The sequence below is a fragment of the Variovorax sp. CF079 genome, assembly GCF_900101545.1.
In the GTDB taxonomy this organism is placed as follows: Bacteria; Pseudomonadota; Gammaproteobacteria; order Burkholderiales; family Burkholderiaceae_C; genus Variovorax.
On sequence record NZ_FMZU01000007.1, the window covers coordinates 56,727 to 111,442 of the forward strand.

Consider the following 54,716-nt stretch of genomic DNA (forward strand, 5'->3'; position numbering starts at 1 on the left):
CTGGTGGTCGAGGGCTGCATCATGATGCGCAAGTGCCACCTCAACACCTGCCCGGTCGGCGTGGCCACGCAGGACCCGGTGCTGCGCAAGAAGTTCACCGGCAAGCCCGAGCATGTGGTGAACTACTTCTTCTTCGTTGCCGAGGAAGTGCGCCAGATCATGGCGCAGCTGGGTATCCGCAAGTTCGACGAGCTGATCGGCCGCGCCGACCTGCTCGACACCAAGAAGGGCATCGAGCACTGGAAGGCCCGCGGCCTGGACTTCAGCCGCCTGTTCGCGCAGCCGAACGTGCCGGCCGACGTGCCGCGCTACCACGTCGAGGCGCAGGACCACGGCCTCGCGAAGAGCCTCGACAACAAGCTGATCGAGAAGTCGCGCCCGGCGATCGAGAAAGGCGAGAAGGTGCAGTTCATCGAGGTGGCGCGCAACGTCAACCGATCGGTCGGCGCCATGCTCTCGGGCGCGCTGACCAAGGTGCATCCGCAAGGCCTGCCTGACGATTCGATCCGCATCCAGCTCGAAGGCACGGGCGGCCAGTCCTTCGGCGCCTTCCTGGCGCGCGGCATCACGCTCTACCTGATCGGCGATGCCAACGACTACACCGGCAAGGGCCTCTCGGGCGGCCGCGTGGTGGTGCGTCCCAGCCTCGACTTCCGCGGTGAAGCGATACGCAACACCATCGTCGGCAACACCGCGCTCTACGGCGCGACCACCGGCGAGGCCTACTTGTGCGGCGTGGCCGGCGAGCGCTTCGCGGTGCGCCTGTCGGGCGCCACCGCGGTGGTCGAAGGCACCGGCGATCACGGCTGCGAATACATGACCGGCGGCACGGTCGCGGTGCTCGGCAAGACCGGGCGCAACTTCGCGGCCGGCATGAGCGGCGGTGTCGCCTTCGTCTATGACGAGGACGGCCAGTTCGCGTCGCGCTGCAACCTCTCGATGGTCTCGCTCGACAAGGTGCTGACCTCCGCCGAGCAGATCGCGAGCGTGCACCGCAAGATCTGGCACGACGGCGAGACCGACGAGGCGCAGCTCAGGAAGCTCCTGGAAGACCACCATCGCTGGACCGGCAGCAAGCGCGCGCGCGAACTGCTCGACACCTGGGCGGTCTCGCGCACCAAGTTCGTCAAGGTCTTCCCGAACGAATACAAGCGCGCGCTGGCCGAGATCCACGACCGCCAGGTCGAGCTCACGAGCAGCGGCAACAACGCCCACGTGGGCATGGAGCCGCACGCGGTCGTCAACAAGCCGGTCACGGCCTGATCAAGCAACAACTCTTCATACGCCGTGCAGCTTCTTTAGGTGTGCCATCTCAACCCTTCGGGGAGAGCACCGCGGATCCGGCTTTGCCGGGCCGCTGGTGCTGCCCCCTGAAGGGGGCAGGAGGCTACACGAAGTGAGCAAGCAACGGGGGTGAGCAAAGGAATCACGATGGGAAAAATCACCGGCTTCATGGAGCATGAGCGCATCGAGGAGGGCTACAAGCCCGTCAAGGAGCGCGTCAAGCATCACAAGGAATTCGTTGTCGGGCTCGACGAGGCCCAGGCCAAGGTGCAGGGTGCGCGCTGCATGGACTGCGGCACGCCCTTCTGCAACAGCGGTTGCCCGGTCAACAACATCATTCCGGACTTCAACGACCTGGTCTACCAAAGCGACTGGCAGAGCGCCTTCGTGGTGCTCGATTCGACCAACAACTTCCCGGAGTTCACCGGCCGCATCTGCCCCGCGCCCTGCGAGGCCGCCTGCGTTCTCAATGTGAACGACGACCCGGTGGGCATCAAGTCGATCGAGCACGCAATCATCGATCGCGCGTGGGAAGAAAAATGGGTCGCACCGCGGCCGGCCAAGCACAAGACCGGCAAGAAGGTCGCGGTGGTCGGCTCCGGCCCGGCCGGCATGGCGGCCGCGCAGCAGCTCGCGCGCGTCGGCCACGACGTCACCTTGTTCGAGAAGAACGACCGCATCGGCGGCCTGCTGCGCTACGGCATCCCCGACTTCAAGATGGAGAAGGTGCACATTGATCGCCGTGTCGAGCAGATGAAGGCCGAAGGCGTGGTCTTCCGCACCGGCGTGATGGTCGGCGCCGCCAAGGATCCGCTCGGCAAGGGCTCCAAGGTCACGAACTGGGCCAAGGAAATCGTCACGCCCGAGCAGCTCGACCGCGAGTTCGATGCGGTTATCTTGACCGGTGGCGCCGAGCAGTCGCGCGACCTGCCGGTGCCGGGCCGCGATCTCGATGGCATCTATTTCGCCATGGAGTTCCTGCCGCAGCAGAACAAGGTCAACGCCGGCGACAAGGTGAAGGGCCAGATCTCTGCCTCCGGCAAGCACGTGATCGTGATCGGCGGCGGCGACACCGGCTCCGACTGCGTGGGCACCAGCAACCGCCACGGCGCTGCCAGCGTCACGCAGTTCGAACTGATGCCGCAGCCGCCCGAGGAAGAAAACCGCCCGCTGACCTGGCCCTACTGGCCCTACAAGCTGCGCACCAGCTCCAGCCACGAAGAGGGCTGCGAGCGCGAGTTCGCGATCTCGACCAAGGAGTTCATCGGCGAGAAGGGCAAGCTCACCGGCCTCAAGACCGTTCGCGTGGAGTGGAAGGACGGCAAGATGGTCGAGGTCCCCGGCACCGAAGAAGTGCTGAAGGCCGATCTGGTGCTCTTGGCCATGGGCTTCGTGAGCCCGGTCGGCAACGTGCTCGATGCCTTCGGTGTGGAGAAAGATGCGCGCGGCAATGCCAAGGCCAGCGTTGACTTCGTCGGCGGCTACGCAACCAACGTGCCCAAGGTGTTTGCCGCGGGCGACATCCGCCGTGGCCAGTCGCTGGTGGTGTGGGCGATCCGCGAAGGGCGCCAGGCGGCGCGCTCCGTCGACGAATTCCTGATGGGATTCAGCGATCTGCCGCGCTGAATTAGGCCTGGATTAGGCCCCCACTTCGGGGCATGGGCATGACCCGTGCTTCATTTATCATGGGTGCAACCGCGAGCCGGGATGCCTGAAGGCGCCCCGGCTTTTCTGTTTGATATGGACCCATCCACCACCTCCCTCGTTGAATTTCGCGATCTCGGCTTCGGCTACAGCGAGCGGCCCATCCTCGATGGCGTCTCGTTCTCCGTGCCGCGCGGAAAGGTGACGGCGCTGATGGGGGCCTCCGGCGGCGGCAAGACCACCGTGCTGCGGCTGATCGGCGGCCAGCTGCGTGCGCAGCGCGGCGAGGTGCTGGTGGACGGACAGGATGTCGGCAAGCTCGGGACCGATGCGCTCTACGCCGCGCGGCGCCGCATGGGCATGCTGTTCCAGTTCGGCGCGCTGTTCACCGACATGAGCGTGTTCGACAACGTCGCCTTTCCGCTGCGCGAGCACACGCAGTTGCCCGAAGCCCTGGTGCGCGACATCGTGCTCATGAAGCTCGATGCGGTGGGCTTGCGCGGCGCGCGGCACCTGATGCCCAGCGAGGTCTCGGGCGGCATGGCGCGGCGCGTGGCGCTGGCCCGTGCGATCGCGCTCGATCCGGATCTCGTGATGTACGACGAGCCCTTCGCCGGTCTCGATCCGATCTCGCTCGGCACCGCGGCGCGCCTGATCCGCCAGCTCAACGACACGCTGGGGCTGACCAGCGTCGTGGTCTCGCACGATCTCGAAGAGACCTTTCGCATCGCCGACCACGTGATCATCCTGGCCAACGGCGGCATTGCCGCCCAGGGTACGCCGCAGGAGGTGCGCCAGAGCGGCGATCCTCTGGTGCACCAGTTCGTCAACGCGCTGCCCGACGGGCCGGTGCATTTCCACTATCCCGGCGTCGGCGTCGAGGACGATTTCGGCAACACCCACGGAGAGCGCGAATGAGCTGGTACCGGCCCGCCGACATGGGTTTTGCCGTGCGCTCCAAGCTCGCCGACCTGGGGCTGGGCGCCCACCTGTTCCTGCGCCTGGTGCTCCGGGGCGCGCGCAGCCTGCGCCGCTTCGGCCTGGTGCGCGACCAGATCCACTTCCTCGGCAACTACTCGCTCGCGATCATTGCGGTCTCGGGGCTGTTCGTGGGCTTCGTGCTCGGGCTGCAGGGTTACTACACGCTGCAGCGCTACGGCTCTTCGGAAGCGCTCGGCCTGCTGGTCGCGCTGAGCCTGGTGCGCGAACTCGGTCCGGTGGTCGCGGCCTTGCTGTTCGCGGGCCGCGCGGGCACCTCGTTGACGGCGGAGATCGGCCTCATGAAGGCCGGCGAACAACTAAGCGCGATGGAGATGATGGCGGTCGATCCCGTGCAGCGCATCCTCGCGCCGCGCTTCTGGGCCGGCGTGATCACCATGCCCCTGCTGGCGGCCGTGTTCAGCGCAGTCGGTGTGAGCGGCGGCTACGTGGTCGGCGTGCTGATGCTCGGCGTCGATCCGGGCGCCTTCTGGGGCCAGATGCAGGGCGGCGTCGATGTCTGGCGCGACGTCGGCAACGGCGTGGTCAAGAGCATTGTCTTCGGCTTCACGGTGACCTTCATCGCACTGCTGCAGGGTTACGAATCCCAGCCGACGCCCGAGGGTGTGTCTCGCGCCACCACCCGCACTGTGGTCGCCGCCTCGCTCGCAGTGCTCGGGCTCGATTTCCTGCTGACCGCAATGATGTTCAGTATCTAGCTAAGACGGAAGGCACATACATGCAACGTTCCAACAACGACATCTGGGTCGGCCTGTTCGTGCTGATCGGCGCGGCGGCGCTGCTCTTTCTTGCGCTGCAATCAGCCAACCTGCTGAGCCTCAGCTTCCAGAAGACCTATCCCGTCACTGCGCGCTTCGACAACATCGGCGGACTCAAGCCGCAAACCGCGGTCAAGAGCGCGGGCGTGGTGGTCGGGCGTGTCGAATCGATCACGTTCGACGACAAGAACTTTCAGGCCAGCGTCACGCTCGCTTTGCAAAGCCGTTACAGTTTCCCCAAGGACAGTTCCCTCAAGATCCTGACCAGCGGCTTGCTCGGCGAGCAGTACATCGGGATCGAAGCGGGGGCTGAGGAGAAGAACCTTCAAGCCGGTGACACCATCACCGCAACGCAATCGGCCGTCGTGCTGGAGAACCTGATCGGTCAGTTTCTCTACAACAAGGCGTCCGAGGGCAGCACGCCATCGGGCAACGCCAACAAGAAATGAAACCGCGATCCACTTCCAACTTTTCGTCCGCGATCCGCGGCGCTTCTGTTCTGCGCCGCCTCGGCGCGCTTGCCCTTCTCGCCATCGCGAGCGGCTGCGCGACCGGTCCCCACCCCAATCCGGCCGATCCCTTCGAGCCTTTCAATCGCGGGGTTTCACGCTTCAACGACGTCGTCGACGACGCAGTGCTGCGTCCCGCCGCGACGGCCTACCGCGAAGTGCTGCCCTCGCCGGTGCGCACGGGCGTCAACAACTTCTTCGGCAACCTGTCCGACGTCTGGAGCTTCGTCAACAGCGTGCTGCAGCTGAAGCTGCAGAACAGCGCCGAGACCTTCATGCGCGTGAACGTCAACACCGTCTTCGGACTGGGCGGCCTGCTCGACATCGCCACCGAGGCCGGCATCGACCGCCACAGCGAAGACTTCGGCCAGACCCTGGGCCGCTGGGGTGTGCCGAGCGGTCCTTACGTGGTGCTGCCGCTGTTCGGATCGTCGACCTTGCGCGACACGGCGGCGTGGCCGATCGATCGGCGGGGCGATCTGCTGCGCGCGTTGAACGACATTCCGGTGCGCAACTCGCTGTATGTGCTGCGCGTGATCGATGGCCGGGCCAGCCTGCTGCGTGCAGGCCAGCTGCTCGATGATGCCGCGCTCGACAAGTATTCGTTCACCCGCGATGCCTTCTTGCAGCGCCGGCGCAACGAAGTGCACGACGGCAATCTGCCGAATGATGGCAACGAGTGAGTCCGGCGCTTGCATCCCGTTGCGGCCCTTTACCTCCGAGCGGGAACCGTGGGGGCGAACCGTTTCTCCAATTTGCCACGGTCGTCTGACCTGAAACTTCAAACAAGGGACTTATCGATGAACCAGATCCTGCAACGCCGCTCCTTCGGACGCCTGATGCTGGCCGGCCTGCTGCTCGCGGGCGCCGCCGCCTTCGTGCGGCCTGTCCACGCTGCCGACGAAGCGCCCGACGCGCTGGTGAAGCGCCTCTCGACCGATGTGCTCGATACCATCAAGGCCGACAAGACGATCAAGGCGGGCGACGTCAACAAGATCATGGTCCTGGTCGACACCAAGATCATGCCGAACGTGAACTTCCAGCGCATGACCGCTTCGGCGGTGGGCCCGGCCTGGCGCCAGGCCACGCCCGAGCAGCAACAGCGCCTTCAGGAAGAATTCAAGAAGCTGCTGGTGCGCACCTATGCGGGCGCGCTCGACCAGGTGAGCGACCAGACCGTGAGCGTGCGCCCCTTCCGCGGCTCGCCCGACGACAAGGAAGTGCTGGTGCGCAGCGAGGTGCGCGGCAGCGGCGACCCGGTGCAACTCGATTACCGGCTCGAGAAGACGCCCGGCGAGGCCGGCGGCTGGAAGATCTACAACCTGAACGTGCTCGGCGTGTGGCTGGTCGATACCTACCGCAGCCAGTTCGCGCAGGAAATCAACGCCAAGGGCATCGACGGCCTGATCGCCAAGCTGGCGGAGCGCAACAAGCTCAACGGCAAGAAGTGACAGGAAAGAGCGCCCGATGCTGGTCCTGCCGCCCAAGCTGACGCACGACGACGCGCCCGCGTGCGTGCTCATGCTCCGGCAGGGGCTCGCAGGGCAGACGGGTTCGTCCACCGTGGTCGATGCCAGCGCGCTGGCGCAGTTCGATTCGTCGGCACTCGCGGTGCTGCTCGAATGCCGGCGCGAGTCGAGTGCGCTCGGTCGCGGCTTCGCGGTGAAGGGCTTGCCGTCGCGCCTGCGCGAGCTCGCGTCGCTGTACGGTGTGGCAGGCCTTTTGCCGGCCGCACCGTAGAAGATGTCAGCCCCCCGGCTTTTCATTCCGCTTCGCTGCGTGTAATTCGCCACCCCCCGAGGGGGAGGCGCGGCTCGCCTTGGGGCGGCCCGGCGGCGGCCGCATCCGGCAATAAGACCGTTGCGAGGCAGCTTGCGACGTCGCCCCGTAAAATCGCGGGTTCCCATGCCCGCGATCTCCTTCCAATCGGTCTCCAAGACCTATCCTGCCTCACGCCAGCAACGCGCCCAGGGAAAGCCCGGCTTGCGCGCGGTCGACGAGGTCACGTTCCAGATCGAAGAGGGCGAGTTCTTCGGCCTGCTAGGCCCCAACGGTGCCGGCAAGACCACCTTGATCAGCATGCTCGCCGGCCTCTCGCGGCCGAGCTCGGGCGCCATCAGCGTCCATGGTTTCGACGTCCAGCGCGACTACGCCCAAGCGCGCCGCCAGCTCGGCGTGGTGCCGCAGGAACTGGTGTTCGACCCTTTCTTCAACGTTCGCGAGTCGCTGCGCATCCAGTCGGGTTACTTCGGCATCAAGAACAACGACGACTGGATTGACGAACTCCTGCACAGCCTCGGTCTCGCCGACAAGGCCGGCGCCAACATGCGCCAGCTCTCCGGCGGCATGAAGCGCCGCGTACTGGTGGCGCAGGCGCTGGTGCACAAGCCGCCCGTGATCGTGCTCGACGAGCCGACCGCCGGCGTCGATGTCGAGCTGCGCCAGACCCTGTGGCAGTTTGTCGCCAAGCTCAACAAGCAGGGCAGCACGGTGCTGCTGACTACCCACTACCTCGAAGAAGCCGAGGCGCTGTGCCATCGCATCGCGATGCTCAAGCAGGGCCGCGTGATCGCGCTGGACCGCACGAGCGAGCTGCTGCGTTCGGCCGCCAGCAACGTGCTGCGCTTCAAGACCGACGGCATGCTGCCCTGGGCTCTCGCGCAGCACGCCCGCATCACCGGCCGCATCGTGCAACTGCCGGCGCAGAACGCCCGCGAGGTCGAACAGATGCTCGCCGCCATTCGCGAGGCCGGGCTCGACGTGGAAGACGTCGAGATGCGCAAGGCCGATCTCGAAGACGTGTTCATCGACCTGATGGCCGGCGAGCAGACTCCCTTGGAGGTGGCGCGATGATGGTCGGTGCGCTCGGCTGGCGTGCCTTGCTCTACAAGGAAACGCTGCGCTTCTGGAAGGTCGGCTTCCAGACCGTCGGCGCCCCCGTCCTGACCGCGGTGCTCTACCTGATGGTGTTCGGCCACGTGCTCGAAGACCACGTCAAGGTCTACGGGACGGTGAGCTACACGGCCTTCCTGGTGCCCGGCCTCGTGATGATGAGCGTGCTTCAGAACGCATTTGCCAACAGCTCCTCGTCCATCATCCAGAGCAAGATCATGGGCAGCCTGGTGTTCGTGCTGCTGACGCCGCTGTCGCACTGGGGCTGGTTCTTCGCCTACGTGGGTTCCTCGATCCTGCGCGGCCTGGCGGTGGGTGTGGGCGTGTTCGCGGTGACCGCACTGATTGCCATGCCGAGCTTCGTCGCCCCGCTGTGGATCCTCGTGTTCGCCTTCCTGGGCGCCGCCATGCTCGGCACACTGGGCCTGATCGCCGGGCTCTGGGCCGAGAAGTTCGACCAGATGGCGGTGTTCCAGAACTTCCTGATCATGCCGATGACTTTTCTCTCCGGCGTGTTCTATTCGATCAACTCGCTGCCGCCGTTCTGGCAGACCGTGAGCCACCTGAATCCCTTCTTCTACATGATCGACGGCTTCCGCTACGGCTTCTTCGGCGTCAGCGACGCCTCGCCCTGGCTGAGCCTGGCGATCGTCGGCAGCGCCTGGCTCGTCGTCAGCGCCATCGCCGTTCACTTGCTTCGCATCGGCTACAAGATCCGAGGATGACCATGACTGCCGAAGAGCTCCAATCAATCATCCAGGCCGGCCTGCCCTGCCAGCACATCGCGCTCGAGGGCGATGGTCGCCATTGGTACGCCACCATCGTTTCTGCCGAGTTCGAGGGCAAGCGCGCGATCCAGCGACATCAGCGGGTCTACGCCACCCTCGGTGCCAAAATGCACACCGACGAAGTGCATGCGCTTTCGATGAAGACCTACACGCCCGCCGAATGGGCGGACCAAAACTCCTAGTTCTCTCGCTGGATCTTTCATGGACAAACTTCTGATTCGCGGCGGGCGCACGCTTCGCGGCGAGGTGCTCATTTCCGGCGCGAAGAACGCCGCGCTGCCCGAACTCTGTGCGGCCTTGCTGACCGACCGGCCCGTCACGCTGCACAACGTGCCGCGCCTGAACGACGTCACGACCATGCTCAAGCTGATCCGCAACATGGGCGTGGCGGCCGAGCGCGACGACAAGGGCACCGTGCGCATCGACGCCGGACCGCTGCACACGGCCGAGGCGCCCTACGAGCTCGTGAAGACCATGCGCGCGTCGGTGCTCGCGCTCGGACCGCTCCTGACGCGCTTCGGCAAGGCCAGGGTGTCGCTGCCGGGCGGCTGTGCCATCGGTTCGCGGCCGGTCGATCAGCACATCAAGGGCCTGCAGGCCATGGGTGCTGAGATCGTGGTCGAGCACGGCTATATGGTGGCCAGCCTCGCGGGCGGCGCCAAGCGCCTGCACGGCGCGCGCATCACGACCGACATGGTGACCGTCACTGGCACCGAGAACTTCCTCATGGCCGCCGCGCTGGCCGACGGCGAGACCGTGCTGGAAAACGCGGCCCAGGAGCCCGAGATCTCCGACCTGGCCGAGATGCTGATCGAGATGGGCGCGAAGATCGAAGGGCACGGCACCAGCCGCATCCGCATCCAGGGCGTCGAAAAGCTCAACGGCTGCACGCACCAGGTGGTGGCCGACCGCATCGAGGCCGGCACTTTCCTGTGCGCCGTCGCGGCCACCGGCGGCGATGTCGTGCTGAAGCATGGCCGCGCCGACCACCTCGATGCGGTGATCGAGAAACTGCGCGAGGCGGGTGCCCAGGTGGCTGCGGTGGACGGCGGCATCCGCGTCCAGAGCCAGGGCCGCCTCAAGGCGCAGAGCTTTCGCACCACCGAATACCCGGGTTTTCCGACCGACATGCAGGCCCAGTTCATGGCGCTCAACGTGATCGCCGAAGGCACCTCGACCGTGACCGAGACGATCTTCGAGAACCGCTTCATGCACGTCGACGAGATGCTGCGCCTGGGCGCCAAGATCCAGACCGACGGCAAGGTCGCCGTGATCGAGGGCGTGGCGCAGCTCTCGGGCGCGACCGTGATGGCGACCGATCTGCGCGCCTCGGCCAGCCTCGTGATCGCCGGGCTGGTGGCCGACGGCGAAACGCTGGTCGACCGCATCTACCACCTGGACCGCGGCTACGACCGCATGGAAAGCAAGCTGCGCGGCCTCGGCGCCGACATCGAGCGCGTGGCCGGGCCGTCGGAGATGCAGCAGTGATCACGCTCGCCCTGTCCAAGGGCCGCATCTTCGAGGAAACGCTGCCGCTCCTGGCCGCGGCCGGCATCGAGGTGACCGAGGACCCCGAGAAATCGCGCAAGCTGATTCTCGCGACCACGCGGCCCGACGTGCGCGTGGTGCTGGTGCGCGCCTCGGACGTGCCCACCTACGTGCAATACGGCGGCGCCGATCTCGGCGTGACCGGGCTCGACGTGCTGCTCGAGCACGGCAACCAGGGCCTCTACCAGCCGCTCGACCTGCGCATCGCGGCCTGCCGCCTCAGCGTGGCCGTGCGCGCCGACTACGACTACGAATCGGCCGTCAAGCAGGGCTCGCGCATCAAGGTCGCGACCAAGTACGTCGGCCTGGCGCGCGAGTTCTTCGCCAGCAAGGGCGTGCACGTCGACCTGATCAAGCTCTATGGCAGCATGGAGCTCGCGCCGCTTACCGGCCTGGCCGACGCCATCGTCGACCTGGTGTCGACCGGCAACACGCTCAAGGCCAACCACCTGGTCGAGGTCGAGCGCATCATGGACATCAGCGCGCGCCTGGTGGTCAACCAGGCCGCGCTCAAGCTCAAGCAAGCGCCGATCCGCCGCATCATCGACGCCTTCGCCTCGGCCATTCCTTCCGCCTGACGATGAACCTGAAAGCCTCTCCCGCCCGCCTGTCGACCGCCTCGGCCGGCTTCGAAGCCGATTTCAAGGCGCGGCTGCACTGGTCGGCCGAAGCGGATGCCGCCATCGAGCAGGTGGTCGCGGACATCCTGGCCGACGTCCAGCGGCGCGGCGACACGGCGGTGCTCGAGTACACGCGCCGTTTCGACCGGCTCGACGTGGCCGGCATGGAAACGCTGGAACTCAAGGCCGACGAATTGCGCGCCGCCTTCGATGCATTGCCCGCAGTGCAGCGCGAAGCGCTCGAAGCCGCGGCCCGCCGCGTGCGCATCTACCACGAGGCGCAGAAGAAGGCCAACGGCGAAAGCTGGAGCTACCGCGATGCCGACGGTACGCTGCTGGGCCAGAAGGTCACGCCACTGGATCGCGTCGGCATCTACGTGCCGGGCGGCAAGGCCGCCTACCCGTCGAGCGTGCTCATGAACGCCATTCCCGCGCACGTGGCGGGAGTCGGCGAAATCATCATGGTCGTGCCCACGCCCGGCGGCGAGAAGAATCCGCTGGTGCTGGCTGCGGCGCACGTGGCCGGCGTGACGCGCGCCTTCACCATCGGCGGCGCGCAGGCGGTGGCTGCACTGGCCTATGGCACGGAAACCATCCCGAAGGTCGACAAGATCACCGGCCCCGGCAATGCCTATGTCGCCAGTGCCAAGAAGCGCGTCTTCGGCACCGTCGGCATCGACATGATCGCCGGCCCGAGCGAGATCCTGGTGCTGGCCGACGGCAGCACGCCGGCCGACTGGGTGGCGATGGACCTCTTCAGCCAGGCCGAGCACGACGAACTCGCGCAGAGCATTCTGCTCAGCCCCGACGCGGCCTACATCGATCGCGTGCAGCAGGAAATCGACCGCCTGCTGCCCTCGATGCCGCGCGCCGAGATCATCGCGGCCTCGCTCAACGGCCGCGGCGCGCTGATCCACACGCGCAGCATGGAAGAGGCCTGCGCCATCAGCAACCGCATCGCGCCCGAACACCTGGAAGTCAGCAGCCGCGAGCCGCAGCGCTGGGAGCCGCTGCTCAAGCATGCCGGCGCGATCTTCCTCGGCGCCTACACCAGCGAAAGCCTGGGCGATTACTGCGCCGGTCCCAACCACGTGCTGCCCACCAGCGGCACCGCGCGTTTCAGCTCGCCGCTGGGGGTCTACGATTTCCAGAAGCGATCGAGCCTGATCGAGGTCAGCGAAGAGGGGGCGCAAGCCCTGGGCCGCATCGCCGTGACCTTGGCCGAAGGCGAGGGCTTGCCCGCGCACGCCGAAGCGGCCCGCCTGCGCCTGCGCTGAAGGGGGCGAAGCGATGCGAATGCTATCGTTCGGGCCTGGCCTGGCTCTCGCGCTGCTGACCTTCGGCGCCGCCTGCCAGGCCATGAGCATCCGCGAGCTGCGCACGTTGGAAGCCAATGAAAAGGACGGCAAGCTCTACGCCAACTACTATCTCGTCGGCGTGGTCGAGGGCCTGCGCGAGGCCGGCGACATGGCCCAGCGCGCGGGCCAGAAGCCGCCGTTTTGCATCAACGGCCGCCGCCTCGAGCCCGCGATGGCGCGCTCGCTCTACCAAACCGAACTGACGCGCAATGCCGACAGCTACGAGGCCGACATGCCGGTGCAGCTCGTGATCTCGGCCGCGCTGCGCAACAGCTACCGCTGCGCGCCCTGAACCGTATGACATCTTCTTCTGCCGCCACCACAGCCCGCGCATTGGGCCGCATCCGCGCCGACGTCCAGTCCATGCATGCCTACGCCGTGCAGGATGCGCGCGGGCTGATCAAGCTCGACGCCATGGAGAACCCCTTCGGCCTGCCGCCCGCGCTGCAGGCCGCGCTGGGCCAGCGGCTGGGCGCACTGGCGCTGAACCGCTATCCCGGCGCACGCGGCGCCGACCTGCAGCGCGCGCTGGCGGCCTATGCCGCCATACCCGAGGGCTTCGGGCTGATGCTCGGCAACGGTTCGGACGAACTGATCTCGCTGCTCGCCATGGCCTGCGACCTGCCGGGGGCGGCCATCCTGGCGCCGGTGCCCGGCTTCGTGATGTACGCGATCAGCGCCCAGCTGCAGGGCCTGCGCTTCGCCGGCGTGCCGCTGACGGCTGATTTCGAGCTCGACGAGGCCGCCATGCTCGAGGCCATCGCGCGCGAGAAGCCGGCCATCGTCTACCTCGCCTATCCCAACAACCCGAGCGCCAACCTCTGGGACGATGCGGTGATCGAAAAGATCATCGAGGTCCAGGGCGCGCAGGGCGGCCTGGTGGTGATCGACGAGGCCTACCAGCCCTTCGCCGGCCGCAGCTGGATCGACCGCATCGCTCGCCACGGCCACGTGCTCCTGATGCGCACGCTCAGCAAGTTCGGCCTGGCGGGCGTCCGGCTGGGCTACCTGATCGGCCCCCAGGCCCTGATCGCCGAGATCGACAAGGTGCGGCCGCCCTACAACATCAGCGTGCTCAATTGCGAGTGCGCGCTGTTCGCGCTGGAGCACGCCGAGGTGTTTGCCGGGCAGGCGGCCCAGATCCGCGCCCAGCGCCAGCGCATTTTCGAGGCGCTGGCCCGGCTGCCTGCGGTGAAGAGCTGGCCCAGCGACGCCAACATGATCCTGGTGCGCGTGCCCGATGCCACCCGGACCTTCGAGGGAATGAAGGCGCGCGGCGTGCTGGTCAAGAACGTTTCTAAAATGCACCCATTGCTCGCGAACTGCCTGCGCCTGACCGTCGGAACCATCGACGAGAATGCGCAGATGCTTGCGGCCCTCGAAGCATCCCTATGAACACCCCCTCGGCACCCGAAGCAGTCGTCGCCGCCGGCGCGCGCACGGCCACCGTCACGCGCAACACCGCGGAGACGAAGATCACGGTCCGCGTCGACCTCGACGGCAGCGGCCGCTCGAAGCTGTCCACCGGCATCGGCTTCTTCGACCACATGCTCGACCAGATCGCCCGCCACGGCCTGATCGACCTCGACATCGATTGCCAGGGCGACCTGCACATCGACGGCCACCACACGGTGGAAGACGTGGGCATCACCCTCGGCCAGGCGGTCGCGAAAGCGGTCGGCGACAAGAAGGGTATCCGGCGCTATGGCCACGCCTACGTGCCGCTCGACGAGGCGCTGAGCCGCGTCGTGATCGATTTCTCGGGCCGTCCGGGCCTGGTCATGCACGTGCCCTTCACCAGCGGCATGATCGGCACTTTCGACAGCCAGCTCACCTACGAGTTCTTCCAGGGCTTCGTCAACCACGCCTTCGTGACTCTGCACATCGACAACCTCAAGGGCGTCAACGCCCACCACCAGTGCGAAACCGTGTTCAAGGCCTTCGCGCGCGCGCTGCGCGCGGCGCTCGAACTCGATCCGCGCTCGGCCGGCGTCATTCCTTCGACGAAGGGATCGCTCTGACCAAAAATACCGTCGCCGTCGTCGACTACGGCATGGGCAACCTGCGCTCGGTATCGCAGGCCGTCCAGCACGCGGCCGACCAGGTCGGGGTCGAGGTTTTCGTGACCTCCGACCCGGAGGTTGTGCGCCGCGCCACGCGCGTCGTGCTGCCGGGGCAGGGCGCCATGCCCGACTGCATGCGCGAACTGCGCGACTCGGGCCTGCAGGAATCGGTGCTCGAAGCGGCCGCCGCCAAGCCGCTCTTCGGCGTCTGCGTCGGCATGCAGATGCTGCTGTCGACGAGCGACGAGGGGCCGACCGAGGGCCTGGGTCTGATTCCCGGCGAAGTGCGCAAGTTCGAGCTGGCGGGCCGTCTCCAGCCGGACGGCAGCCGCTACAAGGTGCCGCAGATGGGCTGGAACCAGGTCATGCAGATGCGGCCGCACCCGGTGTGGGCGGGTGTGCCGGACCAGAGTTACTTCTATTTCGTGCACAGCTTCTATGCGCGGCCGGCGGATGCCCGCCACAGCGCGGGCGAAGCGGAATACGGCGAGCGCTTTACCGCCGCCATTGCACGCGATAATATTTTTGCGACCCAGTTCCACCCCGAGAAGAGTGCGGACCACGGGCTGCAGCTCTATAGAAACTTTCTCCACTGGAATCCCTGAAGAAGCAGTTCCTGCGCTTCATCGCTCGTTCCACGCAATCCCGCACCATGCTCCTCATTCCTGCGATCGATCTCAAGGACGGCCATTGTGTTCGCCTCAAGCAAGGCGACATGGACCAGTCCACCACCTTCAGCGAAGACCCGGCCGCGATGGCGCGCAGATGGATCGAAGCCGGCGCACGGCGGCTGCACCTGGTCGACCTGAACGGCGCTTTTGCCGGCAAGCCGCAGAACCATGCGGCGATCAAGGCGATCCTGAAGGAGGTCGGCGACGACATCCCGGTGCAGCTCGGCGGCGGCATCCGCGACCTCGACACCATCGAGCGCTACATCGACGACGGCCTGCGCTACGTGATCATCGGCACCGCTGCGGTCAAGAACCCCGGCTTCCTCAAGGATGCCTGCAGTGCCTTCGGCGGCCACATCATCGTCGGCCTCGACGCCAAGGACGGCAAGGTCGCGACCGACGGCTGGAGCAAGCTCACGGGCCATGAGGTGGCCGACCTGGGCAAGAAGTTCGAGGACTACGGCGTCGAATCGATCATCTACACCGACATCGGCCGCGACGGCATGCTCTCGGGCATCAACATCGAGGCCACGGTGAAGCTGGCCCAGGCACTCACCATCCCGGTGATCGCATCGGGCGGGCTCTCGAACATGGCCGACATCGACAAGCTCTGCGCGGTCGAATCGGACGGCATCGAGGGCGTGATCTGCGGTCGGGCCATCTACTCGGGCGACCTCGATTTCGCCGCTGCGCAAGCGCGCGCCGACGAACTCGCGGAGCAATAGCTCACCTATTCTGTTTTTACCGCCAGCGTCTGGATGATGGTCTCCAGCTGCGGGCTCATCGGCAGATTGATGCTGGTGCTCGAAAGAGGCAGCTTCTGCAGGAACCAGCGCTTGTACTGGCGCTCGATCTCGCCGTCGATGGCCAGCGCCTGGAAGCTGTCGTTCACCACCTTGGCCAGCTGCGCATCGCCCTTGCGGTACATGATGCCGTAGGGGTCGTAGGAGAGGAAGTCGCCGACCACCTGGTACTCGCCCTGCACCTTGCCCTTGTTCTGCGCGATCAGGCCATAGAGCAGCACGTCGTCGGTCGCAAAGGCATCGGCCTGGCCGGCCACCACCTGCGCGAAAGACTCCGCATGGTCGCGCATCACGATCAGGTTCAGGTTGAGCTTGAATTTCTGCGACAGGTCCTGCATCGTCTTCTCGTTGGTCGTGCCGCGCGTCACGGCCACTTTTTTGCCGGCCAGGTCGCGAAATCCCTTGATCGGCGAACCTTTCTTCACCAGCACCTTGGTGCCCGAAACGAAGATCGTGGGCGAGAAGGCCACGCGCTTCTGGCGCTCGAGGTTGTTGGTGGTGGAGCCGCATTCGAGATCGACCTGACCCTTTTCCACCGCATCGATGCGCGACTCGGAGGTGACGGGCGCCCACTTGATCTCCAGGCTCTTGTGTACTGCCTCCTCGATCGCGGCCACCAGCGCGCGGCACAGCTCGATCGAGTAGCCGATCGGTTCGTTGCGCGGCGACAGGTAGGAGAACGGGATCGACGATTCGCGGTAGCCGATCGTGATGGCGCCGGTGTCGCGCACCTTGGCCAGCGTGCCCGTCAGCGCTGCGGGCGCCGCCGGGGCGGGCTCGGGCTGCGCGCGGGCCATTGCAGACATGCCCAGTGCTGCCGCGAACAGCGCAACAGCGAGCGACGATTTCCAGGTGGGCTTCATGGCCGTGCCTCAGGCATGAACCGGGTGGGCCAGCGTGGCCTTCAATTCCTCGTCGATCTTGCTGGCGTTGGCCGCGGCATCGCTCTCCGAGAGCAGCTCGCCCTCCCACTTGGCCACCACCGCCGTGGCGATCGAGTTGCCCACCGCGTTGGTGGCCGAGCGGCCCATGTCGAGGAAAGTGTCCACGCCCAGGATCAGCAGCAGCCCGGCCTCGGGGATGTTGAACTGGTTCAGCGTGGCGGCGATCACCACCAGCGAGGCGCGCGGCACGCCGGCCATGCCCTTGGAGGTGAGCATCAGGATCAGCAGCATCGTGATCTGGGTGCCGAGCGGCAGCTCGATGCCGTAGGCCTGGGCGATGAAAAGCACGGCGAAGGTGCAGTACATCATCGAGCCGTCGAGGTTGAAGGAGTAGCCCATGGGCATCACGAAGCTCGAGATCTTGCGCTTGACGCCGAAGCGGTCGAGCGCGTCCAGGATCTTCGGATAGGCCGCTTCCGAGCTCGCCGTCGCAAAGGACAGCAGGAAGGCCTCCTTGATCAGCACCAGCAGCTTGAACACGCGCGGGCCGAGGAAGGCGAAGCCGGCGAAGATCAGGATGCCCCACAGCAGGAACAGGCCGATGTAGAAGTCGCCCATGAAGACCGCGAACTTGAGCAGGATCTCCAGCCCGTTCACCGCCACGGTGGCGGCCATGGCGGCCATCACGGCCAGCGGCGCCAGCTTCATGACGTAGCCGGTGATCTTGAGCATGGCGTGGGAGAGCTCGTCGATCGCGTTGACCAGGGTCTTGGCCTTGTCGCCGAGCGAGGCGAGCGCGACGCCGAAGAACATGGAGAACACCACGATCTGCAGGATCTCGTTGTTGGCCATGGCCTCGGCGAAGGACTTGGGCACCAGGTGGCTGACGAAGTCCTTCAAGGTGAACTTGGAGGTCGCGAGGTTGGCCGAGGCGCCGATGTCGGGCAGCGGCAGGCCCAGGTTGAGGCCCGGCTGCAGCAGATTGGCCATGATCAGGCCCAGCACCAGCGAGACCAGGGACGCGGTGATGAACCAGCCCAGCGCCTTGCCGAAGACGCGCCCCACCGAGGCCGCGTCGCCCATGTGGGCGATGCCCACCACCAGGGTGGAGAACACCAGCGGGCCGATCAGCATCTTGATCAGCCGCAGGAACACGTCCGACATGATCGAGATGTAGCCTGCGATCTGCGTGGCCACCTTCTTGTCGGGAAAGTTGATGAAGATCATGTAGCCGATCAAGATGCCGATCACCATCGCGATCAGGATCCAGGCTGCCGGCGGCAATTTGCTTTTCATGTGCGAGCCCCTTCTAGTCGAACAAGTGATGTGGAGATGACGTCCCTCACCGCCAATCCGCATGCCGCGGCCGCCGGTTGCCGCGATTTCATGCCAAAACCATGCCGGCTGCAATGCGAATTCGGCCTGCGGCCATGCGGTTGCGGCCTGGGGTGACACGGGCCAAACCTAGAATCGGGTCATGTCCTTCAACGAGATCGTCTTCCGCGGCCAGCCTGCACTGCACCTCGCCCTGCCGGGGGGCAGCGCCTGCACCGTGGCGAGGCACGGCGCCCACCTGCTGTCGTGGACCACGGCCGACGGCGTCGAGCGTCTCTACCTGAGCCCCGAGGCGCGCTTCGACGGCCAGAGCGCGATCCGCGGCGGCGTACCGATCTGCTGGCCGCAGTTCAACCAGCGCGGGCCGCTGCCCAAGCACGGTTTCGTGCGCAACCTCGCATGGCAGGCCGAGGCGCCCACCGCCGGCGGCAAGGGCGACACGCTCGTTCTCTCGCTGCATGACAACGAGGCCACCCGCGCCATCTGGCCGCACGCCTTTCACGCACGGCTGGCTGTGACGCTGGCGCCGCATTCGCTGCGCATCGCGCTGTCGATCGACAACACCGGCCGCGGGCCCTGGTCCTTTGCGGCCGCGCTGCACAGCTACCTGCGCGTGGACGACATTGCCGCCGCCTCGCTGGAAGGGCTGCAGGGCGCCAATCGCTGGGACGCGGTGCGCGACGACCGGCATGTCGACCTGGCGCCCGCGCTGCGCTTCGGCACCGAATTCGACAGCGTCTACACGGCGCCCGCGCGGCCGCTGCGGCTGGTACAGCCTTCCGGCACGCTCGAGATCGCGCAAAGCGCGAGCTGCACCGAAACGGTGGTGTGGAACCCCGGCCCGGCGCTGAGCGCCCAGCTGGCCGACCTGCCCGACGACGGCTGGCGCCACATGCTCTGCGTCGAGGCCGCGCGCATCGACGAGACCGTGCTGCTCGCGCCGGGTGCCGCATGGCAGGGCTGGCAGCAGCTCACCATCCTTTGAATCCCGCAAACCCTGAACCCGCCATGCTCGCCAAACGCATCATTCCCTGTCTCGACGTCACCGGCGGCCGCGTCGTCAAAGGCGTCAACTTCGTCGAGCTGCGCGATGCCGGCGATCCGGTCGAGATCGCGGCGCGCTACAACGCGCAGGGCGCCGACGAGCTGACCTTTCTCGACATCACGGCCACCAGCGACGGCCGCGACCTGATCCTGCCGATCATCGAGGCGGTGGCCTCGCAGGTCTTCATTCCGCTGACCGTCGGCGGCGGCGTGCGCACCGTCGAGGACGTGCGCCGCCTGCTCAACGCGGGCGCCGACAAGACCAGCTTCAACTCGGCCGCCATCGCGAACCCGCAGGTGATCGACGACGCGTCGCGCAAGTACGGTGCCCAGTGCATCGTGGTCGCGATCGACGCCAAGCGGCGCTCGGCCGAGGATGCGGCCTTGCGCGGGCCCGGCTGGGACGTCTACAGCCATGGCGGTCGCAAGAACACGGGGCTCGACGCAGTGCGATGGGCTGTCGAAATGGCGCGCCGTGGCGCCGGCGAGATTCTCTTGACCAGCATGGACCGGGATGGCACCAAGAGCGGCTTCGACCTCGAGCTCACGCGCGCCGTCAGTGATGCGGTCAGCGTGCCGGTGATCGCCTCCGGCGGTGTCGGCAATCTCGAGCACCTGGCCGACGGCATCCAGGCCGGCGGCGCCGATGCCGTGCTGGCGGCCAGCATCTTCCACTACGGCGAATACACCGTCGGCGAGGCCAAGGCCTGCATGGCGGCGCGCGGCATTCCTGTGCGCCTGTGACCGACAATACCCCGATGAACTGGCTCGACGAAGTGAAGTGGGATGCGAACGGCCTAGTGCCCGTGATCGCGCAGGAACAGGGCAGCAAGGACGTGCTGATGTTCGCCTGGATGAACCGCGAGGCGCTGGCCAGGACGGCCGAGCTGGGCCGCGCCGTGTATTTCAGCCGCTCGCGCGGCAAGCTCTGGTTCAAGGGCGAGGAATCGGGCCATGTGCAGACCGTGCACGAGATCCGGCTCGACTGCGACAACGACGTGGTGCTGCTCCAGGTCACCCAGCTCGGCCACGAGCCCGGCATCGCCTGCCATACCGGGCGCCACAGCTGCTTTTTCAGCAAGTACGAGAACGGCCAGTGGACCGTGACCGAGCCGGTCTTGAAAGACCCCGAATCGATCTACGCATCGTCCCCAAGATGAGCGCCGACGCCCCCGAACGCAATGCCGAAGACGCGCTCGCGCGACTGGCCGCCGTGATCGAAAGCCGGCTGCCCGCGCGCGGCGGCGACCCCGAGAAGAGCTACGTGGCACGCTTGCTGTACCGCGGCCCCGACGCCTTTCTCAAGAAGATCGGCGAGGAAGCGACCGAGGTGGTGATGGCCGCGAAGGACGCCGACCATGGCGGCGAGCGCACGAAAATAGTGAACGAAGTGGCCGATCTCTGGTTCCACTGCATGGTGGCGCTGGCCCACTACGGCTTTTCGCCACGCGACGTGGTGGCCGAGCTCGAGCGTCGCGAAGGCTTGAGCGGCATCGAGGAAAAGGCCCTGCGCAAAGCGCAGGATCGCGAAGCTTCCAACGACTGAGAGGACGCCATGCCCAACGACATCGTGACCGTGGAGCCCGACAGCTCGCTCAAGACCTGGGGCTGGATCAGTTACATCCTGCATCTGGTGGTGGCCGTCGGCGCCGTGTTGCCCGGCGCGCAGGCTTCCATCGCGCTGCTCCTGATCGCGCTGGTGATCGATCTGGTCAAGCGCGACGATGCCGCCGGCACCTGGCAGGCGACGCATTTCAGCTGGCGCATCCGCTCGGTGCTGTGGGCCGGCGTGTTGTACCTGCTGACCTCCTGGCTCTGGCTGCTGCTGCTCCTGCCGGGCTGGATCGCCTGGGCGCTGATTTCCCTCTGGTTCCTCTATCGCATCGTCAAGGGGATGGTGCGCATGAATGCCGGACGACCGATGGAGCCTGCGAATGTCCTCTGATCCGAACTGCATCTTCTGCAAGATCATCGAGGGCAAGATTCCCTCGCGAAAGATGTACGAGGACGACGATCTTTTCGGCTTCCACGACATCGCGCCCTGGGCGCCCGTGCATTTCATGCTGGTGCCCAAGCGCCACATCCCGTCGATGGCGCAGGTCACGCCGGACGACGCGGCGCTCCTGGGAAAAATCATGACGCTGGCGCCCAGGCTGGCCATCGAGCAGGGCTGCCGGCCCTATCCGCGGGGCGGCTTCCGCATCGTCGTCAACACCGGTGCCGAGGGCGGGCAGGAGGTCCACCATCTCCATGTCCACGTCATGGGTGGCCCCCGGCCCTGGCTCAAGGGTTGATATTCGCCATTGCCGCGGGTTGTGACATCTGCGCCGACTAAAATCAAACACATTCTTCAGGAGTAATCCATGGGTTCACTTTCCATCTGGCACTGGCTGATCGTGCTGCTCGTCGTCGTGATGATCTTCGGCACCAAGAAGCTCCGCAACATGGGCTCCGACCTTGGCGGCGCCGTCAAGGGCTTCAAGGACGGCATGAAGGACGGTTCGGCAACCACCGAATCGCCCGCCGCCCCGAATCCGCAGGTGACCGGCAACACCACCGCCGCCGACAAGTCGACGATCGACGTCGAAGCGCGTCAAAAGTCTTGAGACGCATCCGTCCGTGATCGACCTCGGCATCTCGAAAATCGCGCTGATTGGCGCGGTGGCGCTGATCGTCATCGGCCCTGAGAAGCTGCCGCGCGTGGCACGCACCGTCGGCACCCTGCTGGGCAAGGCGCAGCGCTATGTGAACGACGTCAAGGCCGAGGTCAACCGGTCGATGGACCTGGACGAACTGCGCAAGATGAAGGACACGGTGCAGGAAGCCGCCCGCGACGTCGAGCACAGCATCCAGACCGGCGCGAGCGAGTTCGAGAAGCAGTTCTCCGAAAGCGGCCAGACCCTGTCGGAACTGGCCGAGCCCACACCGTCCTACCCCGAGTACAAGCATCCCGGCAAGAACTGGCGCCTGAAGCAGGGCGCTACGCCGCAGTGGTACAAGGCGCGCAACGGCGTTCGCACCCGGGCGCTTTCGGGCGCAGCGCGCGTGGCCCGCTACCGTCCCCACAAAATCAACTAGCCGCAACGCCGATCCGGCCGCGCGCAGCGCATGCCGGACGCCCGCCCGCAGCGCCCCTACATGGCCGATTCCCCCGACAAGAACAAAGAAGACGAACTGGCCGGCACCGAGCAGCCTTTCGTTCAGCACCTGATGGAGCTGCGCGACCGCCTGCTCTATTGCGTCTACGGCCTCGCGGTGGCGGGTATCCTGCTGGCGATCTGGCCCGGCCCGAGCGGGCTGATCGACCTGATCGCGGTGCCGATCCGCGCCCACATGCCTCCCGATGCCAAGCTGATCGCGGTCGGCGTGTTCTCGCCTTTCTTCGTGCCGCTGAAGGCGCTGATGATGGCCGCCGTGCTGCTGACCCTGCCCTGGCTCATGTACCAGTGCTGGATGTTCGTGGCGCCCGGCCTCTACAGCCACGAGAAGAAGTTCGCGCTGCCGCTCATCATCTTCGGCAGCTTCCTGGCCTACGCGGGCATCGCCTTCGTGCAGTTTTTCGTGCTCGACAAGATGTTCGGCTTCATCCAGAAGTTCACGCCCGAAGCGGTGGCGGCGACGCCCGACATCGCGTCCTACGTCGAGGCGATCCTGTCGCTCTATCTCGCCTTCGGCGTCGCCTTCCAGGTGCCGATCGTCGTGATGCTGCTGGTGCGCTTCGAGATGGTCACGATCGAGAAGCTGAAGAGCTTCCGCGGCTATTTCATCGTGCTGGCCTTCGTCGTGGCGGCGGTGCTCACTCCGCCCGACGTGGTCTCGCAGCTCGCGCTGGCGATACCGATGTGCCTGCTCTACGAAGTCGGCATCGTGGCCGCGCGCTACTTCGTGAAACACAGCAAGGCGCCCGAGGAAAACGAGAGCGCCGATTCTGCGCAGCCCTGAGCGGGCCGCGCGACAGCAGCAACTCGCCGCCTACTCGGGCTCGCCCGGGGCGCGGCGGATCGGGCTCCGCGGCCGCGGGCCCGGCGTGACGTTGAGTTCCATCTTGTCCCTGCCGCGCTGAAGCGCAAATCGCGCCGCATTGCCGGGCTTGAGCCCCGCCACCGCGGTCAGCAGTTCCTGCACGTTGTCGATGCTCTGGTCGCCGACGCCGGTGATCACGTCGCCGGGGCGGATGCCGGCCTGGGCGGCCGGGCCGTTTTGCAGCACGCCCGTGATGATGACCCCCTTGTTCGCCTTGATGCCGAAGGTCTCCGCCAGTTCGGGCGAGAGGTTGTTGGGTTCCACGCCGATCCAGCCGCGCGTGACCTTGCCTTCCTTGACGATGTCTTCCAGCACCTGCTTGGCGGTCGAAACCGGAATCGCGAAGCCGATGCCCAGGCTGCCGCCGGAGCGCGAGTAGATCGCGGTGTTGATCCCTTCGAGGTTGCCGTTGACGTCGACCAGCGCACCGCCCGAATTGCCGGGATTGATGGCCGCATCGGTCTGGATGAAGTTCTCGAAGGTGTTGATGCCGAGCTGGTTGCGCCCCAGCGCCGAGACGATGCCGCTGGTGACGGTCTGGCCTACGCCGAAGGGATTGCCGATGGCGAGCACCTGGTCGCCGACCTGCAGGTTGTCGGAGTTGCCCAGCACGACCACCGGCAGCTTGTCGAGCTCGATCTTGAGCACGGCGAGGTCGGTGTCGGGGTCGGTGCCGATCACCTTGCCGCGCGCGTGACGGCTGTCGTTGAGCGTGACGTCGATTTCGTCCGCCCCCTCCACCACATGGTTGTTGGTGAGGATGTAGCCGTCCGTGCTGACGATGACGCCGCTGCCCAGGCCGACCTGGGGCTGGTCGACGCCCTGGTCGCCGAAGAAGAAGCGGAACCACGGGTCGTCGCTGCGCGGACTGCGCCGCGCCGCCTTGCTGGTGTTGATGCTGACCACCGCCGGCGAGGCCTTCTTGGCGGCGGCGCTCAGGCTCCCGGGCGCGATCGCGGTCGGATTGGCGGCCGGCGCCTCGATCACCGAGACCACGCCGCCGAGCGAGGTGGTGCGCCGGCCGACCCATTCGGGCTTGAGCGTCGCGACGACGAAATAGGCCGCGAGCAGGACGGTCACGGTCTGGGCGAACAGCAGCCAGGTGCGTTTCATGAAAAGCAAGAAAAGAAGGACGTTGAAGTGGGGGGGCAGCGCGGCTGGCGCCGAAGACTGCATTGTCCCTCAATGGATCTGCTGCCTCGTTCCGCAGACTCGCGCCTGAGTGAATCGGACTGTTTCCGTCTATATGGTGAAAACCCTGAGGCCTGCGGCCTTGACCGGGCTCTCCGGGCGCAGCTGTGCGAGACGGCCTGCGCCGCTCGGGTCCACAATGGCGCGATGAGTACGACCCGCCACGAGCTGCTGCATGCGTTCGATCTCCTGCTCGCGCCCGAGCGTTTCAAGGACTACGGCCCCAACGGCTTGCAGGTCGAAGGCCGCACCACGGTGCGCAAGATCGTCTCGGGCGTCACCGCGAGCCGCGCGCTGATCGAGGCCGCGATCCACGCCGAGGCCGATGCGATCTTCGTGCACCATGGCCTGTTCTGGCGCGGCCAGGACGGCCGCGTGACCGGCTGGATGAAGCAGCGCCTCAGCCTCCTGCTCGGGGACGACGTGAGCCTGTTCGCCTATCACCTGCCGCTCGATGCGCATCCGGAGCTCGGCAACAACGCGCAGCTCGGTCTCAAGCTGGGCCTGGTCGCGCACGCCGGTTCGACCGGGCGCTTCGGCGAGCAGGAGATCGGCTTCCTGGGCGCGCGCGACAACGGCGAGAGCTTCGCGAGCGCGAAGGCGCTGGCCGCCCACGTCGAGAAGGCGCTCGGCAAGTCGGTCGTCCTGCTCGACACGGCGCATCGCCCGATCCGCAACATCGCCTGGTGCACGGGCGGCGCGCAGGGCTATTTCGAGGCGGCCATCGCGGCCGGCGCCGATGCCTTCATCACCGGCGAGATCTCGGAGCCGCAGGCGCACTACGCGAGAGAAATGGGCGTCGCCTTCCTCGCCTGCGGCCACCATGCCACCGAGCGCTACGGCGCACCCGCGGTGGCGGCGCACGTGGCTGCGCAGCTGGGCCTGGCGCACCAGTTCATCGACATCGACAACCCGGCGTGAAGCGCGACACCGCCCCGATCGCGATCACGCTCGGCGATCCCGCGGGCATCGGGCCCGAGATCATCGTCAAGTCTTTTCGCGATGCGCCCGGCATCACGCAGGGCTGCTTCGTCGCGGGCGACGTGGACACCGTGCGCCGCGCAGCGCAGGCGCTCGCAGCGCCGGGCAGCCCGGCGCTGCCCGTGGCGCTGATCGATGCGCCGGCAGACCTGGCCGCGATGCCGCCGCGCTGCATCCCCGTGCTGCAGGCTGCGAGCCCGCCGCCGTCGCCCATCGCGTTCGGCGAGATCAGCGCCGCCGCCGGCCGCATCGCCGGCGACTGCGTGCTGTGGGCGGCGCGCGCCGCGCTGCGCGGCGAGCTCGCGGCCATCGTCACCGCGCCGTTGCACAAGGAGGCGCTGGCAGCGGCGGGCTTCGCCTTTCCCGGCCACACCGAACTGCTGCAGGCCGAAGCCGCGGCGCATCTGGGCCGGTCGCCGGCCGAGCTGCCGGTGCGCATGATGCTGGCCAACGACGAGCTGCGCACGGTGCTCGTGAGCATTCACATGTCGCTGCGCGATGCGATCGAGGCGGTGACGGTCGACAGCGTGCTGCAGACGCTGCGCATTGCGCACCGCGCACTGGCGGCGGTGCTGGGGCGCGCGCCGAAGATCGGCGTCGCGGGGCTCAACCCGCATGCGGGGGAGGGCGGCCTGTTCGGCTCGGAAGAGCGCGACATCATCGCGCCGGCCATCGCGGCCGCGCGCGCCGAAGGCATCGATGCCGACGGGCCCCATGCGCCAGACACCGTCTTCATGCGCGCCCGCGCAAAGCGCCAAGGGGCGGGCGAGTTCGACGTGGTGATCGCGATGTACCACGACCAGGGCCTGATCCCGGTCAAGTACCTGGGCGTGGAGAAGGGGGTGAACGTGACGCTGGGCTTGCCGCTCGTGCGCACCAGTCCCGACCATGGCACGGCGTTCGATATCGCGGGCTCGGGCCGGGCCGATGCCTCCAGCCTGATCGAGGCGATCCGGATGGCGCGCGCGCTGGCGTTCAGGAGCGCTTGAGGCTGTCGCGGATCTCGCGCAGCAGCGCGATGTCCTCCGGCGGTGCGGCTTCAGCGGGTGCTGCTTCTTGCGTTTTGCGCAGCTTGTTGATTTGCTTGACCATCATGAAGATGATGAAAGCCAGGATCACGAAGTTGACCGCGATGGTGATGAAGTTGCCGTAGGCCAGCACCGGCACGCCGGCCTTCTTCAGATCTGCCAGGTTGTTGGTCACGCCGGCCGGCGCGGTGCCCAGCACGATGTAGAGGTTCGAGAAGTCGAGCTTGCCGAACACGATGCCGACCAGCGGCATGATGATGTCTGCGACCAGCGAGTCGACGATCTTGCCGAAGGCCGCGCCGATGATCACGCCGACCGCGAGGTCGATCACGTTGCCCTTGACCGCGAACTCGCGAAATTCCTTCAGAACGCTCATGTCGCTTACCTCGCGTCTTTGTTGTTGGACCGCGGCAGTATAGAGGCCGCGTTGCCCTGCATGCGGGGCCTGCGCTCGCGTTGAATTCGCTTGTGACGCTCCGCTACAATCGCCGGTTGACTCCAGCCCCCAGCGAAGAAGATTGAGGACCCCATGAGTGACATCTCCGTCGGCCAACAACGGATCGACAGCAGCAAGCGGACGTGGTTGATTGCATCCGGCTGTGCCGGCGCAGTGGGAGGCGTGGCAACCGCCATCCCGTTCGTGAGCACTTTCCAGCCCTCGGAGAAAGCCAAGGCGGCCGGTGCGCCGGTCGAGGTCGATATCGGTGGCTTGCAGCCCGGCGAGAAGCTTACCGTCGAATGGCGCGGCAAGCCGGTATGGATCCTCAAGCGCACGCCGGCCCAGATCGCCGAACTGCCCAAGCTCGACGGCCAGCTCGCCGATCCGCAGTCCAAGCGCAACCCCGACGAGTTCACCCCCGAATACGCGCGCAACGAAGGCCGCTCGATCAAGCCCGAAGTGCTGGTGGTCGTCGGCATCTGCACCCATCTCGGCTGCTCGCCGATCGACAAGCTCCAGTCCGGCCCCCAGCCCTCGCTGCCCGACAACTGGGAAGGCGGCTTCCTCTGCCCCTGCCACGGTTCGACCTTCGACCTGGCCGGCCGCGTCTTCAGGAACAAGCCCGCGCCCGACAACCTCCCGGTGCCGCCGCACATGTACCTCTCCGACACGCGCCTGCTGATCGGCGAAGACAAGAAGGCCTGAGAGGAACAAGAACATGGCTGAATTCAAGGAAATCTCGCCCAATGCCCCCACCGGCGAGAAGCTGCTCAACTGGGTCGACAACCGCTTCCCGCTGACCAAGCTCTGGAACGACCAGTGGGGCAAGTACTACGCGCCGAAAAACTTCAACATCTGGTACATCTTCGGCTCGCTCGCGATGCTGGTGCTCGTGATCCAGATCGTGACCGGCATCTTCCTGACGATGCACTACAAGCCCGACGCAGCGCAGGCCTTCGCGTCGGTCGAGTACATCATGCGCGACGTGCCCTGGGGCTGGCTGATCCGCTACATGCACTCGACGGGCGCCTCGGCCTTCTTCATCGTGGTGTACCTGCACATGTTCCGCGGCCTCATCTACGGCAGCTACCGCAAGCCGCGCGAGCTGATCTGGATCTTCGGCTGCGCGATCTTCCTGTGCCTGATGGCCGAAGCCTTCATGGGCTACTTGCTGCCCTGGGGCCAGATGAGCTACTGGGGCGCGCAGGTGATCGTGAACCTGTTCGCGGCGATCCCCTTTGTCGGCCCTGATCTCGCGCTCCTGATCCGCGGCGACTACGTGGTGAGCGACGCCACCCTCAACCGCTTCTTCAGCTTCCACGTGATCGCGGTGCCGCTGGTGCTGCTGGGCCTGGTGGTCGCCCACCTGATCGCGCTGCACGAAGTGGGTTCGAACAACCCCGACGGCATCGAGATCAAGGCCAAGCTCGACGCCGACGGCCATCCGCTGGACGGCATTCCGTCGCATCCGTACTACACGGTGCACGACATCTTCGGCGTGGTGGTGTTCCTCACGATCTTCTCGGCCGTGATCTTCTTCGCGCCCGAAGCCGGCGGCTACTTCCTCGAGTACAACAACTTCATCCCGGCCGATTCGCTGAAGACGCCGAACCACATCGCACCGGTCTGGTACTTCACGCCCTACTATTCGATGCTGCGCGCGATCACCAGCGAGATGATGTATGTGCTGATCGCCTGCGTCGTGGCCGGCGCTGTCTTCGGCGTCTGGAAGGCGCGTGTCATCGCCTTGATCAAGGGCGCGATCGTGATCGCGGCGGTCATCGTCGCGGTGATGATGCTGCGGATCGACGCCAAGTTCTGGGGCGTGATCGTCATGGGCGGCGCCGTCATCATCCTGTTCTTCCTGCCCTGGCTGGACAACAGCCCGGTCAAGTCGATCCGCTACCGTCCGGGCTGGCACTGGTTCGTGTACGGCGTGTTCGTCGTCAACTTCGTGATCCTCGCCTACCTCGGCGTGCAGCCGCCGTCGCCGATCGGCGAGCGCGTGTCGCAGGTCGGAACGCTCTTCTATTTCGGTTTCTTCCTCCTGATGCCGTGGTGGAGCCGCCTCGGCGAATTCAAGCCGGTCCCCGAGCGCGTGACCTTCAGCGCGCACTGACCGGGAGCACACAAGAATGAAGAAACTGATCCTCACGTTGATTGCAGCGCTCGGCTTCGTGGCCGGCGCACATGCCGCCGAGGGCGGCATCGCCTGGGACAAGGCACCGAACAAGACCAACGACCTGGCCGCGCTGCAGAACGGCGCCAAGCTGTTCGTCAACTACTGCCTCAACTGCCATTCGGCGGCGTTCATGCGCTACAACCGGCTGCAGGACATCGGCATCACCGAGCAGCAGATCAAGGACAACCTCCTGTTCACGACCGACAAGGTCGGCGAGACGATGAAGGCCAACCTCGATCCGCGCCAGGCCAAGGAATGGTTCGGCGGCATTCCGCCCGACCTCACGCTGGTCGCCCGTTCGCGCGCCGGCCACGGCGGCACGGGGGCCGACTACCTCTACACCTACCTGCGCACCTTCTACCGCGACGACACCAAGGCGACCGGCTGGAACAATCTCGTGTTCCCGAGCGTCGGCATGCCGCACGTGATGTGGGAGCTGCAGGGTGACCGCCGGCCGGTGTTCGACAAGATCGAATCGCACGGCCACGCCGCCGAGGTATTCAAGGGCTGGGAGCAGGTCGCGCCCGGGACGATGACGCCGCTGCAGTACGACCAGGCGATCGGCGACCTCGTGAGCTACCTTCAATGGATGGCCGAACCCGCGCAGAACACCCGCATCCGCGTCGGCGTCTGGGTGCTGCTGTTTCTCGTCATGGCGTTGGTCTTCGTATGGCGCTTGAACGCCTCGTACTGGAAAGACGTGAAGTAACGAAGCTGAGAACGCGGTCCGGCTTCGCCGGGCGCGCGTCCTTGTGGAGTGGGTTGCCGCCCGGCATGCCCACTCTTTTTAATTTTTAGGAGTCTTTCGCCATGATGGTTTTGTATTCAGGAACGACCTGCCCCTTTTCCCATCGCTGCCGCTTCGTGCTGTTCGAAAAAGGCATGGATTTCGAGATCCGCGACGTCGATCTCTACAACAAGCCTGAAGACATCAGCGTGATGAACCCGTACGGCCAGGTGCCGATCCTGGTCGAGCGCGACCTGATCCTGTACGAGTCGAACATCATCAACGAGTACATCGACGAGCGCTTCCCGCATCCGCAATTGATGCCCGGCGACCCGGTCGACCGCGCGCGCGTGCGCCTGTTCCTGCTCAATTTCGAGAAGGAACTGTTCGTGCACGTCTCCACGCTGGAAAACCGCACCGCCAAGGGCAACGAGAAGGCGATCGAGAAGGCGCGCTCGCACATCCGCGACCGGCTCACGCAGCTCGCGCCCGTGTTTCTCAAGAACAAATACATGCTTGGCGACAATTTCTCGATGCTCGACGTCGCGATCGCGCCGCTGCTCTGGCGCCTGGACTACTATGGCATCGACCTCAGCAAGAACGCCGCGCCGCTCCTGAAGTACGCTGAACGCATCTTCTCGCGCCCGGCCTACATCGAAGCGCTGACGCCGTCCGAAAAGGTGATGCGCAAGTAGTACCTGCAGCTTCGTTTCTCATGATCAACGCGCTCGAGTCTTCTTCCACCCGCCCCTACCTGATACGGGCCCTGTACGAGTGGTGCACCGACAACGGTTTCACCCCCTACGTGGCGGTGCAGGTCGACGACACCGTGCAGGTGCCGCGCGAGTACGTGAAGAACGGCGAGATTGTGCTGAACATCAGCTTCGATGCGACCAGTTCACTCAAGCTGGGCAACGACTTCATCGAGTTCAAGGCCCGCTTCGCCGGCACCGCGCGCGAGATCAGCGTGCCGGTGGGCCGCGTGATCGCGATCTATGCGCGCGAGAACGGGCAGGGCATGGCTTTTCCGGCGCCCGCACCCGCCGCAGTGCCGGCCATCGAGGACCACAGCACGGCCACGACTTCGCCCGCGGCGCGCACGCCCTTGCGAGACGCGTCCCGCGGCACCGAAGGCGATGCGAGCAAGGTCGTCCATCTGGTCAGCGGCGAGGCTTCCGCGGATGACGCGGCGGCAACGACGACGGCGGGCGCCACGTCTTCGGGCCCAGAAGACCCGCCGAGGCCCCCGACCAACGGCGGCGCCCGGCCCTCGCTCAAGCGCATCAAGTAGCGGGCCGAGCGGCAGGCGCCGCACCACTAAAATCCATCCGTACCCCCACGCCGCTTTAGCTCAGTTGGTAGAGCAACCGCCTTGTAAGCGGTAGGTCGTCAGTTCGATTCCGACAAGCGGCACCAAATTACCCAATAAAATCAACACGTTACGTCGCATCGCACCCCTCTCCGTCACGCATCATCAACCTAATTCTGGGACACTTGATGTCCCAAGAGTGTCCCAAGGATGAGGGCTGACACGGGGCTACATGTTGCGCAGCATTCACTAGAGTCGGGGTAAGGTCTGAGTGACCTCGATGTAGATCGGTGTGAAGTGCTCGCTGTGCTTTTTGGCCCAGGCGACCGTTCGTCGAGCCGAGAGCCCTAGCGAATAGCGCGGACCCTCAGGGGCTTAGGCGTCATGGGACGCACACGCGCGAGGATGTCCCCGGCGCGAGTCAGCGCCGCTTAGCCAAGGGAGGCGGCGTGGCGACGCGCCGCTCGCTGATGCAGCGGGTGCTGCTCGGGTGCAACTCTATTGATCTGCTGGTGCACGTGCGCGCCAGCCTCATGGAGCTGCGCGATGAGTGCTATTGCTTCCGCCAACGACCAATCCAATCCTGGCGCAGTTAGCGCCGACCTACGCACTATGGACGCCGCTGGCCTCGCGGCTGTCCTGCACAAATCTGCGGCCAGCGTCCGCAACGACCTGAGCCGGGCTCCGCATAGGCTGCCGCCAGGCGCGGTGTGATGCCTTGGTTGGCTCGCCGCGGCAACACCTGATGGCGGTGCCAGGCGACGGCTGCTCGCTCGCAGTAAGCATGTTCACGGTGTCGTAGGACACCGTCAGGCCTTGTTGTATCGCGGATGGCCGCTCGCCCGTGCGCGTCTGCGCGCCTAATCTCACTCAGTGTCGCCTCCGGCACCATGCATGCCGCGAGGTCGCTAGAAGGGAACGTCTCTGGTCGTGTGTGGCGCTGGAAGGGCCAGATGCTGGCGCAACAACTGGTGAAGCGGCATCCCAAACGGAAATCCAAGTGGAAACCAAACCGGTAAAACAACCGGAATCCACGCCAGCCATCTTTGTCGATAACCGGTTGTTTTGTATGACTGTTTCAGAGAAAATACAGGAAACGGAACCGGAAATCATGTCAGAAAAACCGAAGCCGATTGCCGCCTATGACCAACCCCACCAGTTTGAGCCGCTGCTACCAGCGCTGAACCTGGACGGGTTGATTGAGGCCACGCGCCGCGTCTTCGAGAAATCGGCGCTGCTGCGAGCCTCGGCAAGCCCTGAAGCACGAGATGCCCTGCGCGCAATTGTCCGCTCGATGAACTCCTACTACTCGAACAGCATCGAGGGCCAGGGCACGCACCCTGCGAACATCGAGCGGGCGCTCAGGCACGATTTTTCCGAGAAACCCGACGTGGCCATGCGCCAGCGGGTGGCCGTGGCGCACATCGAAGCGGAACAGGAGCTCGAGCACCTCGTGACGACGGAGGCGGCGGCCCTGAGCAGCGATTTTCTCTTGAGGGCACACGCAAGTCTGTACGGCAGGCTCTCGGAAGAAGACCGGCGCACCGAAGATGGACGCATTGTTGTTCCGGGAGAGCTCCGGAAGCACGACGTCTCAGTCGGCCGACATCAACCTCCGACCTGGCAGTCCGTCCCTCTATTCCTAAAGCGGATGGATGAGCGATATGGACAGCTCAAGGGCGTCGACGCCGTTCTCTACACCATTGCGTCCGCCCATCACCGCATGGCGTGGACTCATCCGTTCGAGGACGGCAACGGGCGTGCTGTTCGACTGCAGAGCCACTGCGCCCTGTTCCCCCTCAGTGGCGGCCTATGGTCCCCAAATCGAGCGCTGGCGCGCCAGCGGCAGCGCTATTACGAAATGCTCGACAACGCCGACAGTGCCCGGCAGGGCGACCTCGATGGCCGCGGGAACCTCAGCCAGAAGATGCTTTGGGAGTGGTGTCGTTACTTCATCGAGCTGTGCGAGGACCAGGTCACGTTCATGGCCACCATGCTTGACCTTCCGAAGCTCAAAGATCGCATTCGGGCTTACGTGCTCGTGAAAGGGACTACGGACGGCATCTCGGAGTACCGGGAGGAGGCGGTGTTTCCGCTTCAGACGGTCGCAACGACGGGTTCGGTCGCGCGGGGCGACTTCATCAGAATGACCGGCTTGGAGGAGCGCACAGCCCGCAAGGTCGTATCTCGATTCCTCGCCGACGGGTTGCTGAAGAGCGACGGCCACCGGTCGGAACTCAGCATCGGATTCCCCATGTCCTCGCTCAACATCTTGTTTCCAAACCTCTATCCAGAGGCCGCCACGGCGGCGCTCGAATAGACGCCGGCTACGCCCGCGGGGCGCGAGGCGCGAGGCACGAGGCGGCCTGGCCCAAACGGGCATGTGCTCCCGGAAGCTTCCTACGAGCCGGCTGGCGGAGCTCACGAAAGCTATGCTGGCAATGCAACTTCCCATTGGACGCTCAGCCTAACTCCAGCACGGCGGCTCGACCCGCTCATGCCGGCGCAATGGGCGACAGCTCCGGCGAGAACCTCGCGCCCCCATGCGCCCGGACCGCAGCGCTAACGATCGAAGACTCGTAAGCGCTCTTTTGACCACGCCCTTGCGGCCAGATGAGCGTTGGAGTAAGGGGATGACGGTTGGGTAGAAGCCGGCAGCGGCGCGTCGAGGGCGAGAATCGCGGTCGTACCCCGCATCCACATCCAATCGATGACCAACCCATTTGCCCCGCTGTCTGAGGACGAGTTTGACCAGCTTGACCAGTTCCTGCTCTATGACGTCGACACGGAAGAGGGCATGACACTGGACATGGTGGATGGGTTCTTGCACGCCCTTGCGGTCGGTCCGACGACCGTCCATCCGAAGCAGTGGCTCCCCAAGATTTGGGGCACCAAGGAGATGATGCCTCCGATGAATTCAATCGAGGAGTTGAACCATATCTTGGGGCTGGTCATGCGTCACTTCAACAGCATCATTTCCGGCCTGGAGGAGGGGCCACGAGTGGTCAGTCCTGGCTGGTCAACCATGACCTACGCGGGCGACAAGCGCGAATATGACGATGCCGAGTCGTGGGCCTGCGGCTTTGTTGAGGGCATGAGGCTCTGCTGGAATGACTGGCAGCCGTTGCTGTCAACACCGCAAGGGCAAGCCTGGTTCAGGCCGATCGCCCTGCTCGGCGAAGATGACTACTCCGTGGATCAGGACGAACTCACCAAGACGCCCGCCATGAGGGCGGAACTGGCGCTTCAGATCCCACAAGCTGTCCTGGACATGCATGCCCACTGGCTCCTCGCTCAGACACGCTGTCTATGAACGCGAGGTGGCCAAGTCGATGCAACCCAAGGTGGGACGCAATGAGCCTTGCCCCTGCGGCAGCGGCAAGAAGTTCAAGAGGTGCTGCGGAGCAGCGGGTGACCTGCACTGAGGAAGATCGTGGACTGCCCTCAGGCCGGTTTCACTGCGTCAGTCGCCAGGGCAACAGGGCTTCGTAGTCGTCGGCCGTTTGCGCTAACGGCAGCTTCTTGAACAGCGCGACGAGGTAGCGGTATGGCTCGATGCCATTGGCCTTGGCGGTTTATGCCGCCCGCGGAACTATGCCGAGCGGTTCTGGAGAAAGCTCCCGCGCCGCAGCCCCGGCGCCTGGAGCGTCCAGCACCTGGCCCGGCTCGCGGCTCCGTAGTCGGAGCCTCTCCGCTTACGCGCCAGGCGGCTGACGGTCGGTGAGCGTCGACGTCCTGGACGTCCTGGACGTCTGCGGACGTCAGATTGGCTGAGGCGGCTGCTCCAGAAAGAACGACGGCGGCAGCATCGCGCCCTCGAGGTATTCAAGCGCAGCGCGGTCGACCCCGGCGCGTTCAAAGAACTCTCGCCAGCCGCTGACAACCTTCAGCATGGAGTCGATTTCGTGTTCAGCTTCCGCAGGCGAGAGCCCAAACACGTCGCATTGCGACAGCAGGTTGTAGCGGCTCGCTGCCCGGCCAAATCTCCCAACCTCCAGTGCAAGATCCCGACGTTCCTGAGACACCAGTGGCTTCGGCACGATGTCGTAGGCCGGTGATAACCGCCATCCTCCGGGTCGATGAAGCACCGCGTGATTGCGCGGGTGATCGTCGTTGTTGGTGACCATTGCATTGAAGACCATTCGCTTGAAGAGCTCGCGCCGATCGTCTTCACTTCGAACAGACCAGCGGCGCAGTTCATCGGCGAGCAGAGGGTAAGACCAGCGCGCACGACCTCCATAACCATCTTCTGCGTCAAGCACCGTCAAGCCCGAGATAAGCCCGTAGCGAAGGTAGGCGCCCTTGTCTTCTCGCCACTGCCTGTCGAAACGCTCCAGCATCAGGGCATCCTTTCCGCCGATTGGTTCCAGTCGCGTGCCGCACACTCGAATTCCTGCCGCATCGGCAAGGCGGAGGGTTGCGAACTCAATTCGCTGCATGTTGACCGGGTCGTTCTTCTCGGGGAGCTTGGCCAGCCAGATCTTTTTGCCATCCTCGATAGTCACCTTCGGCCTGGCTCCGCCCATGCTGGTGCCTGGTTCAAGCTCTTCCAGCACTTCGTGGGGAAGCCGACCATCCTCCTCTAGCTTCTCCGCGGCCTCGCAGAGAGCCTCGAGCTGGTGAGTGCGATTGAACGGACGGCGAGGGGCTGGAGGCTCAATAGTCCTGCCGAAGCTCAGGTTGCCGCCACCGTCGTCCGGACCATTAAGCAGGTAGTCCATCTCCTGCAGATCCTCCTCCTTGCGCTGGATCGCCTGTATGACACGGCGGCCCCAAGCGTCGGGGCTGGCGTCTCGCACGGCGCCAGGAATTCCTTTCAGTTTCGTGAATCGATGCGGGCGTGGGCCGAGTGGAAGGTGGTATTGGTCTAGCGCGACAACATCCTTGCGATCCAAGTAGCGCCGCCCGTAGGTAAAGGTGCCCTCGTAGGAGCCAGAGCCAACCTCGCGAACGCGCAACGACGCGCAGGGCACCGTCTCGAAGGTGCCTGGAAGCTGGATGTAGATGTAGCAGTGCTGGTCAGGGGTGGCCATAAGGGATCAGAAGTCGTTGTCCAGATTCGCCGCGCTGTGGCGAACCCTGGTCGGCCGTCGAGCCGCCTCAAGCACTTTGCCGTGCTCGTCCTGGTCGGGATCGGCCAAGCCCGCCGCCGTCCCCAGAAGGCCGAGCTTCCATAGCACCGACAACACGGTACCAAGCGAGGCTGCGGTTGAGCCGTTCTCGAGCGCGTAGAGGGTCTTGCGAGTGATGCCGCTGGCGCTCGCAAGCTCGTCCTGGGTCATGCGTCGGCGCATGCGAGCAGTGCGCAGACGCTCACCGAAGGTGCGTGCGGCCTGAGTGACTTCGAGGGGCGGGGCGCTTTGTGCGTTCATTTTGAAACTCACTATCCAGCTTAATGAGCAACATATTACCCGTGCCGAGAACTGATGTCGAGCGTGCTTAGCTCGTTCAGTACCCGTTACACCGTTTATTGGATATCACTTTACCCAATTTATCAGTGGCCGTGGGCTGGGGCGCTGGGAAGAGAGCTTGACTTTCGCCATCCCCCGGCATGTTCGATCCTGACATCCGGCTTCGCAAGAACCGCCAAAACGCCCAAATTTGATGCCGACAAGCGGCACCACCAGACAGTCCGCAGGTGCTGCGCTGCGCGCCGTGTCCGGAGATGCAAAGTCATTGCCGCTTCAGGCAGCGCCCGCAGGACGCTGGTGTCCTTGCACGAGCAAGGCATCGAGCAGCAGCATCAGCAGCAGCGAAGCGCCGACCAGCGGAAACACGACGCCGCCCACAGCCAGCAATGCCACGACGGCGCGCAACGCGCGGCGGTCGGCGGGCATCGGAGGTACGCCCAGGCCACCGGCCGGCCGGCGCTTCCACCACATCAAGCCGGCGCTCACGCACAGCAGCACGATCGCCAGGCAGACCACCACCAGCACGACCTTGTTGAGCACGCCGAACTCCTGGCCCATGTGGACGTTGATGCCCCACTCCAGCCAGCGGCCCAGCGGCCCGTAGTCGGCATAGCGCATGTCGATGAGCCGCCGGCCGCTGTACTGGTCGAGGTTGATGACGCGCTGCTGCGACAGATCGTCGGGATAGACCGAAGCCGTGTAGACGCCGGTGGGCCCGCGCGGCGGGCTGATGGTGTAGCCGCGGGCGATGCCCAGCCCTTCGACGATCGCGATGGCAGCGTCGAGGCCGATGGCCTGGGGCGAAGCCGCCGCCGCAGCCGGCTGCGGCGGCGCGCCATGCCCTGCGTGATCCTCATGTCCGTCCGGTGCGGACCGAGGCAGGCGGGCCTGCTCGAGCGACCAGGCGGTGGGCGCTTGGTCGCCGAGCCGCTGCGTGGACATCGGCACCTGCACGCGCACGCCGGCGGGATAGCCGAAGTTGTGCCCGTTGGCCCACTGGTTGACCTTCGCGCCCCACAGCACCGACCAGGGCATGCCGGTGAAGGCCAGAAAGGCCAGCGCGCCGCCGACCACCAGGCCCGTCACGGCATGCAGGTCGCGCCAGAACACGCGTTGGCGCGGCCGCCCGCGCACCGAGAGCACCCCGCCGCTGCGCCCGCGCGGCCACCAGAGATAGATGCCGGTGAGCACCAGCAGGATGGCCCAGCCGCCCGCGATCTCGATCGCCCCGCGCGCCACCGGCCCGAAGTACTTCAGGCTGTGGAGTCGGCGGATGGTCCAGGCCACCGTCCCGCGATCAGACAAGGCGCCCAGCACCGCGGCGCAATAAGGGTCGACGAACACCGCGAGCTGTTCGCCCTGGGCGGTCGCGATGCCGACTTCCGCCGAGTCGGTCGCTGCGCTTGCGGGCGTGTACTTGAGCAGCCGCCCGGGATGTGCCGCCAAGGCTGCGGCGACCACCTCCCCATGGGGCCGCATGGACCCCCTGGCGACCGGCACGGTCTTCAGCTCGCGATGAAAGAAGCCATCGATCTCTGCCTTGAAGACGTACAGGCCGCCTGTGATGGCCAGCCAGATCAGAAAGGGCAGCACCAGCAGGCCGGCATAGAAGTGCCAGCGCCATACGGCGCGATAGAGGCCGTCGGCAGCACCGGCGCGCGCGGGTGCCTCATGGGTCATTGAATTCATGGAAGGGCTCTTCGGCGCCGTGGAGCGCCGATGCATGGCAAGCAAGGAAGTTCGGGCGCCAGCGCCCGTCCTGCGGGGCGCGATGCGCTACCGGTTCGAAGGCAGGCTCAGAGCGCTGGCGGCCCGCGCGCGGGCAGCGGCGCGGCGGTGGCCGCGGCGATGCGTGCGGCCGGAATGGGCTGGACCGCATGGGCCAGCGGTAGAGGACTCGGCAGCGCAACCGCTGCTGCGGGTGGCGGCGCGCCGGTCAACACGCACAGCGGGCAGTCCATGTGGCTCATGCCCAGCTCCTGCGCGCCGTCGTCGGTCTGCACGACCATCTTGACTGCGCCGGCACTGGAACAGACCAGCTCCACCGCCTGCGGATTCACGATCGGCGAGGCGACCGCCACGCCTAGCGACAGCGCGAACCACAGCAGCACGAAGCGGCCGAGCTTGAGCAGGCGGATCCGGGGTACGCAGGACATGGGAGGCGCGATTATCCGTTGGAGCACGGCGTCGACGACACGCGCGAGTGGCGGCGGCTGACGCTCTTGCTTTCAGCAGCGCGCGAGCACCTTGATGCGAAGCGTCACGTCGTCCCAGCCTCTGGATTTCAGCCGCGTCTGAAGCAAAGGCACCAGCTGGCGCAGTTTGGCCGCGGCGGCGCTGCCCTGCACCAGCAGGCACCAGGTGCCGCCTTCGACGGGACCGGCCTGCACGGCGGGGCGCAGCTCGGGCGGAATCAGTTCCTGCACCGCCTGCAATCGCTCGATCGCATCGCGCGCGCGCGCGGCGAGGCTGGCCAGGGTGGGCGAATCCTGTGCGGCCTGCTGCAAACTGACGGGATTGAAACGGCGGTTCATCGGGGAAGAAGGGGGGGAGCCTCAGAGTGGCAACGCGGCTAAAATGCCCGGTTTGCCGGCGTTCGCGCCGGCGGGGTCCGTTTGCCTTGGCGTGTTGATTTTGCGCCAGGCGCGCCCACCTGCTTTCACCTATCTTAGGAATTTCGGTCGCGGTGCCCGCATGCGTTGGGGTTCCTGTCGACCCTGCTCGCATGGCCACCAACTTCCTGACCCAGATTTTCGGCAGTCGCAACGACCGGCTCCTCAAGCAGTATCGCAAGACGGTCGAACGCATCAATGCGCTCGAACCCGACTTCGAGAAGCTCAGCGACGATGCGCTGCGTGCCAAGACCCAGGAGTTCAAGGACCGGCTGGGGCGCGGCGAGACGCTGGACGACCTGCTGCCCGAGGCTTTTGCGACGGTGCGCGAAGGCTCCAAGCGCGTCATGAAGATGCGCCACTTCGACGTGCAGCTGCTCGGCGGCATGGCGCTTCACAACGGCAAGATCTCCGAAATGCGCACCGGCGAGGGCAAGACGCTCACCGCGACGTTGCCGGTGTACCTGAATGCGCTGACCGGCAAGGGCGTGCACGTGGTGACGGTGAACGACTACCTCGCCAACCGTGACGCCCGCTGGATGGGCCGCCTCTACAACTTCCTCGGGCTCTCGGTCGGCATCAACCTGCCGCAGATGCCGCGCGAGGAGAAGCAGCAGGCCTACGGCAGCGACATCACCTACGGCACCAACAACGAGTACGGCTTCGACTACCTGCGCGACAACATGGTCTACGAGACGCAGGACCGGGTGCAGCGCGGGCTGAACTACGCCATCGTCGACGAGGTGGACTCGATCCTGATCGACGAGGCGCGCACGCCGCTCATCATCAGCGGCCAGGCCGAGGACCATACCGAGCTGTACCTCGCGATCAACAAGGTCGTGCCGCTCTTGACCAAGCAAGAGGGCGAGGCCGATCCGCGCACCGGCGAGGGAGTCACGAAGCCGGGCGACTTCACGGTCGACGAGAAGACGCACCAGGTGTTCATGACCGAAGACGGCCACGAGAAGGCGGAGCAAATCCTCTCCGAATTCAAGCTGCTGCCCGAGGGCGCTTCGCTCTACGATCCGGCCAACATCACGCTGATGCATCACCTCAATGCCGCGCTGCGTGCGCGGCATCTCTACCACCGCGACCAGCACTACGTGGTGCAGCAGGGCGAAGTGGTGATCGTCGACGAGTTCACAGGCCGCCTGATGACCGGCCGGCGCTGGAGCGACGGCCTGCACCAGGCCGTCGAAGCCAAGGAAGGCGTGGAGATCCAGGCCGAAAACCAGACGCTCGCCTCGATCACCTTCCAGAACTATTTCCGCCTCTACGCCAAGCTGGCGGGCATGACGGGCACGGCCGACACCGAGGCCTACGAGTTCCAGGAGATCTACGGTCTGGAGACCACGATCATTCCGCCCAACCGCCCGAGCCGGCGCGAAGACCAGCTGGACCGCGTCTACAAGACCACGCGCGAGAAGTACGACGCGGCCATCGAGGACATCCGCGAGTGCTACGAGCGCGGCCAGCCGGTGCTGGTCGGTACCTCGTCGATCGAGAACTCCGAAATCATCGACGGCCTGCTCGCCAAGGTCGACCTGCCGCACCAGGTGCTCAACGCCAAACAGCATGCGCGCGAGGCCGAGATCGTCGCGCAAGCGGGCCGGACCAAGATGATCACGATCGCGACCAACATGGCGGGTCGCGGTACCGACATCGTGCTCGGCGGCAACGTCGAGAAGGCGATCGAGGCGGTGGAGGCCGACGAGGCGCTCGATCCTTCGGCCAAGGCGGCCGAAATTGCACGCCTGCGCACCGAGTGGGACAAGGACCACGAGTTCGTGAAGTCGGTCGGTGGCCTGCGCATCATCGCCACCGAGCGGCACGAGTCGCGGCGCATCGACAACCAGCTGCGCGGCCGCTCGGGCCGGCAGGGCGACACGGGCTCTTCGCGCTTCTACCTGAGCCTGGACGATCCGCTGATGCGCATCTTCGCGGGCGACCGCGTCAAGGCGATCATGGACCGCCTCAAGATGCCGGACGGCGAAGCCATCGAAGCCGGCATCGTCACGCGCAGCATCGAGAGCGCGCAGCGCAAGGTCGAGGCGCGCAATTTCGACATCCGCAAGCAGCTGCTGGAGTACGACGACGTCTCCAACGACCAGCGCAAGGTGATCTACCAGCAGCGCAACGACATCCTCGACGCCGGCGATCTCACGGCGCAGATCGAGGCGCTGCGCGAAGGCTGCTTCACCGACCTGGTTCGCCAGTACGTGCCGGCCGAATCGGTCGAAGAGCAATGGGACCTCGCCGGCCTCGAGAAGGTGCTGGCGGCCGAGTGGGGCATCGACATCCCGCTGCAGAAAGACGTGGAGGCTTCGAGTGCCATAGGCGATGAGGACATCGTCGAGAAGGTGGTCGCCGCGGCCAACGAAGCCTTCAACGCCAAGGTGGCGCTGATCGGGCAGGAGAACTTCACCCAGTTCGAGCGCATGGTGCTGCTGCAGAGCATCGACACCCATTGGCGCGAGCACCTGGCTTCGCTGGATTACCTGCGCCAGGGCATCCACCTGCGCGGCTACGCGCAGAAGCAGCCCAAGCAGGAATACAAGCGTGAGGCCTTCGAGCTCTTCGGCCAGTTGCTCGACTCGGTGAAGAACGAGGTCACGCGCCAGCTCATGACGGTGCGCGTGCAGACCGGCGAGCAGTTCGAGGAAGCGGCGGAGGAGCTGGGAAGCCGCGGCGAGAACCTGTCCAACATCACCTACACCGCGCCGACCGAGACCGGCGAGGTCGAAGTGCGGGTCGACGAAGAAAGCCTGCGCCGCCAGGCCACCTCGGGCCTGAGCGTTGGTGCCGCCGCCTTTGCGCGCGTCGGCCGCAACGACCCCTGCCCCTGCGGCAGCGGCAAGAAGTTCAAGCATTGCCACGGCAAACTCAATTGATGCACAGCAGGACCTCGCCATGCCAGTGAATCTCTCCGCTCCCGATCCCGCCGAGCTGCATGCGGTGCCCGGCATCCGCATCGGCGTGGCCGAGGCGGGCGTGCGCAAGGCCAACCGCAAGGACCTGACGGTCGTGCTGATCGACGAAGGCGCCGCCGTCGGCGGCGTGTTCACGCAGAACCGCTTCTGTGCTGCACCCGTGCAGGTGTGCCGCGAGCACCTGGCCCGGGACTTCGGCATTCGCGCCATGCTGATCAACACCGGCAATGCGAATGCCGGTACCGGCGAAGACGGCCTGGCGCGCACGCGCGCGACCTGCATCGCGCTGGCGCGCAAGCTGAACCTCGCGCCCGAGCAGATCCTGCCCTTTTCCACCGGCGTGATCATGGAGCCGCTGCCGATCGACCGCATCGAGGCCGGGCTGCCGGCCGCGCTGGCCGACGCGGCGCCCGCCAACTGGGCGCGCGCGGCCGAAGGCATCATGACCACCGACACCGTGCCCAAGGCCTTCAGCCGGCAGCTGCAGATCGGCGGCGTCACGGTCACCGTCACCGGCATCAGCAAGGGCGCCGGCATGATCCGGCCGAACATGGCGACCATGCTCGGCTTCATGGCGACCGACGCGAAGATCGATCCGTCGCTGATCCAGCCGCTGGCCAAGGCCCTGGCCGAGGCCTCGTTCAACCGGGTGACCATCGACGGCGACACCTCGACCAACGATTCCTTCGTGGTGATTGCCACGCAGAAAGCCGAGCACGGCACCATCACCTCACTCGATTCCGTGGAAGGTCGCGCCTTGCTGGACGCGATGCAGGCGGTCGCGCTCCAGCTGGCCCAGGCCATCGTGCGCGACGGCGAGGGCGCGACCAAGTTCATCACCATCCGCGTCGAAGGCGGGCGCGACGCCGCCGAGTGCCGCCAGGTGGCTTATGCGGTCGCGCATTCGCCGCTGGTCAAGACCGCGTTCTACGCGAGCGACCCCAACCTCGGGCGCATCCTCGCGGCAGTCGGCTACGCGGGCATCGCCGACCTCGACCAGACCGGCATCGACCTCCATCTCGACGACGTGCACGTCGCGGTCAAGGGCGGGCGCAATCCGAGCTACCGCGAAGAAGACGGCCAGCGCGTGATGAAGCAGAGCGAGATCATGGTGCGCATCGGCCTCGGCCGCGGCGAGGCCGCGGATACGGTGTGGACCTGCGACCTGAGCCACGACTACGTTTCCATCAACGCCGACTACAGATCTTGACCTCCCCCAGGCTTCGCGCACTTCGTGTCGCTTCGCCAACCCCCTCAGCGGGGGGCGACACCAGCGGCCCGGCAAGGCCGGTTCCGCGGTGTCCCCCCGAACAGACAAGCTTCATAGCCAATCGATATGAACGAGAAGTTTGAAAGGCTGATCGAGCGCGCCGAACAGCTGATCGGCCGCATCGAGTCGATCCTTCCCCAGCCGCTGGCGGCGCCCGCCGACTGGAACGCCTCGATCGCCTGGCGCTACCGCCGTCGCAGTTCGGGGCACGGCACGCTAGAGCCGGTGCGCCATGTGGCGGGCATGTCGCTGGACGCTTTGAAGGAAATCGACCTCCAGAAGGAAAAGATCGAGCGCAACACGCGCCAGTTCGTCGAGGGCAAGCCGGCCAACAACGTGCTCTTGACCGGGGCCCGTGGCACCGGCAAGTCCTCGCTGATCCGTGCCTGCCTGCAGGCCTATGCGCCGCAGGGCTTGCGCCTCATCGAGGTCGACAAGGCGGAGCTGACCGACCTGCCGGACATCGTCGAGGTGGTTTCACAGCGGCCCGAGAAGTTCATCGTGTTCAGCGACGACCTGAGTTTCGACGAGGGCGAGCCGGGTTACAAGGCGCTCAAGTCGATCCTCGACGGGTCGATCGCCGCGGCGACACCCAATGTGCTGATCTACGCGACCAGCAACCGGCGCCATCTGCTGCCCGAGTACATGAAGGACAACCTGAGCTACACCCACACCGAGGACGGCGAGGTGCATCCCGGCGAGGTGATCGAGGAGAAGACTTCGCTGTCGGAGCGCTTCGGCCTCTGGGTCAGCTTCTATCCCTTCAGCCAGAACGAATACCTGACGATCGTCGCGCAATGGCTCTCGTCCTTCGGCGTCGATGCGAAGGCGATCGAGGCGGCGCGCCCCGCGGCGCTGGTGTGGGCGCTCGAGCGGGGTTCGCGCAGCGGCCGCGTGGCCTACCAGTTCGCGCGCGACTACGCGGGCCGCAGCTGAACGCGGCCATGACGGACACGCGCAAACACACCGAGGTCGCGGTCGGCATCCTGATCCGCGAAGACGACGCCCTGCTTCTTTCGACGCGGCCCGAGGGCAAGCCTTACGCGGGCTATTGGGAGTTTCCGGGCGGCAAGATCGAGACCGGCGAGACGGTGGAGGAAGCGCTCCGGCGCGAACTGCACGAGGAGCTCGGCATCACGATCGCCGGCGCCGAAGTCTGGAAGACCACCGAACACGACTACCCGCATGCGCTGGTGCGCCTGCACTGGTGCAAGGTCCGAGCGTGGCGGGGCGAGTTCGAAATGCGCGAAGGCCAGTCCATGCGCTGGCAGCAGCTGCCGCTCGATGTGACGCCGGTGCTGCCAGGCGCGCTGCCGGTGCTCGGATGGCTGGCCGAAGAGCGCGGCCTGCCGGACGGTCACTGAAGCTTCGGGTCGCCGAAAGGCTCGTCGTCGGGCGGCGCCTCGGCCGGCATCCTGAATTCTTCGCTGGCCCAGGCGCCGAGGTCGATGCCCTTGCAGCGCGCGCTGCAGAAGGGCCGGTACGGGTTGCTGGGCGCGTAGACGCTGTCTTTCCCGCACGCCGGACACCGGACGATGCGCTCGCCGGCTGCATTGACCTTGGTCATCATGCGCAGAGGGTCAGCTCGAATGGCGTGTCGTCCGCGCTCTGGTGCAGGCGATCGGCCTCCTGCCGCATCAGCCGCACCGACACCATGAGCCGATTGCCGCTGATCTCCGGAATGAGTCCGAGTTTCGGGTCGATGCGCAGGCGCAGCAGCTGGAAGCTGCGGCCTTGGGGCAGGTTCTGCTGGAACTGGCCGCCCGCGGCCATGACCTTGTAAGGCACATCGGCGTCGCGCAACAGCTTCAGCAGCAGGTAGATCGATTCGGCCAGCGGCGCGAGCGTGGAGGACCAGCGTTCCAGGTCGGCACGCCGATCGGAGGCCCTGCCGTTCTGCCAGGCGTAGTAGGCCGGCAGGTCGAATTCGCAGGTGCCGCCGGGAATGCCAGCGCGGCTGCGGATGCTCATCAGCCACTCGTTCTCGGTCAATGCCTGGCCGGCTTTGCCAGGCACCGTGTTGAGGGTCGTGAAATTGCTTTCGAGCTTGCCGACGACCTGGTCCAGCACGGCTTCAGAGATGGCCGGATTGCCGCGATAGCTGTTGAAGACATTCTTGTGCTTGTCGAGGTCCCGCATCACGTCGGCCTTGAGGTCGGCGCGCGCCGCCACGTCCATGACCTCGAAGATCGTGACGAGAGCGTAGTGGTGGGAGAGCGCCGAATCGGCAGGCACCAATTCGCCGAGACGGCGAAACAGGTGCTCCAGCCGCAGGTAGGTCCGGATGCGCTCGTTGAAGGGGTACTCGTACAGAATCACGCGTCGGCTTCCAGTCGCACGATGATAGCCCGAAGACTCGCTGCCGCGCCGCAGCGGATGGGAACTGGCATCCGTCCTACGGCGCGTTGTGTCGACCGGGAGAGAGGAACTCGCGCACCTGCGTCAGCATCAGGTCGCCGACCCACAGCTGACCGTGCATGGACAGGTGCGTGTCGTTGGGGAAATACAGATCGCGCACGGTCGTGCGGGCCTCCCTCGCCGCGGTGAACAAGTCGGGGCCGAGTTTGGTCTTGTTGAGCGCGGCCACGAAACTGGCCGAGTGCTTCGGTTCCACGTAGGTCGTCGTCTTGTCGGGCAACACCATCCATAGGATCGGCAACGACGGGTGCGCCTGGTTGATCGCTTCCATCTGCCTGACCGTCCGCTCGGACAATTCGGCCGCCTTGGTGTCATCGGGAAAAAACAGCGCCTTGTCGCAGAGCCTGTGGCTGAAATAGGCGCAGCCGTCGGGCACGGTGCGCACCCGCGCGCGCTCGCCGAACTGGATGTCGGGCGATGCGATTGCGCGTTTCGTGTTGCGATAGGTGTTCAGGCCGGTGGTCAGCTTGGCGTTGGTGTTGAGTTCGAAGCCCGGAACCTGGGTGAGGGGCGGCACGAAGGGCTCCTTCTTGACCGACAGGGGCTTCTTCGACATCGCGCTGCAGGTCTCGCTTTCGTCGAGGCGCTCGGCAAGCAGGCGCTCGATGCTCTCGATCACGATCAGCTTGCCGCGGAAACCGGTGCCCTCGACCCATTGGCTGAAATTCTTGCAGATGAAGGGAAGTTGTCCCCAGTAGATCGTCGTGACGCGGTAGCCGGCCTTCACCAGCACGCTCTGCCATGTGAGGGTCATCGAGAAGCTGTCGCCGATGACGAGGATGTCGGCCTGGTCCATCGCGACGCCGCGCATGGACTCGAGCGGAAGAGGAGGTGGCGGTTTGCGCCATCCGAATTCGTGATCGGATACCCGCCCGATGCGCGACAGGTCGCCGTAGGGAACCGGTGTGAACAGGGTGACCAGCAGCAGGGCCACGATCACCGCAAAGCCCGCGAAAAAGATCCGCAGCCAGAGTTTCGCTGGGGTCATGTCAGAACTGGAAATAAAGGAAGGGACTGTAGACGCCCAGTTGGGACACGCACATGCCGAACAGCACGACCACGAAAGCGGCGATCAGTGCCGTGACCGCCCGCATCGAGCGCGGACGCCCCGCCAGCGCGATCGGACCAGGCACCCAGCGCTCCAACGCGATCGTGGGAGGCAATGCCAGGCAGATGAACAGGCCGAGCAGCAAGGTCTGGAAGAACTCGGGCTTGCGATACGGAACCGCGAATTCGCCGAATGCGCTCGGCGGCGTTCCGTGCATGCCGAGCATGCCCTTGTAGATTTCGAGCGCCGTGGCGACGCTCTCGGCGCGGAACACGACCCAGGCGATCATCACGCACAGGAAGGTCAGCAACCAGCCGGTCGCGCGCCTCAAGCGGCTCGGTGTGGCATTGCGCAGCACCTTGGCGTTCCACAGGTGGTTGATCATCAGGAATGCGCCGTGCAACGCACCCCAGATCACGAAGGTCCACGCCGCGCCATGCCAGAGGCCGCCGAGCAGCATGGTGAGAAACAGATTGAGGTAGCGGCGCGCCTCACCCTTGCGGTTGCCGCCCAGCGGCACGTACAGGTAGTCGCGCAGGAAGGTCGACAGCGAAATGTGCCAGCGCCGCCAGAACTCGATGATGTTGGTCGACTTGTAGGGCGATCGGAAATTGAGCGGCAACTGCACGCCCAGGCACAAGGACAGCCCCACCGCCATGTCCGAATAGCCCGAGAAGTCGAAGTAGATCTGCAGCGTGTAGGCGAGCACACCGAACCATGCCGTGTAAAGCGAGGGCGCGATGCCGTTGTGCACGCCGTTGAACATCAGGTCGGCGTACTGTCCCATCTTGTCGCCGATCAGCAGCTTCTTCGCGAGACCGAAGCTAAAGATCGCAATGCCGAGCGCGAGCTTGTTCGCATCGATCCGGTAGATGGCCGGGTTGGCGAACTGCGGCATCATCTGCGCGTGATGCAGCACCGGACCCGCGATCAGATGCGGGAAGTAGGTGACGAACAGCACATAGTGAATGAAGCTGCGCTCGTGAACCTTGCCCTGCCAGCAGTCGACCAGGAAGGCAATTTGCGTGAAGGTATAGAACGAAATCCCGATCGGCAGTGCGATATGGAGCAGCGCAATCGGCGCCAGTCCTGCGGCAGCCAGCCCCTCGTTCACGTTCGAGACGAAGAAGTTGGCGTACTTGAAGACCGCCAGCACCCCGAGGTTGACGACGAGCGCAGCGATCAGCATGCGCTTGCGCTGACGGTCGTCGCGTCCCGGGTTCGGCGTGAGGCGCAGTCCGAACCAGTAGTTGACGCAGATCGAGCCCACCAGCAGCGGCAAGGCCATGACGCTCCACCAGCCATAGAAGAACAGCGATGCGAGCGCAAGAAAGCCGGCGGCCGCACGCGCGTTGCGCTTTGCGATCAGGAAGAACCCGACAAGAACTATCGGGAAATAGAGAAAGATGAATGCGTACGAATTGAAAAGCATCTTGGGGAGGGCTGCGTCGCATGGCCCATTCGAGCGCGCCGCCTTGTTGTTGCTTCGCGCGTGTGGCGGCAGTCAGCCCGGGATTATCGCGTGCCTGCGCCGGTCCACCGTTCCCACAGATTTCGGACGTCGGCGGAGAGTTCCGCCAGCGACATTTTCTCGTTGAAGATCACCGCATCGGCTGCGGCGCGGCGCTGCGCGCGGTCGGCCTGCTGAGCAATTACGGCGCGAACGGCTTCGGGCGTCCACCCCGAACGCGCCACCACGCGCTGCACCTGGGTTTCTTCGGTCGCGTCGACGACCAGCACGCGATCGACCAGGGCGCGCCAACGCTTCGATTCGACCAACAGCGGCACATCGAAGACGACTAGCTGCCCGGCCGCGGCCGACGCCTGGCGTTCGCACTCCGCGCCGATCAAGGGATGCAGGATTGCCTCGAGCCGTTTCCTGGCGCCGGTGTCGGCAAACACCAGGTCCCGCATGCGCGCCCGGTCCAGACCGCCATCCGCAGCGATGACTGCGGGGCCGAATTCGGCTTCGATTGCGGGCATGGCGGCCCCATGAGGCTGGGCGATCGCACGTGCAATGGCGTCGGTGTCGATCAGCGTGGCGCCGGCGCTGACCAGTATGGACGCGACAGTGCTCTTGCCGCTGCCGATGCCGCCGGTCAGTCCGATGCGCATGGCACGCGCGCCTTTGCTTGTCAGAGGCCGGCCACGCGAAGGATCGCGTCCGGGCCGAAGAGCATGGCCGTGAAGCCCGCACCCGCGAGGAAAGGGCCGAAGGGCACGTAGCCGCCTTCGCGCAATCCGCTGTTGAGCTTGAGTGCAATGCCGACGATCACACCGATCACCGATGCCATCAGGATGATGGGCACCAGTGCTTGCCATCCGAACCATGCGCCGAAGGCGGCGAACAGCTTGAAGTCGCCGTAACCCATGCCCTCCTTGCCGGTGCTCAGCTTGAACAGCCAATAGACCGCCCACAGCGAGACATAGCCCGCCACGGCGCCCCAGACGGCGTTGGTCAGGCTCACGCCCGTGAAACCCGCGAGGGCAGCGAGCAGGCCGGCCCAAAGCAAGGGCAGCGTGATGTCGTCGGGCAAGAGGGTGGTGTCCCAGTCGATCAGCGCGAGCGCGATCAGCGCGGCCGCGAAGCCGCACCAGGCCAGGCCGCCGAACTGGCCCGGCATGCGCCATACGCACCAGGCGAACAGGGCGCCGGTCGCCAGCTCGACCAGCGGATAGCGCAGGCTGATCGGCGTCTTGCACGCCGAGCACTTGCCGCGAAGAAACAGGTAGCTCAAGACGGGCACGTTCTCGTACCAGCGGATCGCGTGGTCGCACTGCTGGCAGCGCGAATGCGGCACCATCAGATTGAAGGGCTCGGCAGCAGCGGGTTCCGCGCCGTTGAGGCTCGCGCATTCGGCGGCCCATTGGCGCTCCAGCATTTTCGGCAGGCGATAGATCACGACGTTGAGGAAGCTGCCGATCAACAACCCCAGCACGCCGGCCAATGCGGCGTCCACCCCCTGCGAAACCAGCATCAGACGACCTGGCCGAGCTTGAAGATGGGCAGATACATCGAGACCACGATGCCGCCGATGATCACGCCGAGGAACACGATGATGATGGGCTCCATCAGGCTCGAGAGGCCGGCCACCATGTCGTCGACTTCCGACTCGTAGAAATCGGCGGCCTTGCCCAGCATGTGGTCGATCGACCCGGACTCCTCGCCGATCGCGGTCATCTGCAGGACCATGGAGGGGAACAGGTTGGCGTTGGTCATGGCCGACGTCAGGCTGGTGCCGGTCGAGACCTCCTGCTGGATCTTGGCCGTGGCGTCGGCGTACACCGTATTGCCGGATGCGCCGCCGACCGAGTCGAGCGCCTCGACCAGCGGCACGCCGGCGGCAAACATGGTGGCCAAGGTGCGGGTCCAGCGCGCGACGCAGGACTTGTCGATCAGCGTGCCGAAGATCGGCAGGCGCAGCAGCAGCCGGTCCATGACCCGCTGAACGCGCTCGTTGCGCTTCCAGGCCTGCATGAAGAAGTAGAGGCCGCCGCCGATCACGCCGAAGATCAGCCACCAGTAGGCGACGAAGATTTCGCTGACGGCCATGACGAACAGCGTCGGGGCCGGCAGGTCGGCGCCGAAGGAGGTGAACACCTGCTTGAAGGCCGGAATCACGAAGATCATGATGATCGCCACCACGACGAACGCGACGACGACCACTGAAGTTGGGTACATCAACGCCGACTTGATCTTCGACTTGATCGCCTCGGTCTTTTCCATGTAGGTGGCCAGGCGATCGAGCAGTTCTTCCAGGATACCTGCGGCTTCGCCGGCTTCGACCAGGTTGCAGTAGAGGTTGTCGAAGTACTTGGGAAACTTGCGGAAGGCGGCGGACAGCGAGGTACCCGTTTCCACGTCGCTGCGAACGTCGTTGAGCAGCTTGGCCACGCTCGGATTCGCGTTGCCGCGGCCCACGATGTCGAAGGCCTGCAACAGCGGAACGCCGGCCTTCATCATCGTCGCCAGCTGGCGCGTGAAGATGGCGATGTCCTTTGGCTTGATGGCCTTGCCGGAGCGCATGCGCCGCTTCTTGATCTTCGTCGCGAGCACGCCCTGGCGCCGCAGCGCCGCCTGGACCTGGTTTTCGCCGGCAGCGCGGACCTCGCCGCGTACCGCCTTGCCGTTGCGATCCTTGCCTTCCCACTCGAAAACGAATTCCTTGAGGGTTCGGGTTGATGCTGCTGCTGCCGTTGCCATTCGAGCTCCGCTTCTCAATGCTATTCGTTGGTGACCGCGAGCACTTCTTCAAGTGAGGTCAGGCCCTGCATGACCTTCTTCAGTCCCGATTGACGTAGCGAGCGCACGCCTTCGGCTTCGGACTGCTTCGCGATATCGAGGGCGCTGCCATCGCGCAGAATGATCTTCTGGATCTCTTCGGAGATCGGCATCACCTGGTAGATGCCAACGCGCCCCTTGTATCCGCCGTTGCAGGCCGAGCAGCCGACCGGGCGATAGGGCTTCCAGGTACCGTTCACATCGCTTTCCTTGAAGCCGGCATCGAGCAGCGCCTCCTTCGGCACATCCATGGCCGGCACCTTGCAAACCGTGCAGAGGCGGCGCGCAAGCCGCTGCGCGGTGATCAGGATGACGCTCGAGGCGATGTTGAACGGCGCGATGCCCATGTTGCGCATGCGCGTGAGTGTCGTGGGGGCGTCGTTGGTGTGCAGGGTCGACAAGACCAGGTGGCCCGTCTGCGCAGCCTTGATCGAGATGTCGGCGGTTTCGAGGTCGCGGATTTCGCCGACCATGATGATGTCCGGATCCTGGCGCAGGAAGGCGCGCAGCGCGGTCGCGAAGGTCAGCCCCGCCTTTTCGTTGACGTTGACCTGGTTCACGCCGGGCAGGTTGATTTCCGACGGATCTTCCGCCGTGGCGATGTTGACGCCGGCCTTGTTGAGCAGGTTCAGGCAGGTGTAGAGCGACACCGTCTTGCCGGAGCCGGTCGGGCCCGTGACCAGCACCATGCCGTAGGGACGCCCGATGGCAGTGAGCAAGCGTTCCTTTTCATCCGCGTCGTAACCCAGTGCGTCGATGCCCAGGCGTGCACTGCTCGGATCGAGAATACGGATCACGATCTTTTCGCCGAACAGGGTGGGCAAGGTGCTCACGCGGAAATCGATCACGCGGTCGGGACCGATCTTGAGCTTCATGCGGCCGTCCTGCGGCACCCGCTTTTCGGAGATGTCCAGCCGCGAAATCACCTTGATGCGCGACGCCAGCTTGTCCTTGATGACCGTGGGCGGACTTGCGATTTCGCGCAGTTCGCCGTCGACGCGGAAGCGCACGCGGTATTGATGCTCGTAGGGCTCGAAATGAATGTCCGACGCGCGCATGCTGAATGCATCGAGCAGCATCTTGTGCAGAAAGCGAACGACCGGCGCGTCTTCGACCTCGGCCACCGCCGGGTCGTTGTTGTCGCTCGAGGTATCCGCCGAAACTTCGTCGAATTCGAACTCGGCACCGACGATGCTGTCGATGGTTTCGGACGCGCTCACTGCGGCCGCCTCGATCATGCGCGAGAGCTTGTCGTACTCGGCGATGACCCAGTCCACGCCCATCTGGGACGCGAACTTGATCTTTTCGGCTGCCTGCTGATCCGAAGGATCGGCTGTTGCAACAATGAGACGATTGTTGCGCTTGCTCAGGACGACGACCCGATAGGCCTGGCACAGCTTGGGGTCGAGCAGGTCCTTGGGAAGGCGCTGCGGGTCGATCGCATCGAGGTCCAGCAGCGGCGCACCGAAGGCGCTCGACAGGGTGTGCGCGAGGTCGGCGGCCGAGACGGCGCCCGTGCCGGTCAGCTCCGCGATGAAGCTGGTGCGCCCGCTGAGCGACTTTTGATAGATGTCTTCGGCTGCTTTTGCCGGAAGCTTGCCGGCCGATATCAAGGCCCGCGCGAGTCCCGGCAGGGCGATCGACGAGCTTTCTTTGATGAGGGGTTCAGCAGCGGCCATTCAACGAATGTAACAAGACGTGAAAAATTGCTTCACGATCATCGCTGATCCCCCAAGGGCTGTAAATCGCTTCGCAGCAACACACTGCGGAGCATTTTGCATTTACAGCCGAAAAGGCTGGTCGGGGTGAGAGGATTCGAACCTCCGGCCTCTACGTCCCGAACGTAGCGCTCTACCAGGCTAAGCTACACCCCGATGGTTGCAAGAAAAAGATTCGTCCCGGGTGCCCACTGTCGTGAGGTGTCTAGGCGCGTCGCTCAAGCAACTGAGCCGCCAATTGTAGCAAACCGGCGGAGTGCGAATTCGCGGGAAAGCCGGCAAGCGCATCCATCGCGCGTTGCGCTTCGGCCGCTGCGGCTGCCCGCGTAGCGTCCAACGCACCCGTCTCTCGCACGATGGCGACGATCTGCGGCAGTTGCGCCGTATCGCCCGCCTCGATGGCGGCGCGAATGAGTTCGCGCTGTGCCGGGGTGCCGCGCTGCATGGCCAGAATCAGCGGCAGCGTCGTCTTGCCTTCGCGCAAGTCGTCGCCGACGTTCTTGCCGGTCTCGTTCGCATCGCCTGCGTAGTCGAGCACGTCGTCGATCACCTGGAAGGCGGTGCCCAGCGCCTGTCCATAGGCGGCACATGCTGCTTCCACCTCCGGCGTCGCGCCCGCCAATACCGCGGCGAGCCGGGTGCTGGCTTCGAACAGCTTGGCCGTCTTCGAGCGGATCACCCGAAGGTAAGCCTCCTCATCGAGCGAGGCGTCGTGCATGTTCATGAGCTGCAGCACCTCCCCCTCGGCGATCACGTTGGTCGCCTCGGCCAGGATTTCCATGACCCGGACGTTGTTGGCATCCAACATCATCTGGAATGCGCGAGAGTAGAGGAAGTCGCCGACCAGCACGCTGGCCGGATTGCCGAAGGACTCGTTGGCCGTCGGGCGGCCGCGCCGGAGCGTGGATTCGTCGACGACGTCGTCGTGCAGCAAGGTCGCGGTGTGGATGAATTCCACCACGGCGGCCAGGTTGAAGCGCTGTTCTCCGCGATAGCCCAAAGCGCCGGCCATGAGCAGCAGCAGCGCGGGGCGCAGCCTCTTGCCGCCGGCCGAGATGATGTACTTGGAGACTTGGCGCACCAGCGGGACGCCGGTATCGAGGCGGCGGGCGATCACGAGATCGACCCCTGCCATGTCCTCTGCAATCAGGCTGAGTACGGCGGCAGCGGGGGAGGTGTCGGCGGGGGGGACTGACAAGGCAGGGGCGCTTTGTGCGCTGCGTGAGGGACGACGATGGCGCAGGGCCGGAAGGCGCAGATTATAGGGAGCCGGGTGCCCGGACAATGCGGCGCGGCGCGGCTCTATGCCGGCAGGTGCCCTCCGTGCTAGAATCTTGGGCTCTGCGGAATTCGCCGTAGAACCATCTTATTCCAAGAGGTCCACATGTACGCGGTCATAAAAACCGGTGGCAAGCAGTATCGCGTTGCTTCCGGCGAGAAAATTAAAGTAGAACAGATTGCTGCGGACGTAGGCCAGGAAATCGTGATCGACCAAGTGCTCGCAGTCGGCGACGGCAGCGCAATCAAGGTCGGTACGCCCCTGGTGTCCGGCGCATCTGTGACAGCCACTGTGCTGTCGCACGGCAAGCACGACAAGGTTCGCATCTTCAAGATGCGCCGTCGCAAGCACTATCAGAAACGTCAAGGCCATCGCCAGCAGTTCACAGAGCTGCAAATCGGTGCGATCGCCGGCTAAGGAGCGAACACCATGGCACAGAAAAAAGGCGGCGGCTCAACGCGAAACGGGCGCGATTCCAAGCCCAAGATGCTCGGCGTGAAGGCTTTCGGCGGCGAACTGATCAGCGCCGGTTCGATCATCGTGCGCCAGCGCGGCACCCAGTTCCACCCCGGCGTCAACGTCGGCGTGGGCAAGGACCACACGCTGTTCGCCCTGGTCGACGGCCATGTGTCCTTCGGCACCAAGGGCGCGCTCAACAAGCACACGGT

The 54,716-nt window shown here is 65.4% G+C and carries 61 protein-coding genes, 2 tRNA genes and 1 pseudogene (2 of these 64 cut by a window edge); 44 read left to right on the plus strand and 20 right to left on the minus strand.

The window, feature by feature from the left end; translation table 11 throughout:
- The 19 genes from BLS74_RS10840 to hisA all read left to right on the plus strand — a co-directional run.
- On the plus strand, positions 1-1,263 hold the final stretch of the coding sequence (locus BLS74_RS10840) for a glutamate synthase-related protein (protein ID WP_093105610.1). The gene continues 3,480 nt to the left of window position 1, outside the view; 1,263 of the gene's 4,743 nt are visible here — the last part of the coding sequence; the start codon falls outside the window, past its left edge; it ends in the stop codon at positions 1,261-1,263.
- 168 nt (positions 1,264-1,431) lie between these two features.
- The gene (locus tag BLS74_RS10845) at positions 1,432-2,910 is read left to right on the plus strand and encodes a glutamate synthase subunit beta (RefSeq protein ID WP_093105612.1); all 1,479 of its coding nucleotides are present in this window, start codon (positions 1,432-1,434) and stop codon (positions 2,908-2,910) included.
- Between the two features lie 81 nt (positions 2,911-2,991).
- Positions 2,992-3,846, plus strand: a complete 855-nt coding sequence (locus BLS74_RS10850; RefSeq protein WP_093105615.1) for an ABC transporter ATP-binding protein — start codon at positions 2,992-2,994, stop codon at positions 3,844-3,846.
- Positions 3,843-4,625 carry a lipid asymmetry maintenance ABC transporter permease subunit MlaE gene (gene mlaE / locus BLS74_RS10855; protein WP_093105617.1) on the plus strand — a complete coding sequence of 261 codons (783 nt, stop codon included), beginning with the start codon at positions 3,843-3,845 and terminating at the stop codon, positions 4,623-4,625. The genes BLS74_RS10850 and mlaE overlap by 4 nt, the downstream gene beginning before the upstream one ends.
- Before the next feature lie 20 nt (positions 4,626-4,645).
- Positions 4,646-5,134: an outer membrane lipid asymmetry maintenance protein MlaD gene (gene mlaD, locus BLS74_RS10860; RefSeq protein WP_093105619.1), complete on the plus strand. Its 489-nt coding sequence runs from the start codon at positions 4,646-4,648 to the stop codon at positions 5,132-5,134.
- Complete coding sequence (locus BLS74_RS10865; RefSeq protein WP_093105620.1) at positions 5,131-5,877, plus strand: MlaA family lipoprotein; 747 nt, start codon at positions 5,131-5,133, stop codon at positions 5,875-5,877. The genes mlaD and BLS74_RS10865 overlap by 4 nt, the downstream gene beginning before the upstream one ends.
- A 156-nt stretch (positions 5,878-6,033) precedes the next feature.
- Entirely contained in the window at positions 6,034-6,645 is a 612-nt protein-coding gene (locus BLS74_RS10870; RefSeq protein ID WP_244503847.1) for an MlaC/ttg2D family ABC transporter substrate-binding protein, read from the plus strand.
- A gap of 16 nt (positions 6,646-6,661) precedes the next feature.
- Entirely contained in the window at positions 6,662-6,934 is a 273-nt protein-coding gene (locus tag BLS74_RS10875; RefSeq protein ID WP_093105624.1) for an STAS domain-containing protein, read from the plus strand.
- 165 nt (positions 6,935-7,099) lie between these two features.
- Positions 7,100-8,047 (plus strand): ABC transporter ATP-binding protein, encoded by a 948-nt coding sequence (locus BLS74_RS10880; protein WP_093105627.1) that lies wholly within the window; start codon positions 7,100-7,102, stop codon positions 8,045-8,047.
- Entirely contained in the window at positions 8,047-8,811 is a 765-nt protein-coding gene (locus BLS74_RS10885) for an ABC transporter permease (RefSeq protein WP_093106146.1), read from the plus strand. Before BLS74_RS10880 ends, BLS74_RS10885 begins: the two co-directional genes overlap by 1 nt.
- 2 nt (positions 8,812-8,813) lie before the next feature.
- Positions 8,814-9,056, plus strand: coding sequence for a BolA family protein (locus BLS74_RS10890; RefSeq protein WP_093105629.1), 243 nt, complete (start codon positions 8,814-8,816; stop codon positions 9,054-9,056).
- A 19-nt stretch (positions 9,057-9,075) separates the two neighbouring features.
- Positions 9,076-10,362: a UDP-N-acetylglucosamine 1-carboxyvinyltransferase gene (murA, locus tag BLS74_RS10895; RefSeq protein ID WP_093105632.1), complete on the plus strand. Its 1,287-nt coding sequence runs from the start codon at positions 9,076-9,078 to the stop codon at positions 10,360-10,362.
- A complete protein-coding gene (gene hisG / locus BLS74_RS10900) occupies positions 10,359-11,000 on the plus strand; it encodes an ATP phosphoribosyltransferase (protein WP_093105634.1) in 642 nt (213 codons plus the stop codon). Before murA ends, hisG begins: the two co-directional genes overlap by 4 nt.
- A gap of 2 nt (positions 11,001-11,002) precedes the next feature.
- Entirely contained in the window at positions 11,003-12,319 is a 1,317-nt protein-coding gene (gene hisD / locus BLS74_RS10905) for a histidinol dehydrogenase (protein ID WP_093105637.1), read from the plus strand.
- Positions 12,320-12,332: 13 nt separating this feature from the next.
- On the plus strand, positions 12,333-12,692 hold the full coding sequence (locus BLS74_RS10910; RefSeq protein ID WP_093105639.1) for a Rap1a/Tai family immunity protein: 360 nt from the start codon (positions 12,333-12,335) through the stop codon (positions 12,690-12,692).
- 5 nt (positions 12,693-12,697) lie between these two features.
- Positions 12,698-13,795: a histidinol-phosphate transaminase gene (hisC, locus tag BLS74_RS10915; RefSeq protein WP_093105642.1), complete on the plus strand. Its 1,098-nt coding sequence runs from the start codon at positions 12,698-12,700 to the stop codon at positions 13,793-13,795.
- Complete coding sequence (hisB, locus tag BLS74_RS10920; RefSeq protein ID WP_093105644.1) at positions 13,792-14,421, plus strand: imidazoleglycerol-phosphate dehydratase HisB; 630 nt, start codon at positions 13,792-13,794, stop codon at positions 14,419-14,421. Before hisC ends, hisB begins: the two co-directional genes overlap by 4 nt.
- Positions 14,412-15,068, plus strand: coding sequence for an imidazole glycerol phosphate synthase subunit HisH (gene hisH, locus BLS74_RS10925; protein WP_280142630.1), 657 nt, complete (start codon positions 14,412-14,414; stop codon positions 15,066-15,068). Before hisB ends, hisH begins: the two co-directional genes overlap by 10 nt.
- Positions 15,069-15,115: 47 nt before the next feature.
- Positions 15,116-15,859, plus strand: a complete 744-nt coding sequence (gene hisA / locus BLS74_RS10930) for a 1-(5-phosphoribosyl)-5-[(5-phosphoribosylamino)methylideneamino]imidazole-4-carboxamide isomerase (RefSeq protein WP_093105649.1) — start codon at positions 15,116-15,118, stop codon at positions 15,857-15,859.
- Between the two features lie 5 nt (positions 15,860-15,864).
- Here the strand turns inward: hisA and BLS74_RS10935 are convergent, their stop codons facing one another.
- Both BLS74_RS10935 and BLS74_RS10940 read right to left on the minus strand, forming a co-directional pair.
- A complete protein-coding gene (locus BLS74_RS10935) occupies positions 15,865-16,743 on the minus strand; it encodes an amino acid ABC transporter substrate-binding protein (RefSeq protein ID WP_244503848.1) in 879 nt (292 codons plus the stop codon).
- A 66-nt stretch (positions 16,744-16,809) separates the two neighbouring features.
- The gene (locus BLS74_RS10940) at positions 16,810-18,117 is read right to left on the minus strand and encodes a dicarboxylate/amino acid:cation symporter (RefSeq protein ID WP_093105655.1); all 1,308 of its coding nucleotides are present in this window, start codon (positions 18,115-18,117) and stop codon (positions 16,810-16,812) included.
- A 181-nt stretch (positions 18,118-18,298) separates the two neighbouring features.
- On the opposite strand from BLS74_RS10940, the gene BLS74_RS10945 reads away from it, so the two are divergent.
- The 9 genes from BLS74_RS10945 (at position 18,299) to tatC (ending at position 23,142) form a co-directional block, all read left to right on the plus strand.
- On the plus strand, positions 18,299-19,141 hold the full coding sequence (locus BLS74_RS10945; RefSeq protein ID WP_093105658.1) for a D-hexose-6-phosphate mutarotase: 843 nt from the start codon (positions 18,299-18,301) through the stop codon (positions 19,139-19,141).
- A gap of 23 nt (positions 19,142-19,164) precedes the next feature.
- Positions 19,165-19,944, plus strand: coding sequence for an imidazole glycerol phosphate synthase subunit HisF (gene hisF / locus BLS74_RS10950; RefSeq protein WP_093105660.1), 780 nt, complete (start codon positions 19,165-19,167; stop codon positions 19,942-19,944).
- Positions 19,945-19,958: 14 nt separating this feature from the next.
- Complete coding sequence (hisI, locus tag BLS74_RS10955) at positions 19,959-20,360, plus strand: phosphoribosyl-AMP cyclohydrolase (RefSeq protein ID WP_093106149.1); 402 nt, start codon at positions 19,959-19,961, stop codon at positions 20,358-20,360.
- Positions 20,357-20,746: a phosphoribosyl-ATP diphosphatase gene (locus BLS74_RS10960; protein ID WP_093105663.1), complete on the plus strand. Its 390-nt coding sequence runs from the start codon at positions 20,357-20,359 to the stop codon at positions 20,744-20,746. Before hisI ends, BLS74_RS10960 begins: the two co-directional genes overlap by 4 nt.
- A 9-nt stretch (positions 20,747-20,755) precedes the next feature.
- Positions 20,756-21,145 carry a DUF4870 family protein gene (locus BLS74_RS10965; protein WP_093105665.1) on the plus strand — a complete coding sequence of 130 codons (390 nt, stop codon included), beginning with the start codon at positions 20,756-20,758 and terminating at the stop codon, positions 21,143-21,145.
- Positions 21,135-21,494, plus strand: a complete 360-nt coding sequence (locus BLS74_RS10970) for a histidine triad nucleotide-binding protein (protein ID WP_093105668.1) — start codon at positions 21,135-21,137, stop codon at positions 21,492-21,494. Before BLS74_RS10965 ends, BLS74_RS10970 begins: the two co-directional genes overlap by 11 nt.
- A gap of 69 nt (positions 21,495-21,563) precedes the next feature.
- Entirely contained in the window at positions 21,564-21,806 is a 243-nt protein-coding gene (tatA, locus tag BLS74_RS10975; RefSeq protein ID WP_093105670.1) for a Sec-independent protein translocase subunit TatA, read from the plus strand.
- A 13-nt stretch (positions 21,807-21,819) separates the two neighbouring features.
- Positions 21,820-22,278 (plus strand): Sec-independent protein translocase protein TatB, encoded by a 459-nt coding sequence (gene tatB / locus BLS74_RS10980; protein ID WP_093105673.1) that lies wholly within the window; start codon positions 21,820-21,822, stop codon positions 22,276-22,278.
- A 60-nt stretch (positions 22,279-22,338) separates the two neighbouring features.
- The gene (tatC, locus tag BLS74_RS10985) at positions 22,339-23,142 is read left to right on the plus strand and encodes a twin-arginine translocase subunit TatC (RefSeq protein WP_093106151.1); all 804 of its coding nucleotides are present in this window, start codon (positions 22,339-22,341) and stop codon (positions 23,140-23,142) included.
- 30 nt (positions 23,143-23,172) lie between these two features.
- Here tatC and BLS74_RS10990 read toward each other — a convergent pair whose 3' ends face one another.
- Positions 23,173-24,336: a S1C family serine protease gene (locus BLS74_RS10990; protein WP_093106154.1), complete on the minus strand. Its 1,164-nt coding sequence runs from the start codon at positions 24,334-24,336 to the stop codon at positions 23,173-23,175.
- Between the two features lie 225 nt (positions 24,337-24,561).
- On the opposite strand from BLS74_RS10990, the gene BLS74_RS10995 reads away from it, so the two are divergent.
- Both BLS74_RS10995 and pdxA read left to right on the plus strand, forming a co-directional pair.
- A complete protein-coding gene (locus BLS74_RS10995; RefSeq protein ID WP_093105676.1) occupies positions 24,562-25,335 on the plus strand; it encodes a Nif3-like dinuclear metal center hexameric protein in 774 nt (257 codons plus the stop codon).
- Entirely contained in the window at positions 25,332-26,384 is a 1,053-nt protein-coding gene (pdxA, locus tag BLS74_RS11000) for a 4-hydroxythreonine-4-phosphate dehydrogenase PdxA (protein ID WP_093105678.1), read from the plus strand. Before BLS74_RS10995 ends, pdxA begins: the two co-directional genes overlap by 4 nt.
- Here the strand turns inward: pdxA and mscL are convergent.
- Positions 26,371-26,799, minus strand: a complete 429-nt coding sequence (gene mscL / locus BLS74_RS11005; RefSeq protein WP_093105681.1) for a large conductance mechanosensitive channel protein MscL — start codon at positions 26,797-26,799, stop codon at positions 26,371-26,373. The genes pdxA and mscL overlap by 14 nt on opposite strands.
- Positions 26,800-26,952: 153 nt before the next feature.
- On the opposite strand from mscL, the gene petA reads away from it, so the two are divergent.
- The 8 genes from petA (at position 26,953) to BLS74_RS11045 (ending at position 34,393) form a co-directional block, all read left to right on the plus strand.
- Positions 26,953-27,567, plus strand: coding sequence for a ubiquinol-cytochrome c reductase iron-sulfur subunit (gene petA, locus BLS74_RS11010; protein WP_093105683.1), 615 nt, complete (start codon positions 26,953-26,955; stop codon positions 27,565-27,567).
- Positions 27,568-27,580: 13 nt separating this feature from the next.
- Entirely contained in the window at positions 27,581-28,981 is a 1,401-nt protein-coding gene (locus BLS74_RS11015; protein WP_093105686.1) for a cytochrome b, read from the plus strand.
- 16 nt (positions 28,982-28,997) lie between these two features.
- Positions 28,998-29,753 carry a cytochrome c1 gene (locus tag BLS74_RS11020; protein WP_093105689.1) on the plus strand — a complete coding sequence of 252 codons (756 nt, stop codon included), beginning with the start codon at positions 28,998-29,000 and terminating at the stop codon, positions 29,751-29,753.
- A gap of 101 nt (positions 29,754-29,854) precedes the next feature.
- Positions 29,855-30,466: a glutathione S-transferase N-terminal domain-containing protein gene (locus BLS74_RS11025; protein ID WP_093105691.1), complete on the plus strand. Its 612-nt coding sequence runs from the start codon at positions 29,855-29,857 to the stop codon at positions 30,464-30,466.
- A 20-nt stretch (positions 30,467-30,486) separates the two neighbouring features.
- The gene (locus BLS74_RS11030; protein ID WP_093105694.1) at positions 30,487-31,062 is read left to right on the plus strand and encodes a ClpXP protease specificity-enhancing factor; all 576 of its coding nucleotides are present in this window, start codon (positions 30,487-30,489) and stop codon (positions 31,060-31,062) included.
- Between the two features lie 49 nt (positions 31,063-31,111).
- Positions 31,112-31,187, plus strand: a tRNA-Thr gene (locus tag BLS74_RS11035).
- Positions 31,188-32,080: 893 nt separating this feature from the next.
- On the plus strand, positions 32,081-33,400 hold the full coding sequence (locus BLS74_RS11040) for a Fic family protein (protein ID WP_244503834.1): 1,320 nt from the start codon (positions 32,081-32,083) through the stop codon (positions 33,398-33,400).
- A 390-nt stretch (positions 33,401-33,790) separates the two neighbouring features.
- Positions 33,791-34,393: a YecA/YgfB family protein gene (locus tag BLS74_RS11045; protein WP_139191667.1), complete on the plus strand. Its 603-nt coding sequence runs from the start codon at positions 33,791-33,793 to the stop codon at positions 34,391-34,393.
- 142 nt (positions 34,394-34,535) lie between these two features.
- Here BLS74_RS11045 and BLS74_RS11050 read toward each other — a convergent pair.
- The 6 genes and pseudogenes from BLS74_RS11050 to BLS74_RS11075 form a co-directional block, all read right to left on the minus strand.
- A pseudogene (locus BLS74_RS11050) lies at positions 34,536-34,655 on the minus strand (transposase domain-containing protein); the annotation flags it as partial.
- A gap of 186 nt (positions 34,656-34,841) precedes the next feature.
- Entirely contained in the window at positions 34,842-36,113 is a 1,272-nt protein-coding gene (locus BLS74_RS11055; RefSeq protein ID WP_093105699.1) for a type II toxin-antitoxin system HipA family toxin, read from the minus strand.
- 6 nt (positions 36,114-36,119) lie between these two features.
- Positions 36,120-36,452 (minus strand): helix-turn-helix domain-containing protein, encoded by a 333-nt coding sequence (locus tag BLS74_RS11060; protein WP_093105700.1) that lies wholly within the window; start codon positions 36,450-36,452, stop codon positions 36,120-36,122.
- A 312-nt stretch (positions 36,453-36,764) separates the two neighbouring features.
- Positions 36,765-38,180, minus strand: coding sequence for a PepSY-associated TM helix domain-containing protein (locus tag BLS74_RS11065; RefSeq protein WP_093105703.1), 1,416 nt, complete (start codon positions 38,178-38,180; stop codon positions 36,765-36,767).
- A gap of 107 nt (positions 38,181-38,287) precedes the next feature.
- Positions 38,288-38,647: a DUF2946 family protein gene (locus tag BLS74_RS11070; RefSeq protein ID WP_093105705.1), complete on the minus strand. Its 360-nt coding sequence runs from the start codon at positions 38,645-38,647 to the stop codon at positions 38,288-38,290.
- Positions 38,648-38,719: 72 nt separating this feature from the next.
- Positions 38,720-39,025 (minus strand): DciA family protein, encoded by a 306-nt coding sequence (locus BLS74_RS11075; protein ID WP_093105708.1) that lies wholly within the window; start codon positions 39,023-39,025, stop codon positions 38,720-38,722.
- Between the two features lie 191 nt (positions 39,026-39,216).
- Between BLS74_RS11075 and secA the strand changes: the two genes are divergently transcribed.
- The 4 genes from secA (at position 39,217) to mutT (ending at position 44,667) form a co-directional block, all read left to right on the plus strand.
- Positions 39,217-41,994 carry a preprotein translocase subunit SecA gene (secA, locus tag BLS74_RS11080; protein ID WP_093105710.1) on the plus strand — a complete coding sequence of 926 codons (2,778 nt, stop codon included), beginning with the start codon at positions 39,217-39,219 and terminating at the stop codon, positions 41,992-41,994.
- A gap of 19 nt (positions 41,995-42,013) precedes the next feature.
- A complete protein-coding gene (gene argJ, locus BLS74_RS11085; RefSeq protein WP_093105713.1) occupies positions 42,014-43,243 on the plus strand; it encodes a bifunctional glutamate N-acetyltransferase/amino-acid acetyltransferase ArgJ in 1,230 nt (409 codons plus the stop codon).
- A gap of 126 nt (positions 43,244-43,369) precedes the next feature.
- Positions 43,370-44,239 carry an ATP-binding protein gene (locus BLS74_RS11090; RefSeq protein ID WP_093105716.1) on the plus strand — a complete coding sequence of 290 codons (870 nt, stop codon included), beginning with the start codon at positions 43,370-43,372 and terminating at the stop codon, positions 44,237-44,239.
- Between the two features lie 8 nt (positions 44,240-44,247).
- Positions 44,248-44,667, plus strand: a complete 420-nt coding sequence (mutT, locus tag BLS74_RS11095) for an 8-oxo-dGTP diphosphatase MutT (protein ID WP_093105718.1) — start codon at positions 44,248-44,250, stop codon at positions 44,665-44,667.
- Here mutT and BLS74_RS11100 read toward each other — a convergent pair.
- From BLS74_RS11100 to BLS74_RS11145, 10 genes are all read right to left on the minus strand, one after another.
- Positions 44,661-44,873, minus strand: a complete 213-nt coding sequence (locus tag BLS74_RS11100) for a DNA gyrase inhibitor YacG (RefSeq protein ID WP_170855575.1) — start codon at positions 44,871-44,873, stop codon at positions 44,661-44,663. The genes mutT and BLS74_RS11100 overlap by 7 nt on opposite strands.
- Positions 44,870-45,622 (minus strand): cell division protein ZapD, encoded by a 753-nt coding sequence (gene zapD, locus BLS74_RS11105; RefSeq protein ID WP_093105723.1) that lies wholly within the window; start codon positions 45,620-45,622, stop codon positions 44,870-44,872. The genes BLS74_RS11100 and zapD overlap by 4 nt, the downstream gene beginning before the upstream one ends.
- A gap of 76 nt (positions 45,623-45,698) precedes the next feature.
- Positions 45,699-46,709 carry an alginate O-acetyltransferase AlgX-related protein gene (locus BLS74_RS11110; protein WP_093105726.1) on the minus strand — a complete coding sequence of 337 codons (1,011 nt, stop codon included), beginning with the start codon at positions 46,707-46,709 and terminating at the stop codon, positions 45,699-45,701.
- A 1-nt stretch (position 46,710) separates the two neighbouring features.
- Positions 46,711-48,201: an MBOAT family O-acyltransferase gene (locus tag BLS74_RS11115; RefSeq protein ID WP_093105728.1), complete on the minus strand. Its 1,491-nt coding sequence runs from the start codon at positions 48,199-48,201 to the stop codon at positions 46,711-46,713.
- 83 nt (positions 48,202-48,284) lie between these two features.
- Positions 48,285-48,884, minus strand: a complete 600-nt coding sequence (gene coaE, locus BLS74_RS11120) for a dephospho-CoA kinase (protein ID WP_093105731.1) — start codon at positions 48,882-48,884, stop codon at positions 48,285-48,287.
- Between the two features lie 20 nt (positions 48,885-48,904).
- Entirely contained in the window at positions 48,905-49,747 is an 843-nt protein-coding gene (locus BLS74_RS11125) for a prepilin peptidase (protein ID WP_093105732.1), read from the minus strand.
- A complete protein-coding gene (locus BLS74_RS11130; RefSeq protein ID WP_093105735.1) occupies positions 49,747-50,973 on the minus strand; it encodes a type II secretion system F family protein in 1,227 nt (408 codons plus the stop codon). The genes BLS74_RS11125 and BLS74_RS11130 overlap by 1 nt, the downstream gene beginning before the upstream one ends.
- Positions 50,974-50,993: 20 nt before the next feature.
- The gene (gene pilB, locus BLS74_RS11135) at positions 50,994-52,730 is read right to left on the minus strand and encodes a type IV-A pilus assembly ATPase PilB (RefSeq protein WP_093105737.1); all 1,737 of its coding nucleotides are present in this window, start codon (positions 52,728-52,730) and stop codon (positions 50,994-50,996) included.
- A 118-nt stretch (positions 52,731-52,848) separates the two neighbouring features.
- Positions 52,849-52,925 (minus strand) — tRNA-Pro (locus BLS74_RS11140).
- A 49-nt stretch (positions 52,926-52,974) separates the two neighbouring features.
- The gene (locus BLS74_RS11145) at positions 52,975-53,967 is read right to left on the minus strand and encodes a polyprenyl synthetase family protein (protein WP_093105740.1); all 993 of its coding nucleotides are present in this window, start codon (positions 53,965-53,967) and stop codon (positions 52,975-52,977) included.
- A gap of 186 nt (positions 53,968-54,153) precedes the next feature.
- Between BLS74_RS11145 and rplU the strand changes: the two genes are divergently transcribed.
- Both rplU and rpmA read left to right on the plus strand, forming a co-directional pair.
- Entirely contained in the window at positions 54,154-54,465 is a 312-nt protein-coding gene (gene rplU / locus BLS74_RS11150; protein WP_093105742.1) for a 50S ribosomal protein L21, read from the plus strand.
- Positions 54,466-54,477: 12 nt separating this feature from the next.
- Positions 54,478-54,716, plus strand: the 5' portion of a protein-coding gene (gene rpmA, locus BLS74_RS11155; protein ID WP_093105745.1) for a 50S ribosomal protein L27. It continues 19 nt past the right edge of the window; only the first 239 of its 258 coding nucleotides appear in the window; its start codon is at positions 54,478-54,480; the stop codon falls past the right edge of the window.

Bases quoted from the DNA above. Each gene is read 5' to 3' on its own strand.
- BLS74_RS10935 (WP_244503848.1), bottom strand. From the start codon at position 16,743: ATGTCTGCAATGGCCCGCGCGCAGCCCGAGCCCGCCCCGGCGGCGCCC.
- hisC (WP_093105642.1), top strand. From the start codon at position 12,698: ATGACATCTTCTTCTGCCGCCACCACAGCCCGCGCATTGGGCCGCATC.
- BLS74_RS11030 (WP_093105694.1), top strand. From the start codon at position 30,487: ATGATCAACGCGCTCGAGTCTTCTTCCACCCGCCCCTACCTGATACGG.
- BLS74_RS11055 (WP_093105699.1), bottom strand. From the start codon at position 36,113: ATGGCCACCCCTGACCAGCACTGCTACATCTACATCCAGCTTCCAGGC.
- coaE (WP_093105731.1), bottom strand. From the start codon at position 48,884: ATGCGCATCGGACTGACCGGCGGCATCGGCAGCGGCAAGAGCACTGTC.
- mlaE (WP_093105617.1), top strand. From the start codon at position 3,843: ATGAGCTGGTACCGGCCCGCCGACATGGGTTTTGCCGTGCGCTCCAAG.
- BLS74_RS11045 (WP_139191667.1), top strand. From the start codon at position 33,791: ATGACCAACCCATTTGCCCCGCTGTCTGAGGACGAGTTTGACCAGCTT.
- BLS74_RS11090 (WP_093105716.1), top strand. From the start codon at position 43,370: ATGAACGAGAAGTTTGAAAGGCTGATCGAGCGCGCCGAACAGCTGATC.
- murA (WP_093105632.1), top strand. From the start codon at position 9,076: ATGGACAAACTTCTGATTCGCGGCGGGCGCACGCTTCGCGGCGAGGTG.
- BLS74_RS10875 (WP_093105624.1), top strand. From the start codon at position 6,662: ATGCTGGTCCTGCCGCCCAAGCTGACGCACGACGACGCGCCCGCGTGC.
- hisF (WP_093105660.1), top strand. From the start codon at position 19,165: ATGCTCGCCAAACGCATCATTCCCTGTCTCGACGTCACCGGCGGCCGC.
- BLS74_RS10885 (WP_093106146.1), top strand. From the start codon at position 8,047: ATGGTCGGTGCGCTCGGCTGGCGTGCCTTGCTCTACAAGGAAACGCTG.
- BLS74_RS10845 (WP_093105612.1), top strand. From the start codon at position 1,432: ATGGGAAAAATCACCGGCTTCATGGAGCATGAGCGCATCGAGGAGGGC.
- BLS74_RS10945 (WP_093105658.1), top strand. From the start codon at position 18,299: ATGTCCTTCAACGAGATCGTCTTCCGCGGCCAGCCTGCACTGCACCTC.
- mscL (WP_093105681.1), bottom strand. From the start codon at position 26,799: ATGAGCGTTCTGAAGGAATTTCGCGAGTTCGCGGTCAAGGGCAACGTG.
- BLS74_RS11125 (WP_093105732.1), bottom strand. From the start codon at position 49,747: ATGCTGGTTTCGCAGGGGGTGGACGCCGCATTGGCCGGCGTGCTGGGG.
- BLS74_RS10880 (WP_093105627.1), top strand. From the start codon at position 7,100: ATGCCCGCGATCTCCTTCCAATCGGTCTCCAAGACCTATCCTGCCTCA.
- BLS74_RS10940 (WP_093105655.1), bottom strand. From the start codon at position 18,117: ATGAAAAGCAAATTGCCGCCGGCAGCCTGGATCCTGATCGCGATGGTG.
- BLS74_RS10890 (WP_093105629.1), top strand. From the start codon at position 8,814: ATGACTGCCGAAGAGCTCCAATCAATCATCCAGGCCGGCCTGCCCTGC.
- BLS74_RS11065 (WP_093105703.1), bottom strand. From the start codon at position 38,180: ATGAATTCAATGACCCATGAGGCACCCGCGCGCGCCGGTGCTGCCGAC.
- BLS74_RS10870 (WP_244503847.1), top strand. From the start codon at position 6,034: ATGCTGGCCGGCCTGCTGCTCGCGGGCGCCGCCGCCTTCGTGCGGCCT.
- BLS74_RS11115 (WP_093105728.1), bottom strand. From the start codon at position 48,201: ATGCTTTTCAATTCGTACGCATTCATCTTTCTCTATTTCCCGATAGTT.
- BLS74_RS10995 (WP_093105676.1), top strand. From the start codon at position 24,562: ATGAGTACGACCCGCCACGAGCTGCTGCATGCGTTCGATCTCCTGCTC.
- BLS74_RS10865 (WP_093105620.1), top strand. From the start codon at position 5,131: ATGAAACCGCGATCCACTTCCAACTTTTCGTCCGCGATCCGCGGCGCT.
- BLS74_RS11100 (WP_170855575.1), bottom strand. From the start codon at position 44,873: ATGATGACCAAGGTCAATGCAGCCGGCGAGCGCATCGTCCGGTGTCCG.
- BLS74_RS11070 (WP_093105705.1), bottom strand. From the start codon at position 38,647: ATGTCCTGCGTACCCCGGATCCGCCTGCTCAAGCTCGGCCGCTTCGTG.
- BLS74_RS10850 (WP_093105615.1), top strand. From the start codon at position 2,992: ATGCCTGAAGGCGCCCCGGCTTTTCTGTTTGATATGGACCCATCCACC.
- BLS74_RS10960 (WP_093105663.1), top strand. From the start codon at position 20,357: ATGAGCGCCGACGCCCCCGAACGCAATGCCGAAGACGCGCTCGCGCGA.
- hisA (WP_093105649.1), top strand. From the start codon at position 15,116: ATGCTCCTCATTCCTGCGATCGATCTCAAGGACGGCCATTGTGTTCGC.
- BLS74_RS10990 (WP_093106154.1), bottom strand. From the start codon at position 24,336: ATGAAACGCACCTGGCTGCTGTTCGCCCAGACCGTGACCGTCCTGCTC.
- petA (WP_093105683.1), top strand. From the start codon at position 26,953: ATGAGTGACATCTCCGTCGGCCAACAACGGATCGACAGCAGCAAGCGG.
- rplU (WP_093105742.1), top strand. From the start codon at position 54,154: ATGTACGCGGTCATAAAAACCGGTGGCAAGCAGTATCGCGTTGCTTCC.
- mutT (WP_093105718.1), top strand. From the start codon at position 44,248: ATGACGGACACGCGCAAACACACCGAGGTCGCGGTCGGCATCCTGATC.
- BLS74_RS11110 (WP_093105726.1), bottom strand. From the start codon at position 46,709: ATGACCCCAGCGAAACTCTGGCTGCGGATCTTTTTCGCGGGCTTTGCG.
- BLS74_RS11060 (WP_093105700.1), bottom strand. From the start codon at position 36,452: ATGAACGCACAAAGCGCCCCGCCCCTCGAAGTCACTCAGGCCGCACGC.
- BLS74_RS10965 (WP_093105665.1), top strand. From the start codon at position 20,756: ATGCCCAACGACATCGTGACCGTGGAGCCCGACAGCTCGCTCAAGACC.
- BLS74_RS11015 (WP_093105686.1), top strand. From the start codon at position 27,581: ATGGCTGAATTCAAGGAAATCTCGCCCAATGCCCCCACCGGCGAGAAG.
- BLS74_RS11020 (WP_093105689.1), top strand. From the start codon at position 28,998: ATGAAGAAACTGATCCTCACGTTGATTGCAGCGCTCGGCTTCGTGGCC.
- BLS74_RS10970 (WP_093105668.1), top strand. From the start codon at position 21,135: ATGTCCTCTGATCCGAACTGCATCTTCTGCAAGATCATCGAGGGCAAG.
- pilB (WP_093105737.1), bottom strand. From the start codon at position 52,730: ATGGCCGCTGCTGAACCCCTCATCAAAGAAAGCTCGTCGATCGCCCTG.
- tatA (WP_093105670.1), top strand. From the start codon at position 21,564: ATGGGTTCACTTTCCATCTGGCACTGGCTGATCGTGCTGCTCGTCGTC.
- BLS74_RS11075 (WP_093105708.1), bottom strand. From the start codon at position 39,025: ATGAACCGCCGTTTCAATCCCGTCAGTTTGCAGCAGGCCGCACAGGAT.
- argJ (WP_093105713.1), top strand. From the start codon at position 42,014: ATGCCAGTGAATCTCTCCGCTCCCGATCCCGCCGAGCTGCATGCGGTG.
- hisI (WP_093106149.1), top strand. From the start codon at position 19,959: ATGAACTGGCTCGACGAAGTGAAGTGGGATGCGAACGGCCTAGTGCCC.
- tatC (WP_093106151.1), top strand. From the start codon at position 22,339: ATGGCCGATTCCCCCGACAAGAACAAAGAAGACGAACTGGCCGGCACC.
- secA (WP_093105710.1), top strand. From the start codon at position 39,217: ATGGCCACCAACTTCCTGACCCAGATTTTCGGCAGTCGCAACGACCGG.
- mlaD (WP_093105619.1), top strand. From the start codon at position 4,646: ATGCAACGTTCCAACAACGACATCTGGGTCGGCCTGTTCGTGCTGATC.
- hisD (WP_093105637.1), top strand. From the start codon at position 11,003: ATGAACCTGAAAGCCTCTCCCGCCCGCCTGTCGACCGCCTCGGCCGGC.
- BLS74_RS10910 (WP_093105639.1), top strand. From the start codon at position 12,333: ATGCGAATGCTATCGTTCGGGCCTGGCCTGGCTCTCGCGCTGCTGACC.
- hisB (WP_093105644.1), top strand. From the start codon at position 13,792: ATGAACACCCCCTCGGCACCCGAAGCAGTCGTCGCCGCCGGCGCGCGC.
- BLS74_RS11025 (WP_093105691.1), top strand. From the start codon at position 29,855: ATGATGGTTTTGTATTCAGGAACGACCTGCCCCTTTTCCCATCGCTGC.
- BLS74_RS11130 (WP_093105735.1), bottom strand. From the start codon at position 50,973: ATGGCAACGGCAGCAGCAGCATCAACCCGAACCCTCAAGGAATTCGTT.